This is a genomic window from Desulfitobacterium sp. PCE1 (assembly GCF_000384015.1).
In the GTDB taxonomy this organism is placed as follows: domain Bacteria; phylum Bacillota; class Desulfitobacteriia; order Desulfitobacteriales; family Desulfitobacteriaceae; genus Desulfitobacterium; species Desulfitobacterium dehalogenans.
This window is the reverse complement of the sequence record NZ_KB913023.1, coordinates 843,689-901,359: the sequence shown is the minus strand read 5'-3', so window position 1 is coordinate 901,359 and position 57,671 is coordinate 843,689. Positions and strand designations below refer to the sequence as shown.

General features: G+C 42.8%; 59 protein-coding genes, 1 pseudogene and 1 other annotated feature (1 of these 61 cut by a window edge). Of the genes and pseudogenes, 8 read left to right on the top strand and 52 right to left on the bottom strand.

Translation table 11 applies throughout. The annotated features are described in order from the left end of the window. Window positions 1-184 carry the start of an enoyl-CoA hydratase/isomerase family protein gene (locus tag DESPCE1_RS0104490; protein WP_014792862.1) on the bottom strand. It extends 584 nt beyond the left edge of the window, so the window shows 184 of its 768 coding nt (coding positions 1-184); the start codon lies at window positions 182-184; the stop codon falls past the left edge of the window. Between the two features lie 450 nt (window positions 185-634). Between DESPCE1_RS0104490 and DESPCE1_RS0104485 the strand changes: the two genes are divergently transcribed. After that, window positions 635-2,614 (top strand): sigma 54-interacting transcriptional regulator, encoded by a 1,980-nt coding sequence (locus tag DESPCE1_RS0104485; RefSeq protein WP_019849633.1) that lies wholly within the window; start codon window positions 635-637, stop codon window positions 2,612-2,614. 111 nt (window positions 2,615-2,725) lie between these two features. Here the strand turns inward: DESPCE1_RS0104485 and DESPCE1_RS0104480 are convergent, their stop codons facing one another. Together DESPCE1_RS0104480 and DESPCE1_RS0104475 are read right to left on the bottom strand one after the other, a co-directional pair. Continuing rightward, window positions 2,726-3,694, bottom strand: a complete 969-nt coding sequence (locus DESPCE1_RS0104480) for an MBL fold metallo-hydrolase (protein WP_019849632.1) — start codon at window positions 3,692-3,694, stop codon at window positions 2,726-2,728. Window positions 3,695-3,824: 130 nt separating this feature from the next. Beyond that, window positions 3,825-5,486 (bottom strand): 2-isopropylmalate synthase, encoded by a 1,662-nt coding sequence (locus DESPCE1_RS0104475; protein WP_019849631.1) that lies wholly within the window; start codon window positions 5,484-5,486, stop codon window positions 3,825-3,827. Between the two features lie 49 nt (window positions 5,487-5,535). Beyond that, window positions 5,536-5,806: a binding site (T-box leader), on the bottom strand. Window positions 5,807-6,018: 212 nt separating this feature from the next. Between DESPCE1_RS0104475 and polC the strand changes: the two genes are divergently transcribed. Next, complete coding sequence (gene polC, locus DESPCE1_RS0104470; protein WP_019849630.1) at window positions 6,019-10,359, top strand: DNA polymerase III subunit alpha; 4,341 nt, start codon at window positions 6,019-6,021, stop codon at window positions 10,357-10,359. Between the two features lie 62 nt (window positions 10,360-10,421). Here polC and DESPCE1_RS0104465 read toward each other — a convergent pair whose 3' ends face one another. The 7 genes from DESPCE1_RS0104465 to DESPCE1_RS24150 form a co-directional block, all read right to left on the bottom strand. Continuing rightward, window positions 10,422-10,670: a hypothetical protein gene (locus DESPCE1_RS0104465; RefSeq protein ID WP_019849629.1), complete on the bottom strand. Its 249-nt coding sequence runs from the start codon at window positions 10,668-10,670 to the stop codon at window positions 10,422-10,424. An 84-nt stretch (window positions 10,671-10,754) separates the two neighbouring features. Next, a complete protein-coding gene (locus tag DESPCE1_RS0104460; RefSeq protein ID WP_019849628.1) occupies window positions 10,755-12,971 on the bottom strand; it encodes a molybdopterin oxidoreductase family protein in 2,217 nt (738 codons plus the stop codon). 48 nt (window positions 12,972-13,019) lie between these two features. Next, window positions 13,020-14,777: a sigma 54-interacting transcriptional regulator gene (locus tag DESPCE1_RS0104455; RefSeq protein WP_028305458.1), complete on the bottom strand. Its 1,758-nt coding sequence runs from the start codon at window positions 14,775-14,777 to the stop codon at window positions 13,020-13,022. 42 nt (window positions 14,778-14,819) lie between these two features. Next, window positions 14,820-15,224: a hemerythrin domain-containing protein gene (locus tag DESPCE1_RS0104450; protein WP_019849626.1), complete on the bottom strand. Its 405-nt coding sequence runs from the start codon at window positions 15,222-15,224 to the stop codon at window positions 14,820-14,822. Window positions 15,225-15,333: 109 nt separating this feature from the next. After that, window positions 15,334-16,845, bottom strand: a complete 1,512-nt coding sequence (locus DESPCE1_RS0104445; RefSeq protein WP_019849625.1) for a cell wall metabolism sensor histidine kinase WalK — start codon at window positions 16,843-16,845, stop codon at window positions 15,334-15,336. After that, complete coding sequence (locus DESPCE1_RS0104440; RefSeq protein WP_028305457.1) at window positions 16,842-17,525, bottom strand: response regulator transcription factor; 684 nt, start codon at window positions 17,523-17,525, stop codon at window positions 16,842-16,844. Before DESPCE1_RS0104440 ends, DESPCE1_RS0104445 begins: the two co-directional genes overlap by 4 nt. Window positions 17,526-17,820: 295 nt before the next feature. Further along, complete coding sequence (locus tag DESPCE1_RS24150) at window positions 17,821-17,880, bottom strand: sortase B protein-sorting domain-containing protein (protein ID WP_371200620.1); 60 nt, start codon at window positions 17,878-17,880, stop codon at window positions 17,821-17,823. Window positions 17,881-18,220: 340 nt separating this feature from the next. On the opposite strand from DESPCE1_RS24150, the gene ilvA reads away from it, so the two are divergent. Next, window positions 18,221-19,468, top strand: a complete 1,248-nt coding sequence (gene ilvA, locus DESPCE1_RS0104430) for a threonine ammonia-lyase IlvA (protein ID WP_019849624.1) — start codon at window positions 18,221-18,223, stop codon at window positions 19,466-19,468. 84 nt (window positions 19,469-19,552) lie between these two features. On the opposite strand, the gene DESPCE1_RS0104425 is transcribed toward ilvA, so the two are convergent. The 4 genes from DESPCE1_RS0104425 to DESPCE1_RS0104410 form a co-directional block, all read right to left on the bottom strand. Next, complete coding sequence (locus tag DESPCE1_RS0104425; protein ID WP_019849623.1) at window positions 19,553-20,146, bottom strand: Uma2 family endonuclease; 594 nt, start codon at window positions 20,144-20,146, stop codon at window positions 19,553-19,555. A gap of 116 nt (window positions 20,147-20,262) precedes the next feature. After that, window positions 20,263-21,066: a hypothetical protein gene (locus tag DESPCE1_RS0104420; protein ID WP_014792848.1), complete on the bottom strand. Its 804-nt coding sequence runs from the start codon at window positions 21,064-21,066 to the stop codon at window positions 20,263-20,265. A 231-nt stretch (window positions 21,067-21,297) separates the two neighbouring features. Continuing rightward, window positions 21,298-22,077, bottom strand: coding sequence for an energy-coupling factor transporter transmembrane protein EcfT (locus DESPCE1_RS0104415; protein ID WP_019849622.1), 780 nt, complete (start codon window positions 22,075-22,077; stop codon window positions 21,298-21,300). Further along, window positions 22,071-23,582: an ABC transporter ATP-binding protein gene (locus tag DESPCE1_RS0104410; RefSeq protein WP_019849621.1), complete on the bottom strand. Its 1,512-nt coding sequence runs from the start codon at window positions 23,580-23,582 to the stop codon at window positions 22,071-22,073. The genes DESPCE1_RS0104415 and DESPCE1_RS0104410 overlap by 7 nt, the downstream gene beginning before the upstream one ends. Before the next feature lie 179 nt (window positions 23,583-23,761). Here DESPCE1_RS0104410 and DESPCE1_RS0104405 point away from each other — a divergent pair, with 179 nt between their 5' ends. The 3 genes from DESPCE1_RS0104405 to DESPCE1_RS0104395 all read left to right on the top strand — a co-directional run bounded on the left by DESPCE1_RS0104405 (window position 23,762) and on the right by DESPCE1_RS0104395 (window position 26,525). Continuing rightward, window positions 23,762-24,337, top strand: coding sequence for a biotin transporter BioY (locus DESPCE1_RS0104405; RefSeq protein WP_014792845.1), 576 nt, complete (start codon window positions 23,762-23,764; stop codon window positions 24,335-24,337). A 186-nt stretch (window positions 24,338-24,523) separates the two neighbouring features. Then, on the top strand, window positions 24,524-24,859 hold the full coding sequence (locus tag DESPCE1_RS0104400) for a hypothetical protein (RefSeq protein ID WP_014792844.1): 336 nt from the start codon (window positions 24,524-24,526) through the stop codon (window positions 24,857-24,859). A gap of 301 nt (window positions 24,860-25,160) precedes the next feature. Further along, window positions 25,161-26,525 (top strand): monomeric [FeFe] hydrogenase, encoded by a 1,365-nt coding sequence (locus tag DESPCE1_RS0104395; protein WP_019849620.1) that lies wholly within the window; start codon window positions 25,161-25,163, stop codon window positions 26,523-26,525. Window positions 26,526-26,558: 33 nt separating this feature from the next. Here the strand turns inward: DESPCE1_RS0104395 and DESPCE1_RS0104390 are convergent, their stop codons facing one another. Beyond that, the gene (locus DESPCE1_RS0104390; protein WP_014792842.1) at window positions 26,559-27,131 is read right to left on the bottom strand and encodes an ANTAR domain-containing response regulator; all 573 of its coding nucleotides are present in this window, start codon (window positions 27,129-27,131) and stop codon (window positions 26,559-26,561) included. A gap of 31 nt (window positions 27,132-27,162) precedes the next feature. Beyond that, window positions 27,163-28,491 carry a type I glutamate--ammonia ligase gene (gene glnA, locus DESPCE1_RS0104385; RefSeq protein WP_019849619.1) on the bottom strand — a complete coding sequence of 443 codons (1,329 nt, stop codon included), beginning with the start codon at window positions 28,489-28,491 and terminating at the stop codon, window positions 27,163-27,165. 326 nt (window positions 28,492-28,817) lie between these two features. Between glnA and asnB the strand changes: the two genes are divergently transcribed. Beyond that, entirely contained in the window at window positions 28,818-30,671 is a 1,854-nt protein-coding gene (gene asnB, locus DESPCE1_RS0104380; protein ID WP_019849618.1) for an asparagine synthase (glutamine-hydrolyzing), read from the top strand. Between the two features lie 107 nt (window positions 30,672-30,778). Here the strand turns inward: asnB and DESPCE1_RS0104375 are convergent, their stop codons facing one another. From DESPCE1_RS0104375 to DESPCE1_RS0104225, 29 genes and pseudogenes are all read right to left on the bottom strand, one after another. After that, window positions 30,779-32,380, bottom strand: coding sequence for a hypothetical protein (locus DESPCE1_RS0104375; RefSeq protein ID WP_019849617.1), 1,602 nt, complete (start codon window positions 32,378-32,380; stop codon window positions 30,779-30,781). A gap of 126 nt (window positions 32,381-32,506) precedes the next feature. Continuing rightward, entirely contained in the window at window positions 32,507-33,076 is a 570-nt protein-coding gene (locus DESPCE1_RS0104370; RefSeq protein WP_028305456.1) for a hypothetical protein, read from the bottom strand. A gap of 259 nt (window positions 33,077-33,335) precedes the next feature. Further along, window positions 33,336-33,845 (bottom strand): hypothetical protein, encoded by a 510-nt coding sequence (locus DESPCE1_RS0104365; RefSeq protein WP_019849615.1) that lies wholly within the window; start codon window positions 33,843-33,845, stop codon window positions 33,336-33,338. Between the two features lie 90 nt (window positions 33,846-33,935). Continuing rightward, on the bottom strand, window positions 33,936-34,367 hold the full coding sequence (locus DESPCE1_RS0104360; RefSeq protein WP_242835362.1) for a hypothetical protein: 432 nt from the start codon (window positions 34,365-34,367) through the stop codon (window positions 33,936-33,938). A 12-nt stretch (window positions 34,368-34,379) separates the two neighbouring features. Next, window positions 34,380-34,841: a 4Fe-4S binding protein gene (locus tag DESPCE1_RS23605; protein WP_242835420.1), complete on the bottom strand. Its 462-nt coding sequence runs from the start codon at window positions 34,839-34,841 to the stop codon at window positions 34,380-34,382. Window positions 34,842-35,266: 425 nt separating this feature from the next. Further along, complete coding sequence (locus tag DESPCE1_RS0104340; protein WP_019849613.1) at window positions 35,267-35,674, bottom strand: molybdenum cofactor biosynthesis protein MoaE; 408 nt, start codon at window positions 35,672-35,674, stop codon at window positions 35,267-35,269. A gap of 69 nt (window positions 35,675-35,743) precedes the next feature. Continuing rightward, a complete protein-coding gene (locus DESPCE1_RS0104335) occupies window positions 35,744-36,646 on the bottom strand; it encodes a hypothetical protein (RefSeq protein WP_242835361.1) in 903 nt (300 codons plus the stop codon). A gap of 89 nt (window positions 36,647-36,735) precedes the next feature. Beyond that, entirely contained in the window at window positions 36,736-37,254 is a 519-nt protein-coding gene (locus DESPCE1_RS0104330; protein ID WP_019849611.1) for a hypothetical protein, read from the bottom strand. Window positions 37,255-37,409: 155 nt separating this feature from the next. Further along, window positions 37,410-37,688 carry a GNAT family N-acetyltransferase gene (locus DESPCE1_RS21745; RefSeq protein ID WP_242835360.1) on the bottom strand — a complete coding sequence of 93 codons (279 nt, stop codon included), beginning with the start codon at window positions 37,686-37,688 and terminating at the stop codon, window positions 37,410-37,412. A gap of 22 nt (window positions 37,689-37,710) precedes the next feature. Continuing rightward, window positions 37,711-38,079, bottom strand: a pseudogene (locus DESPCE1_RS21030) (flavodoxin family protein); the annotation flags it as partial. 120 nt (window positions 38,080-38,199) lie between these two features. Continuing rightward, window positions 38,200-38,892 (bottom strand): hypothetical protein, encoded by a 693-nt coding sequence (locus DESPCE1_RS0104315; protein WP_019849608.1) that lies wholly within the window; start codon window positions 38,890-38,892, stop codon window positions 38,200-38,202. A 414-nt stretch (window positions 38,893-39,306) separates the two neighbouring features. Further along, complete coding sequence (locus DESPCE1_RS0104305) at window positions 39,307-39,759, bottom strand: GNAT family N-acetyltransferase (protein ID WP_019849606.1); 453 nt, start codon at window positions 39,757-39,759, stop codon at window positions 39,307-39,309. Continuing rightward, window positions 39,731-39,991: a GNAT family N-acetyltransferase gene (locus tag DESPCE1_RS23600; protein ID WP_256379823.1), complete on the bottom strand. Its 261-nt coding sequence runs from the start codon at window positions 39,989-39,991 to the stop codon at window positions 39,731-39,733. Before DESPCE1_RS23600 ends, DESPCE1_RS0104305 begins: the two co-directional genes overlap by 29 nt. Next, the gene (locus DESPCE1_RS0104300; RefSeq protein ID WP_019849605.1) at window positions 39,954-40,421 is read right to left on the bottom strand and encodes a hypothetical protein; all 468 of its coding nucleotides are present in this window, start codon (window positions 40,419-40,421) and stop codon (window positions 39,954-39,956) included. The genes DESPCE1_RS23600 and DESPCE1_RS0104300 overlap by 38 nt, the downstream gene beginning before the upstream one ends. Window positions 40,422-40,559: 138 nt before the next feature. Next, window positions 40,560-41,393 carry a methyltransferase domain-containing protein gene (locus DESPCE1_RS0104295; RefSeq protein ID WP_019849604.1) on the bottom strand — a complete coding sequence of 278 codons (834 nt, stop codon included), beginning with the start codon at window positions 41,391-41,393 and terminating at the stop codon, window positions 40,560-40,562. 140 nt (window positions 41,394-41,533) lie between these two features. Continuing rightward, window positions 41,534-41,965 carry a GNAT family N-acetyltransferase gene (locus DESPCE1_RS0104290; protein WP_019849603.1) on the bottom strand — a complete coding sequence of 144 codons (432 nt, stop codon included), beginning with the start codon at window positions 41,963-41,965 and terminating at the stop codon, window positions 41,534-41,536. Between the two features lie 97 nt (window positions 41,966-42,062). Then, a complete protein-coding gene (locus tag DESPCE1_RS21740; RefSeq protein ID WP_242835358.1) occupies window positions 42,063-42,428 on the bottom strand; it encodes a GNAT family N-acetyltransferase in 366 nt (121 codons plus the stop codon). Window positions 42,429-42,610: 182 nt separating this feature from the next. Further along, the gene (locus tag DESPCE1_RS0104280) at window positions 42,611-43,060 is read right to left on the bottom strand and encodes a GNAT family N-acetyltransferase (protein WP_019849601.1); all 450 of its coding nucleotides are present in this window, start codon (window positions 43,058-43,060) and stop codon (window positions 42,611-42,613) included. 275 nt (window positions 43,061-43,335) lie between these two features. Further along, a complete protein-coding gene (locus DESPCE1_RS0104275) occupies window positions 43,336-44,721 on the bottom strand; it encodes an FtsW/RodA/SpoVE family cell cycle protein (RefSeq protein WP_019849600.1) in 1,386 nt (461 codons plus the stop codon). Further along, entirely contained in the window at window positions 44,705-45,052 is a 348-nt protein-coding gene (locus DESPCE1_RS0104270; protein ID WP_014792818.1) for a PadR family transcriptional regulator, read from the bottom strand. The genes DESPCE1_RS0104275 and DESPCE1_RS0104270 overlap by 17 nt, the downstream gene beginning before the upstream one ends. Window positions 45,053-45,226: 174 nt before the next feature. Next, a complete protein-coding gene (locus DESPCE1_RS0104265) occupies window positions 45,227-46,093 on the bottom strand; it encodes a metallophosphoesterase (protein ID WP_019849599.1) in 867 nt (288 codons plus the stop codon). 144 nt (window positions 46,094-46,237) lie between these two features. Then, window positions 46,238-46,678: a DUF4275 family protein gene (locus tag DESPCE1_RS0104260; protein WP_019849598.1), complete on the bottom strand. Its 441-nt coding sequence runs from the start codon at window positions 46,676-46,678 to the stop codon at window positions 46,238-46,240. A gap of 102 nt (window positions 46,679-46,780) precedes the next feature. Beyond that, a complete protein-coding gene (locus DESPCE1_RS0104255; RefSeq protein WP_014792815.1) occupies window positions 46,781-47,167 on the bottom strand; it encodes a nucleoside 2-deoxyribosyltransferase in 387 nt (128 codons plus the stop codon). Between the two features lie 112 nt (window positions 47,168-47,279). Further along, window positions 47,280-47,807 (bottom strand): GNAT family N-acetyltransferase, encoded by a 528-nt coding sequence (locus DESPCE1_RS0104250; protein WP_019849597.1) that lies wholly within the window; start codon window positions 47,805-47,807, stop codon window positions 47,280-47,282. 30 nt (window positions 47,808-47,837) lie between these two features. Next, the gene (locus DESPCE1_RS0104245; protein WP_019849596.1) at window positions 47,838-48,290 is read right to left on the bottom strand and encodes a hypothetical protein; all 453 of its coding nucleotides are present in this window, start codon (window positions 48,288-48,290) and stop codon (window positions 47,838-47,840) included. 631 nt (window positions 48,291-48,921) lie between these two features. Then, complete coding sequence (locus DESPCE1_RS24145) at window positions 48,922-49,458, bottom strand: aminoglycoside 6-adenylyltransferase (protein WP_019849595.1); 537 nt, start codon at window positions 49,456-49,458, stop codon at window positions 48,922-48,924. A gap of 30 nt (window positions 49,459-49,488) precedes the next feature. Next, window positions 49,489-49,842, bottom strand: a complete 354-nt coding sequence (locus DESPCE1_RS0104235) for a nuclear transport factor 2 family protein (protein WP_019849594.1) — start codon at window positions 49,840-49,842, stop codon at window positions 49,489-49,491. A 181-nt stretch (window positions 49,843-50,023) separates the two neighbouring features. Beyond that, on the bottom strand, window positions 50,024-50,233 hold the full coding sequence (locus DESPCE1_RS0104230; protein ID WP_019849593.1) for a DUF6366 family protein: 210 nt from the start codon (window positions 50,231-50,233) through the stop codon (window positions 50,024-50,026). 312 nt (window positions 50,234-50,545) lie between these two features. Next, window positions 50,546-51,004 (bottom strand): hypothetical protein, encoded by a 459-nt coding sequence (locus DESPCE1_RS0104225; RefSeq protein ID WP_019849592.1) that lies wholly within the window; start codon window positions 51,002-51,004, stop codon window positions 50,546-50,548. 16 nt (window positions 51,005-51,020) lie between these two features. Between DESPCE1_RS0104225 and DESPCE1_RS24140 the strand changes: the two genes are divergently transcribed. Beyond that, window positions 51,021-51,071, top strand: a complete 51-nt coding sequence (locus DESPCE1_RS24140) for a CRISPR-associated DxTHG motif protein (protein WP_083838579.1) — start codon at window positions 51,021-51,023, stop codon at window positions 51,069-51,071. A gap of 167 nt (window positions 51,072-51,238) precedes the next feature. Here the strand turns inward: DESPCE1_RS24140 and DESPCE1_RS0104220 are convergent, their stop codons facing one another. The 7 genes from DESPCE1_RS0104220 to DESPCE1_RS0104190 all read right to left on the bottom strand — a co-directional run bounded on the left by DESPCE1_RS0104220 (window position 51,239) and on the right by DESPCE1_RS0104190 (window position 57,391). Continuing rightward, complete coding sequence (locus DESPCE1_RS0104220; protein ID WP_019849591.1) at window positions 51,239-51,718, bottom strand: GNAT family N-acetyltransferase; 480 nt, start codon at window positions 51,716-51,718, stop codon at window positions 51,239-51,241. Between the two features lie 264 nt (window positions 51,719-51,982). Beyond that, entirely contained in the window at window positions 51,983-52,384 is a 402-nt protein-coding gene (locus DESPCE1_RS0104215; protein ID WP_019849590.1) for a hypothetical protein, read from the bottom strand. A gap of 285 nt (window positions 52,385-52,669) precedes the next feature. Next, window positions 52,670-53,047, bottom strand: coding sequence for a hypothetical protein (locus DESPCE1_RS21735; protein WP_019849589.1), 378 nt, complete (start codon window positions 53,045-53,047; stop codon window positions 52,670-52,672). Between the two features lie 226 nt (window positions 53,048-53,273). Next, entirely contained in the window at window positions 53,274-53,708 is a 435-nt protein-coding gene (locus DESPCE1_RS21010; RefSeq protein WP_019849588.1) for a DUF4362 domain-containing protein, read from the bottom strand. Between the two features lie 156 nt (window positions 53,709-53,864). Further along, window positions 53,865-54,230 (bottom strand): toxin-antitoxin system HicB family antitoxin, encoded by a 366-nt coding sequence (locus DESPCE1_RS0104200; protein ID WP_019849587.1) that lies wholly within the window; start codon window positions 54,228-54,230, stop codon window positions 53,865-53,867. Between the two features lie 534 nt (window positions 54,231-54,764). After that, entirely contained in the window at window positions 54,765-55,592 is an 828-nt protein-coding gene (locus DESPCE1_RS0104195; RefSeq protein ID WP_019849586.1) for an RNA methyltransferase, read from the bottom strand. Window positions 55,593-55,921: 329 nt separating this feature from the next. After that, the gene (locus DESPCE1_RS0104190) at window positions 55,922-57,391 is read right to left on the bottom strand and encodes a serine hydrolase (RefSeq protein ID WP_019849585.1); all 1,470 of its coding nucleotides are present in this window, start codon (window positions 57,389-57,391) and stop codon (window positions 55,922-55,924) included. Between the last annotated feature and the right edge of the window lie 280 nt (window positions 57,392-57,671).

The window sequence follows — 57,671 nt, the reverse complement described above, 5'->3', positions numbered from 1 at the left end:
TGAAATGATCCCCTTGTCCTTTGAGAATGATGACCCTGACATCCTTATCCTGATCCAGCTGATCCAAAACCTGAACCATCTTTACCATCAGATCAGCATCCATAGCATTTCTGCGTTCTGGTTTATTAATAATTACGTAAGCTATACCGTCATTTTGTTTTTCCCATAATAAAGTCTCGGACATTTAGTTACCTCCTGTTGAGCCGTGTGCTTTTATTTTGGCAAAGCTGTGAAATGATGTACTAGAAATTGCTCGCGTTTTTATCCCTCCTTTTTACTGTTCATAAACTTATCTTTTGGCAATTTATAATCAATGCAAAAATCATGCCAATTCATTGCTAAATCATTTACCTTTGGAGCCGTAGTGGGATCACTCCAAAACCAAATGTCCCATTGCTCACAAGGCGGAACACTTTGTTTGAACAAACTGTTCCACGTTTTTACGAAAAGGTTCGGAGTTGAAAATATTATTAATGTGGTGTAAGATGGCTATAAGATTGGGAAAGTTATTACTAACACCTCAAGTCACTACTGCTCAACCCTTTTGTTCATGATTCGTTTCTCGAAGTGAAAGAAAGGACATAAAGGTTTAAAAAATACTTTCACCATGATTTCTTCTGAGGAGGTTGTAACTATGCATTATACCCAGGAAGGAATTCTTGAGGCTTGGAAGAACTTTGTGATCCGCGGAGTGATCCAGGAAGACAACGTTCATCCTTCTGTGGCCCGATCATGGGAACGGTGCCGGAATCTTGGCCTTGATCCATGGTCCACGGAATTTCCTAAATGCAATACCTCCTTGTTGCAGAAAAAAAGAATTCAATATGCAGAATTGCTGTCTTTAGCGGCTCCGGTCATGAACTATCTTTATGCCTTGCTGGATTGCAACATAAGCATCTGTGATTCTGACGGTTTTGTTTTTGAGTTAATTACCCCGATCAAAAACTACCCCCGAACTTTAGGAGCCTATACTGATGAAGCGACTTGTGGAAACGGCGCTGTTACCATCGCTTTAAAAGAAAAAATCCCTATGAGAACCGATGGATATGAGCATTACCGTATTATCAGCCAGAACCATTCCGGCGTGAGTTCTCCTATCATGATCAACAACACCTTGGTTGCAGTTCTCAACGGAGTCAATCCCTTTGGCAGCCTTCACGATAATGCCCTTTCCATGACTATCACTGCAGCTAAAATTATAGAGTATTATCTGACGGCAGGACCCAAATCAACTAAGCCCCTTGAACTCAAACCTCTGATCAAAGAAATGATCGATGATTGCTCCTGCTTGGTTGTTGTTCTGGAGCATGATGGGACAATCCATACAGCAAACCAAATCTTCGCCAGCTCTTTTACCGGCTCCGACACGACCGGCAAATCCTTAGGGAGCTATCTTCCTAACAAAAATGATTTGGCTCGTCTCATGGCCAACAATTACGAGCAACCCAGTGAAGAAATTGAGTTTAAAGCGGATTTCGCAACCCATAAAAGAGAAACCCTCCGCTGCCGGCTGCTCAGAAAACAGCATATCCGGCTTCTTAACGGTGAAGTCCATACCCTGCTTATTTTCAAAAAGCAAGGCTCAGCCGAGCAAAAAGTTAACCATTCCAGTCCCTCCTGCTCTCCCGTTTCTATTTCCCATAAGCTCTCCAAGCCTCATGAGATTGACTATATTGGTGAAAGCACCACTTGGTCCAAAGTGGACAGCATTGTTCAAAAAACCGCCAAATTCCCTTCGAATGTGCTGCTGCTTGGGGAAACCGGGACGGGCAAAGAAGTGGTGGCTAAGGCCATTCATCAGCGCAGCGGCCGGAAAGGCAATTTTGTAGCTATCAATTGCGGGGCACTGCCGAAGGATTTACTCCATAGTGAACTCTTCGGCTATGAAGAAGGCGCTTTTACCGGTGCCCGTGCCCATGGTTCCATCGGAAAATTCGAACATGCTCACGAAGGAACCTTGCTTCTGGATGAAATAGGTGAAATGCCTCTGGACATGCAGGTAACTCTTCTGAGATTTCTCCAGGAGCGAACCATTACGCGGATTAGCTCCAATAAACCTAAAAAAGTGGATGTGCGCATTATCGCCGCAACCAATACAGATATGGCTGAACTCGTCAGACTGGGCCAATTTCGTCAGGATCTCTATTATCGGCTCAATGTCATTGAGATCAACCTTCCGCCGCTCCGTGAACGAAAATGCGATATTCCTTTATTGGCAGAACATTTTATATCCGAATTGTCCAGACAATACAACGTCCAATCCAAGCAAATCCATCCGGCAGCTCTCCAAATCCTTTGCAGCTATGATTGGCCGGGAAATGTCAGGGAATTAAAAAACGTTATCGAAAAAGCAATGATTTTGTCCGAAGGCCTGGAAATCACTCCCGTATTCTTACCCGAATATATTTTGCATTCTCAAAATACGACCTCTCAAGCCAAACTATTTACTCCGCAGAATGGGGAATCTGAACGCGAACGCATCATTAACTTATTAGAAAGTTATAACGGTAATATCTTCCAAGCGGCAAAAGCTTTAAAAATGTCCCGCAATACCTTATACCGCAAGATGGAAAAATATAATATTCAATTAAAAACTTCAGCAGTTAAAAAATAAAAAGAAGCCAAGGTACATTTCTCCGCTTAAAATGTTGGAGGGCGAAATGTTACCTTGGCTCTTTTTCTGTTTAACCATCTGCGTAATACCTTGATTTGTCTTATGGAGCTTTTAATTTACCAATTCGTAATAATTTCCCCCGTCGTGCCTCACCCGCCGAACTTCTCCTTTATGCACTAAATGCTCTAAATGAGCCATAGCTTCCCCGGAAGCAAACCATTTTTGAGCTGGGGGGAACTCATTCCAGCTGTTATATTTCAGCTCCCAGCGCATTCTTGCCGCAGTCTGACCCACTGTCTTTTTTCCATCACCCAGGATCTCTGCAATTTCAACAAGGCGCTCTTGATGGTGGGCAATCAGCTCATCGATCCGCTGTTGGTGATTTGCGATAAGGCTGCGATGGGCAGGAAATACCTGATCAATATCATACTGGCGTATCTTTTCAAGGCTCTTGATAAAGTTCCCGAGACTATCAATGTTGTAGTGGAAAAAGGTAATATTGGGGGTAATCTCATTGAGTATGTGATCACCGCCGAAAAACAGTTTATGAGTTCTTTCATAGAGACCGATGTGTCCCGGACTATGTCCGGGAATATTGATAATCTCCAATTTATAGGATCCGGCTTTTAAGCAGTCTCCCTCGTTCAGGGGTGTATATGCCAAAGGCTTTTTAGGAGTAATATCAAAGACCGCTTTCTCCGTTGAATTCATTTCCTGGCTTAAATTCAACACCTTATTCAATTCGCTCATAATGAGATCCGGAGAAGTTCTGTAGTTATTGAGCAGGATACCATCCTTTTTCCCAATATAAACTTTGCATCCCTTCTCGGCCAAAAAGTCAGCCAGTCCGGTGTGGTCCACATGCATATGGCTTAGTATCAAATCCGTCTTTTTCAGATCGATTTGGAGCTCCTCAACGCCTTCCATGAAAGCAGTCTTACAAGCTTCCAGGTCAAATCCCGTATCCAAAATAAGGGGACGGTCCCCGGACAGAACGATATAGCTGTTCAATGTCTTTAATGGGTTATGGGGCAAAGGTATCTCGTTTAGATAGATACGAGGGTAGATTTCACGAATCATCATGTCACCTCAGCATAACATCATTCTGTTCATTCTAGCACAAAAAAACTGTGATTCCTAGGAAATGCAACGCCCCACAACGCCACCTTTGAGAAACTCAACCTTTACTGAGTATGCGTTGTGCATAAAGCTACTCCCTTATCATGGTGTTGATAGCGCTTATTAATGCTTTAACCGAGGAAGTAAAGATATCGGTGTGAATTCCGCACCCCCAGTGAATCACTCCGTCCGGATCGGTTACTCCCACATAGGAAACGGCTTGGGATTTGGAGCCTAACTCAAGGGCATGCTCTTTATAAATTAGATTGGAGTAGGATAGCCCCAAGCGAGCCTGAAGGGCATTACTGATAGCGTCCAGGCGGCCGTTGCCTTCCCCGGATAGTTCTTGAATCTCGCCCTTGAACTCAATGGTGACCGTAGTATGAAAATCATCATCGCTAAGGAAGCGGAAGTTGACGAATTTAATGGGGCTCTCAATATTGACATATTCCTTGAAGAAAATATCCTTAATTTCTTCAGGCATGAGTTCTTTGTGCAGGTTATCGGAGACGTTTTTCACCTTATAACCGAAGTCTTCCCGCATCTTAGCCGGTAAATCAAGAGCATAATGCTGTTCCAGCATATAGGCGATGCCCCCTTTACCCGACTGACTATTAATGCGGATGACATCCCCTTCATACTCTCGGCCAATGTCCTGGGGATCAATGAGCAGATAAGGAACCGTCCAGCATTGACAGTCATGCTCTTCACGCCACTTCATGCCCTTCGTGATGGCATCCTGATGGGAGCCGGAGAAGGCCGCAAAGACCAGCTTGCCGCCATAAGGCTGACGGTCGTGGACTTTCATCCGGGTCAGTTTTTCATACCCGGCCGTAATTTCCAACATATTTTCAAAGTTCAGACCAGGGTCCACCCCATGGGAAAACAGATTGAGTGCTAAGGTGACGATATCCACATTGCCGGTGCGTTCCCCATTGCCAAACAATGTCCCCTCGATGCGTTGACCACCGGCCAGCAAGCCCAGCTCCGCATCAGCTACCGCAGTCCCACGGTCATTATGTGGATGGAGTGATAAAATCACATTGTCCCGATACTTGAGATGCTCGCTCATATATTCAATCTGACTGGCGTAAACATGGGGCATGGACATGGAAACAGTGACCGGCAGGTTGATAATCGCTTTATTTTCGGTCGTGGGTTCAAAAACATCGAGGACTTGATTGCAGATCTCCAGGGCGAACTCCATCTCCGTACCGGTAAAGCTTTCCGGGGAATATTCGAATTGGAAATTACCCTCCGTCTCCGCAGCATATTTTTTCAGCAATTGAGCGCCGCTTACGGCGATCTCTATAATCTCTTCCTGGCTCATTTTAAAGACCTGCTCCCGTTGGGCCACAGAAGTGGAATTATAGAGATGGACTACTGCCCTTTTTGCTCCTGCCAAGGCCTTAAAGGTCTTTTCGATAATATGGTCACGGGATTGGGTTAAGACCTGAATGGTCACATCCTCAGGAATCAGATCCTGTTCAATGAGGGTGCGCAGGAAAGCGTACTCTGTTTCCGACGCTGCCGGGAAGCCCACCTCAATCTCCTTAAAGCCAATCTTTAAGAGCATTTGAAAATACTCCAGCTTTTCTTCCAGGCTCATCGGTACCACCAGGGCCTGGTTGCCGTCCCGAAGATCAACACTACACCATGTGGGTGGCGCATTAATATACTCCTTTTCTGCCCACTTTAAGCTTTTTACAGGGGGCATGAAATACCCTCGGCGATAATTTTCTACATTTTTCATTGTTCATCATCCTCCCTCACAATTAAAAAAATCTTTCATCTCTATAACCTATAGAGACGAAAGATTTTAACATCTTACGCGGTACCACTCTCATTCATGCCCAAAGCATGCTCTCACAGATACGGGTCCACTATCTTCAAAGAGATTTCCGACCTTATATCCCCCTACTATAACGGTTAGGATCCGGCTCCACCTACTCTTTACCATTTCAGCGAGCTACTCCGAGGTGAGTTCAGCTCCATCTTTGCCGCTGTTTTACACCAACCAACAGCTCTCTAGGCGCTTAGATAAAACTTACTATTCCTCTTCGGCGTATTTATAAACTATTTAATGTATTCTATAACAGACTTTCAACTCTTGTCAAGAAAAAAAGCTTCTTCTTTCCGATTCACTCTCATGGTAAAATAGAAATAATGTGAGTCAAGCCTATTTGTAGTTAAACATCCGCAACAGATAGGCTTCCTGGTTTATTTTGAAGAAAACCCCAAAAACAAATAATTCAGAACAAGTATATGGAGAGTTTAGAGATAGTATGAAAAGAGTTCAGGAGATTTTTAGGGATTTTGAGGCTGGGGTCAGCTTAAACACAGCCATAGTCAAAGCAGTGGTGTTGAAGGAAAAGAGCAAAACCCTGGAAATGAAGATCAGCTCGGATAACTATATAGAGGTCAGCGACCTTGAATCTCTGAATCAATTTATAAGAGAACACCTGACCTTAGAGGATTCCGAGATTATCGTCGAGTACTCCGAGGGGACTCCCAAAAAACCCATCGAAGAGGAGCTCAAGAAAATCATCAGTTTGCTGGCCCGCAAACATCCCCTCTTGAAATCAGCCCTCAATAATTGTGACTACGACATCACGGATCAATCCATACAGCTTACCTTTAAGATTGCCGTTTCTTACTTACTCAAAGGCAAGGGCTATGACAAGATCATTCAGGAGGCGATTAAAAACCTCTACGGTGCCCATTATTCCATTCATTTTGCCGATAAAGTCAACCCTGAAGATTTGGTCCGGCTTCAAGAGGCTACCCAGGAAAAAGAACTTCAGCTGATTCAAAAAGAAAGGATGACGGCTCCCCCCAGCCTTGCCCCTGCTGAACATAAGGAAGCCGCGCCCGTGCCGGTGGAGAGTAAAGCAGATGACGGTAAAAAAAGCGACCCCAATCTCATTTTGGGCCGTAATGCCGCCATTAAAGACAAGGTCATCAAAATTACCGACATCACCCCGGATGAAGGTAGGATTGCTATACAGGGGGAACTATCCAATATCGAAGCCAAAGAATTGAAAAGCGGAAAAACTTTAGTTTCCTTTGATCTTTATGACGGCTCAAGCTCCATGACCTGTAAGGCCTTCCTCAAGCCCGGTGAAGAGGGAGAGGTCGTGTCCAGGCTGCAAAAGGCTAAAGGGGTTAAGCTTTCGGGAAATGCCGGCTTCAGCAAGTTTTCCGGGGAAATTGAGCTTATCGCCAACACCATCGTGGAAACTGAAGGCATGAAAAAATATGTACGGCAGGATCTGGCCAAGGCGAAACGGGTAGAGCTGCACCTACACACCCAAATGAGTCAGATGGATGCCATGAACGGGGCCACGGATCTCATCAAACGGGCCATGAGCTGGGGAATGAAATCCATTGCCATTACCGATCATGGTGTGGTTCAATCCTTTCCCGAAGCCCATAAGCTCCTGGGCAGAGATAATCCCAATATGAAGGTGATTTATGGTGTTGAGGCTTATTTGGCACCGGATAAGAAGCCTTCCGTGACCAACCTTAAAGGTCAGAGTATTGATACCACCTATTGTGTCCTGGACTTGGAAACTACCGGCTTCTCAGCCGTCACAGAAAAGATTACGGAAATCGGGATCATGAAGATCCAGGGGGGCAAGATCATCGATCAATTCGGCTGCTTCGTGAATCCCGAAAAGCCCATCCCCGCCAGAGTCGTGGAAGTGACCAACATCACCGATGATATGGTCAAGGATGCCGAGACCATCGACCAGGTCTTCCCTAAGCTTTTGCAGTTTATAGAAGGAAGCGTTTTGGTCGCTCATAATGCTGATTTTGATATGGGCTTCCTGAAGCACACCGCCAAAGTCTTAGGTTATAATTTTGACTATACTTATTTGGATACCTTGTCCTTAGCCAGAGAGCTTTTCCCGGATTACAAAACCTATAAATTAGGGAGAATCGCTAAGAATCTGGGCATTAAAGTGGAAGTCGCTCATAGGGCTCTCGACGACGTGGGTACCACCGTTAAAGTATTTAATATCATGGTAGACATGCTTAAGGAACGGGGAGTGGAGACCCTCGCGGACATCGACCTGAAGGCGTCGGACGAATCTGCCAAGAAGGACGAATATAAAAAACTTAAGACTTATCATGCTATCATCTTAGCCAAAGATTACACTGGACTGAAAAACTTATATAAGCTGGTCTCCTATTCTCACCTGGACTATTTCTATAAAAAGCCCCGCATTTTAAAGAGCCTCTATAAAAAGTATTCAGAAGGCTTAATTCTCGGCAGTGCCTGCAGTGAAGGGGAGCTTTTCCAAGCTATCCTGCTGGGAAGATCGGACGAGGAAATCGAGTCCATCGCCGAAGAGTACGATTATCTGGAAATCCAGCCTCTCGGCAACAATGATTACCTCATCAGAACCGAGCAGGTACCGAATAAAGACTACCTCATGGAGATTAATCGCAAAATTGTCGCCCTAGGTGAAAAGCTCAACAAACCGGTAGTGGCCACGGGGGATGTGCATTTTCTGGATCCCGAAGATGAAGTCTACCGGCGGATCCTGGAGGCAGGCCAGGGCTTTAAGGATGCGGACCAGCAGCCCCCCCTCTATCTGAAAACCACGGAAGAAATGCTGGAGGAATTCTCCTATTTGGGCGAAGAAAAGGCCTATGAAGTGGTGATCACCAACACCAATCTTATCGCCGATCTCTGTGAGCCTATCAATCCGATTTCATCGGAAAAAGCCACCCCTCATATTGAGGGCTGTGAGGAGACCATTAAGGAGATTGCCTTTAGCAAGGCTCACGAACTCTATGGAAATCCTTTACCGGATATCGTTCAGCAAAGGCTGGATAGGGAGCTGGATTCCATCATCAAAAACGGCTTCTCCGTGATGTATATCATCGCCCAAAAGTTGGTCTGGAAATCCAACGAAGACGGCTATCTGGTTGGATCACGGGGTTCCGTGGGTTCTTCAGTAGCCGCCTATATGACAGGGATCACCGAGGTCAATGCCCTGCCTCCTCACTACCGATGCCCTGGCTGCAAGTACTCGGATTTCTCCGATTATGGTCATAAGATCGGTTTTGACTTACCGGATAAAGAATGCCCTGTCTGTGGAGCAAAGCTGGATAAGGATGGCATCGATATTCCCTTTGAAACCTTCCTGGGCTTCAACGGGGACAAAGAGCCGGATATTGACTTAAACTTCTCAGGGGAATACCAGGCTAAAGCCCATAAATACACAGAGGTTATCTTTGGTAAAGGCACCACCTTCAAGGCGGGAACCATCGGCACCATCGCCGATAAGACAGCCTTTGGCTATGTGCGGAAGTATTTTGAGGAGAAGAACCGGACCGCCAATAAAGCGGAAATCATCCGCATCGCCAAAGGCTGCACAGGGATCAAGCGAACCTCGGGACAGCATCCGGGGGGCATCATCGTGGTGCCCAAAGGCCGGGAGATCTTTGAGTTCTGCCCTGTGCAGCACCCTGCCGATGACCCCAATTCAGATATCATCACCACCCATTTTGACTACCACTCCATTGACCAGAACCTTTTGAAGCTGGATATTCTGGGCCACGATGATCCCACAGTGATCCGCATGCTTCAGGATATTACCGGTGTGGATCCGAAAACCATTCCTATGGATGATAAAAAAACCATGTCTCTCTTCTCCTCCACAGAAGCCTTAGGGGTAACCCCTGAACAGATCAACTCCAAGGTGGGAACCTTCGGCATTCCCGAATTCGGCACCCGGTTCGTCCGGGGAATGCTCCTGGATACCCTGCCTAAAGCCTTCGAAGACTTAATCTGTATCTCAGGTCTTTCCCATGGCACCGATGTGTGGCTGGGGAATGCCAAGGACTTAATCGATGCGGGTACAGTAACCTTAAGTGAAGCGGTCTGTACTCGCGACGAGATTATGACCTATCTCATCCGCAAGGGTCTCCCCCCCAACACGTCCTTTAAGATTATGGAAACGGTGCGTAAAGGTAAAGCTCTGAAGGATTCCAAATGGCCGGAGTACGAAACCTTAATGAGGGAGCACAATGTTCCGGAATGGTACATTGATTCCTGCCGTAAAATTAAATACATGTTCCCTAAAGCCCATGCTGCAGCCTATGTGATGATGGCCTTCCGTATCGCTTGGTTTAAAGTGCATATTCCATTGGCCTATTACGCAGCCTATTTCACCATTCGTGCCAAGGCCTTTGACGCCGAATTTATGACCTTTGGCAAAGAAAAAGTCAAGGCGAAAATGAAAGAGATCGAGGCTCTGGGTAATCAGGCGGCACCTAAGGATAAGGATATGTACGATGACTTGGAGATCGTCTTGGAGATGTATGAGAGGGGCTTCTCCTTCCTGCCCATTGATATCTACAATTCCCATGCTACAAAATTTCAGGTAGAGGGCAATGCCTTAAGACCCCCTTTGAACAGCATCTCCGGCATGGGAACCGTCGCTGCTGAAGGATTGTACAGCGCCGCCCAGGAAAAACCCTTCAAATCCCTGGAGGATGTCAAGAAACGGGGCAAAATCGGGAATTCCACTCTGGAATTGCTGAGTAAATTTGATTGTTTAAAAGGGATACCGGAAAGTGATCAGATAAGTTTCTTTGATTTAATCAGTTAAAAATTGCCTGGATCTTTGCTAAGCGAAGATTCCAGGCAATTTTAGATTAATAGTCAGACTTCTTATTCTTTCAGAAAATCCAGTAGTTTTGCTTGAAGAATTGCCGTGCAAGGAATAACAATAATCAGAACACCAAATAGGGCAAGTACATCCATAATCGTGTCTTGCGGGGAAATCAAATTAAACGCCGACCAATACACTTTCCAAACAAAAAAGAAGCTAATGATCACCGTAAAGAGTTTCATTTTTTGTTGGCTTACCCTTATAAATATTTTTTCATCTTTTTCTTTTTTGATTCCACTATTATTCATAATATTACCATCGATATCTTTATTTTGGCTAGGACTTAATCCGAGCCAATAAATACATTTATTAACCTGATTATACCACATAGCTTATTGAGCGAGGCCAACTTTTTCAATACGGCAGGCTGAGGTCTTATACATCGGCTGTTTTGAAAAGGGGTCCTTCCAATTTAAGGTCAAATGGTTAGCCGCTTGCTTAAGATGAGCTTCTGAAGGATCAAGATCTCCGAAATGATAGGGTACAAAAACTTGCCCCGGACTCAAGGTGGTGCTTATATGGGCGGGAACTTGAATCCATCCCCGGCGGGAAACTACCCGAATACGTTCACCCTCTCGAATATCCAGTCTTTCCGCATCAAGAGGATGAAGCTCTACAAAACCTTCCGGTGCAGTAATCACCAGCTCAGGGATGCGCTTGGTCTTGGTGCGGGTATGGTAATGCTCAAGGATGGAACCGGTATTCAACCAAAGAGGAAAGTCTTCATCAGGGCTTTCCGGCGGAGGAGTATAGGGAATGGCCCAAAGTCTTGCCCGTCCTTCTTCATGATTAAAATCACCGTATTCCTGAGCTATCCCTTTGGACGTATTAAAGACCCTGGCCGTATACAAGCGTTTGGTGCCGGGATGATGGATATCAGGACAGGGCCAACAAATTCCCTGTTCTTTTTCCAACCGCTCATAGGTCATCCCGGACATGTCGTTCGGTCTGCCTTTGGAGAGCACTTTCCATTCATTAAAGACTTCTTCAGGATTCAGCCAGGAAAAGCCTTCTTCGGCCCCGAGACCCTTGGCGATTTCCTGAAAAATCTTCAGATCCCCTTTCGCTTTTCCCGGAGGTTCCACCGCCTGATTAGCCAGATTGACCCGTCTCTCGATGTTGGTGTAGGTCCCGGTTTTCTCTCCCCATTGTGCCCCAGGGAGAAAGAGATCCGCATAGGCCGCTGTTTCCACAGGGTAATACACATCCTGCACCACGAGAAAGACATTCTCGAGGGACTTACGAACGCTCTTTTGATCCGGGAGGGATACGGCCGGATTGGTGCCGATCACCCAGAGCAAATCCAACTTACCCGTATCAATGAGCCCCATCATCTTCATAATATCATGAGTATAGGCAGGGATCTTCTCCACATCCAGCTTCCAAGCTTCGGCCACTTCCAAACGGTGCTGAGGATTGGCAGGATTCCGAAAACCCGGCAAGGAAAAGCTGCCTCCTACATCCCGGTTGCTCATGGCAGAAGCCTGCCCGGTTAAAGAAATAGGAGCACATCCTGGTTTACCAAGCTTACCCGTTATCAGATGCAGGGTATTGATCAAGGCTGCTGTATCCGTAGCGGACATACTCTGATTAACCCCTTGTCCATAAAGAGTTGTCCCTCGTGCCGCCTTGCCAAAAAGCAAAGCCGCCTCCACAATGGTTTCAGCCGGAATTCCCGTTAACTCTTCTCCCCGCCCAGGGGGATAATCTTCCACCAGAGCTTTTACAGCAGAAAAGCCCACGGTATGCTCATCGATCATTTCTTCATCCAGGAGATTTTCCCTGATGAGAACATGGATCATGGCATTAAGCAAAGCAATATTGGTCCCCGGGCGCAAGGGCAGGTGAATATCGGCTATTTGTGCCGGTAAGGTAGTGCGAGGGTCTGCCACAATGATCTTGGTCCCTTTAACTTCGCGGTTATGCAAAATCCGCTGCCACAGCTGGGGATGCATCTCCGCCGGATTGGCTCCGAAGATTAAGAGCACCTCCCCTTCATCCACATCCTCATAACAACCGGGGGACCCATCCGTACCAAAGGAGCGAATTGTGCCCTTCACTGCGGAGGCCATACAAAGACGGGTATTGGAATCCACATTCGGTGTTCCAATTACCCCTTTGGCCAGTTTCCCTAAAGCGTAATACTCTTCCAACAGCAACTGCCCCGTGTGGTATACCCCTATAGCCTCAGGTCCTTTTTCATTACGGATTTCTTCCATTTTATTGATCATAAAGGTCAAAGCTTCCTCCCAAGACACAGGCTCCAGCTTATCCTTTTTACGAATCATAGGGGATGTAGCTCGCTCCGGGTGCTGGAGAAACTTCCATTCATAAAGCCCTTTGACACAGAGCCTTCCCCTATTGACAGGAGAATCCTGATTCCCCTCTACCGTTACAGCCTGGCCGTCTTTGACTCCGATATAGAGACCGCAACCTACTGAACAATACCCGCAAGTAGAATAAACCCATTCATCCACCTCAATCATGGGATTGGAATCCAAGGGGGATTTATCCATCAAATGTTTAATAACCTCTCTGAGTTTGGTCATAGGCCCTTTGGCTCTCCTTATCAAAATAGTAAGGGTAACATACTTTAGCTAGGATTCGATAGAGTCCGCATATTTTTTTAGCTTTTGATAAAGCCCAGAGACATGGATTCCGAGAACTCGAGCTGCGGCCTGCTTATTGCCCTGGGTTAGCTCCAATGCCCGAAGAATAGCTTCAATTTCCGCTTTGGCTACGGCATCCTCCAAAGAAATATTGACCGGCTGCGTATCTGAAAAAGGATTAGCATCTCTGCTTAATGGTTTTCGCACCTCTTTAGAAGAGGAGGTAAGCTGGATAATATGGGATGGCAGGTGGGATTCAGCAATGACTCTTTCTCCCGGCTCTAAAAAATTGAAGGCATACTCAAGGACATTCTCCAATTCCCGTACATTACCAGGCCAGGAATAGTTAAGAAGTATTTTTTCCGCTTTTGTTGTCAGTCCGTGAATAGGTCTTCCATACTTGACCTGAAGTTTTTGGATGATTTCTGCAGCCAAAGGCTGAATATCTAGGGGACGCTTCCGTAAAGGGGGTAAATCCATGCTGATCACCGCGATTCGATAATACAGATCTAAACGGAATTGGCCTTCATCGATTAATTTCACTAAATTCCGGTGGGTTGCGGCAATAATGCGGACATTTACAGTCAGGGTCTTACTCCCCCCAATCCTCTCAAAGGATTTTTCCTGAAGAACCCTCAAAATTTTGGCCTGCATGGTTAGGGGCATATCTCCAATCTCATCCAGGAAAATTGTCCCCCCTTGGGCCAACTCAAATTTACCGGGCTTTCCGCCCTTGAGCGCTCCTGTAAACGCGCCTTCCTCATAACCGAACAACTCCGACTCCAAGAGGTTCTCCGGAATGGCAGCACAGTTGATTTTAATAAAAGGCTCCTCCTTGCGTGGGCTGAGCTGATGAATTGTCTGGGCCACCAACCCCTTCCCCGTACCGCTCTCCCCTGTAATCAGGACATTAGCATCATGCTGGGCTACCCTCTCCACCACCTGCTTTAACTTGAGTATTTCCGAGCTTTTCCCTTGAATTTCATCTAAAGGAGATCTCTGACTGCGCAGCTCCAAAAGCTCTTCTTTATAGAAGAGGAGCTTGTTCTCCAACACCTGAACCCGCTGAGTCAAGGAACGGAAATCCTGCCCCTCAATCTCTTCACGGGACAGTACTTTACTAATCCCCCCAATAGTTTGGCCTCGGGATACAATAGGCGATTCGGATAATAGGAAAACCTTACCCCGATATTCTATATCGATCTGCAGTCGGGGTTTTCCTATACGTAAAATCTCGGCGATTTTGGAAAAGGGAACATGTTTTTGTAGAGGCAAACCCATTAAGACTTCTGAAGAACATTCCATTGATTGACTGTAATAATCGTTCATAAACACCACTCGGCCCTGCCGATTAACAACGGCAAGGCCCAAGGGCAATTCAGAGAGAATCCCTTCATAAAGGTCAATTAACGCTTGATGCTCCTGATTTTCGGGAGGCACCGGCGATAAAGGCTCAACAACCATGACTACCCCGGAAAAATCCTGAACCGTGGTTACCGGATAATAGCCCACCCGCACCTTCCTTTTATTAATAACCTGCTCTGTAAGTAATTGCTGTTGCGTGACAAGAACCTCGAGGAGGCGAGTTTCCGGAAAAATCTCCGTCAAGCGGCGCCCTAAAGCCTCTGAAGGTTCAACATGGAGAAGTTGCGCAACCTTCCAATCAATGGAGCAAACCACACCCCAGCCATCAATAAGTACACATCCTGTGTTCAGTATTCGTGCAACCACTGTCTCGACTCTCACCTCTTTTCCTCGGGTTTGAATCTCTTTACTCGAATCCAGGTATTAGATGAGTTGGTAGAGCTTTTTATCCTCAGTATTCAGCCTATTCTTTAATGCTGAAAAGATTTCCTTAGATCCCTCTATGAATTGAGGGATATCAGCTTTAATTTTTGTCGCTGACATATAGATACTCTTATACTGCAAAAATTCTGCGGATAAGGTGCCCATTTCCTGATAGAGCTGCTCTGCCGTTTTGCTCAGTGTTTCATCCTTTGAGCTTTTCAAAGCAGGATAAAGGTATTCATCTTCGGATTTTAAATGCAAAACAAGAATACCGGACAGCTTGCTGATTTTCAGAGAAAGGTCGAAAGCCTTATGGTCAAGATTCCCTAAACGAATCTCTTCCTCGATCTCCTGAATAAGCTGACGAATAATACTATGCTGGTTCTTTAGTAAATCATGATTCATTGTTATCCCCCCTTAGCTCGTAAGATTATGGTACCTCATAAATAAAAAAAGTGCCGTGACATGGGTCACGACACTCAGTGAGCATTCTCACCGGGCTGGCCTATCCCCTTCATACTTTGGGCAGGCGGACAATAAATCGGCTTCCTTCACCTAGTTTACTTTCTACACGAAGAATTCCTCCGTGAAGCTCCACTAAAGAGTGGGTAATGGCTAAACCCAGTCCGGCTCCCCCATATTTCCGGGTTCGGGAGGAATCACTGCGGTAGAACCTCTCAAAGAGATGGGGAATATGCTCCTCGGGAATTCCCGGTCCGTTATCCTGGACTGACAATTCAACTCCGGAAGCCTCAGACTTCAGACTGATTTGAATTAAACCCTTGTCCGGATCCGTATGCTGGACCGCATTATGGAAAAGGTTAAGAATGACTTGCTTCATTTTATCCACATCAACGAGGACCAATCCCTCCGAGGACAGATCCAATTGAACTTCCCGCTCCTCAGCCAGCATACGCAGCTGGGGCTCCATTTCCAGAATCAGTACCTCAAGATCCTTTTCCACCTTTTCCAGATGGGGAGAACGGTCTAATTTAGCCAGGAGCAACAGATCCTGAATAAGCTTTTTCATTCGCTCCGATTCCGCATACATACTGGTTAAGGACTTCTGCAGCTTTTCCGGTTGGTTCATGGCCCCCCGCAGCAGGACCTCCAAAAAACCATGAATAGAAGTAAGAGGGGTTCGCAGTTCATGAGAAGCATCGGCTACAAAACGCCGCATCTGTTCTTTGGCTTCCTTTTCTGCCGTAAAAGAGGACTCCAGCCGCTCCAGCATCCCATTGAGGGATACGGCCAGAGTATCGATTTCTTTCTGACCTTGTTCCACAGGGAGGCGTTCGTTAAGGTTCCCCGCATCAATACTCTCCATAGTATGAACAATATTGGATAAAGGAACCAAAGTCTTTTTAATGACTGCCTGATAAGCCACCAATCCCCCCACAAGGGCAAGCACGGAAAGCATCATAAATATAAACAACTGCCGGAACAAGAGATCTTGAACAAATTGGGTACTTAGGCTAACTTGAATAAAGCCAATGAGATAGCCCCGAAGCTCCAGGGGATGAAGAACCACCAGCAATTCCTTTCCATCCGATGCGTCCACTACCCAAAATTGCGGTGATTCAGACGGATTCAAGGCTTGTTGATACTGGTCGGAACTAAGGGCCGGTGGGGCCCCTGACCGATTCAGGGAATTGGATAGGTTGGTCATGTTCCCGCTTAAATCCACGAAAGCAATGGTAGCGTCCATCAGGGAGAAGGGAATACGGTTGGAGAGATTATCCTGAATCTTACCAGGTTCCACTTCCACCAACCCTTTATCCAAATTGAATTTCGCATTAATCTCCGCATAGAGCAGCATTTGCGTCCAAGTGTCCCGGGGAACTGAAGCAATTTGGGAACGAATGCTTGCAGCAGTGCTGCCCAGAATGAAATCCTTTAAAAAAGCATATTGAAATATCCCGATCAACACTAAGATGATGGCCAAAAAAAACAAGGAACGGGAGAGCAACTGAAATCTCAAGGAGTTGGGGGTTACGATCTTGTGGATGGAAAATCGCTTCTTCATAGTAGGTCCATCCGATAGCCGGAGCCCCGCAAGGTGCGAATCAGGCGATGTTCCTTATCCCCCAGCTTTTCTCTCAGGGAGCGAATATAGACCTCCACAATATTATCATCCCCGACAAAATCATATCCCCACACTTTATCCAGAATCATCGCCTTGCTCAAGACCAGCCCCTGGTTAAGAATTAAAAACTTGAGCAGTTCATACTCTGTCGGGGAAAGTTCCAGGACTTTATCATGAAGCTGGATTTCCTTGCGGCGATCATCCAAACGAAATGGCCCCATCACCACTTCCCCTAAAAGGGTAGGGAACTGATTGCGGATACGGGCGTGGATACGAGCGAGGAGTTCTTCAAAACTAAAGGGCTTGGCCATATAATCGTCGGCGCCGATGGTTAAGCCCTTGACCCGGTCCTCCACTTCATCCTTAGCAGTCAACATAATGATGGACACATTCTCACTCTTCTTCAGCATACGACACACTTCAAAACCATCCATCCCCGGCATCATGATATCCAGAATCACGAGGTGGGGATGGAATTGTTTGGCTAGAGTAACTCCTGTCATCCCATCAGCCGCTGTCTGCACCTCGAAGCCCTCGTTCAGCAATCCCATTTCCAGGAACTCCAGAATATTCGGTTCGTCATCAATAATAAGGATTTTGATTCCTTTCAACTTCTGCATAGAGTATATCCCCTTTAAAGGCGAAATCGTTTTCTTCTCATTATCTGCTGCCCAGTTGAAATGGGTCTGAGGGCTGACTGAAAATTGGCTGAAAACCTTGGGATAACCTCCCATTTAAACAGCTACTCTTTCGGGAAAGCACTCCGCGAATCCGTAACTTCCTCAACCGGCATATCGATAACCTCTCCGTCAGCGAAGCCCCGTGGGGGATGCTGACCGGCGGATTGGCCGGGTCCTTGATGATTGGTATAAACCTTATAATAAACACGCCGGCTCTGTCCGGCTCTGCCATGACCTATCCCTTTCTTCTGAGCAAAATAAAGATAGACACGGTAAAGAGCGTAGAGTACAGCACCAATAATCACGGCCCAGATAGAAAAAACGACAACGGCCAAAATGAAAAAAATGATCGCCAGGGACCATACAATTCGATATAACCAAGGCATACCAAACCCTCCTTCGTCCTTTCATATTAAAACGCCATAGTCCGGCCTTATCCAATGACAAATCCACACTATCCTGAGTAAATTGTAGCATAATTCCTCTTTGCTTTGTAGTTTGGACCTTATTTTTAGATCAGGTTAAGGTTGACTAAGGGCAAAAGCAAGAGTAATATTAATAAAATAATCTGTTATATAACTCATCGATGGTGATGAAGGATACTGTAGGAATGTGGAAAGGGGTAAATCTTTTATATGGAAAAAGTCGTCCTAGAGGATATTCTCAGAGCCGGTCAAACCTTAAAAGGGGTTATCAATAAAACACCTTTGCATCGTCATGACCTTCTTTCAGAGAAATACCAATGCAATGTTTTCTTAAAACGGGAAGATCTTCAAGTGGTCCGTTCCTTCAAGCTCCGGGGAGCTTATAATATGATCCATAGTATTCCCCAAGAACGGCTTAACAGCGGTGTCGTTTGTGCCAGTGCGGGGAACCATGCCCAGGGAGTCGCTCATTCCTGCAAAATCCTGGGTATTAAAGGAAGTATCTATGTGCCCTCCACTACACCAAAGCAAAAAATCTCTTCCATCAAACGCTTTGGAGGAGATTTTGTGGAAGTGATTCAGATCGGTGATACCTTCGATGACGCTTTCAATAAAGCGAAGGCTCATTGTGAAGAAGCTAATAAGACCTTTGTTCATCCTTTTGATGATCCTTTAGTCATCGCAGGTCAAGGAACCATTGCCATGGAGATTCTTAATGATATGGAAGCGCCCGTTGACTATATTGTGGGCGGTGTCGGCGGCGGCGGCCTTATGTCCGGCGTGGGAATTGCCATGAAAAGCTTAAGTCCCAAAACCCAGGTCATTGGCGTGGAAGCTGTCGGTGCAGCTTCCATGAAGCAAGCCTTAGCCCAAAGTGAAGTAATCACCTTACCCCACATCGATGGATTTGTGGATGGTACCGCTGTAAAACGAGTAGGAGATCTTACTTTTGAAATCTGCCGCGAGGTTCTCGCAGATGTCATCGTGGTCACAGAAGGAAAAGTATGCACCACCATCCTGGAAATGTATAACGATAGTGCCATTGTGGTTGAACCGGCGGGTGCTCTTTCCATCGCAGCTCTGGAGACCTATAAGGATAAGATCAAAGGCAAAAATGTCGTCTGCATCATCAGCGGGGGCAATAATGATATTGAAAGAACTCCTGAAATTAAGGAGCGTTCCTTACTGGATCAGGGACTCAAACATTATTTCATTGTCAACTTCCCTCAGCGCCCCGGTGCCCTAAAAGAATTTGTCGGGGAAGTCCTAGGTCCTAATGATGATATTGCCCGCTTTGAGTACACCAAATCCAATAATAAGGAAAAAGGCCCAACACTCATTGGTATTGAGCTCTCCCGTAAGGAAGATTACCAACCCTTGATTGAAAGAATGGATAAAAAGGGCTTCCAGTATACACGCATCAACGATAATCCCGAACTGTTCGGGTTGCTCATCTAACAAAGCATAAAAAGAGGACTGTCAGAGAGACAGTCCTTTTTTTATGCTTTTCTTGGTATCACCGAGACCACGCCAAGCCTTCCATCAGCGGAAAATCTCAGCAAGGGGAATGATAAGATCCGGGAATAACCCTACAGGAACTTCATCAGAAGCTTTATAAAATTTGGGGGTATCATAAGCCCCCTCCTTTAATTTAAATGTGAGAACTGTCCGATCCCTAGGATGAACTACCCAATATTCAGGGACTCCCGCCTTTTCGTAGATGCGCAGCTTTAAATACAAATCTCTATGCATAGTGTCCTCTGCTAATATCTCGATGATGAGATCAGGCGCTCCTTTACACCCTCCCTCATCCACTTTCGACAGTTCACAGATCACAGTAAGATCCGGCTGCACAACAGTGGGGATATCCTCATCTTTTTGATCAGCATCACCAGGCAGCCGCACATCAAATGGAAAAAGAAACACTTTCCCCGGTTTTTCCCTCAGATAAAGAGCAAAGGCCATGTACAGCTCACCCAATACCTCCAGATAGTGTATGGAGGGAGCCGGACTTCTGCCATAGGGTACTCCGTTGAGGATCTCACCAGGTTGGGTCTTGGCCCAGGTTAGATAGTCTTTATAGGTATAGCGTACGTCATTTACGCCATTTTCATCAGGTTGTTGATCTCTGGACATGGTGCACTCTCCCTATGTTTGCAAATATCATAATGATATTCTGACCCTTTATACTTTTTGTTTCACCATAGTATACCATGCGGTTTCCACATGACAAAATTTTACAATGTCCTTTCTTACTTAGAAGCTGCTTTTAGATTAAGCTTGCCATGACTCCACGATTCTCCGTAATGTTCGATTTGGTATTCCGGTTTAAGGATTTTAACTTTGGCTTTGCTCAAGAGATATTCCCCATAATCCTCCCAGGCATTTCCCCGTTCCATCTGGGGAAGGTCAATATTGGGAAGCTTATCTGTCATAACTTTGTCGAACTCATAGTTCATGGTATTGATGGCCATGGCTCGAGCCGTTCTATCAATGCGTTTGTTTAAATAGTCATCCTCGGATGCAAACCCATACTGATGATAAATTGACGCAGTTTTTTCCACATATTCATTGTATTCTTTTAGTGCTTCCTCGTTTTGAGACATAGCCTCCATGTTTATCCTTTTGCTTTCTTCCATGATCTCTCTGACTTTATCGATAGACGCATCATGACCTTCCTTGACTGCCTCCTGATGAAGGACTTCCTCCACAAGCAGAATATTCAGAGCTTCATTCTCGGTCGGTATCTTAGCAGAGGATCGTTCAATACCCTCAAAGAATCTTTTCTGACCCGGCGTCATATCCCCTTCATTAATTCCGAAGGCTTGGATCATGGCCTCTCTTTGCGGCATACTGCTTTCTCCATTAACTAACCGCAAGGCTTCAGTTAAATCAATAAGTAGTTTCCTCTCCTTAATTACTTCAGCGATCTCTTCTTTGGTAATCGTTTCTCCATTGACAACAGCGACCACATTCTCGGAATAGCTTTGACTAGCACAACCGCCTAAAACCAAGGCAGCCATTAGAAAAAAGACCCCTGCTCGAATTAATTTCATTTTTTCTGCTCCTCACTGCTCAATTTGGCTAATCAGAAGTTTCACATACTCATTCGCTCTCCCTTTTCCTAACCCCTGAGTTAACCCGCTTCTTCGTTTCTAAAAAATCCACATAATACCTATGCACTATAATAACGGAAAATAGTGGAGGTTACTAGTGGGTAGGCGGCATATTATCTGACAACTTTTATTCTTCATAGGCACCCGAACCCCTTATCGTGCGCACGATCACTACGACCTCCAGAATTGCTCAATAAGCAAAGTCCCCATGCACCATAGTATTAGAACCACAGCTCCCCAACTATCCCTTTCCTCCCACTCCTTTGTTCCCAAGGCACGGTAACCGCCGGAAACATAACCCCGTGCCACGAGATTTTCTGCCACCTCTTCAGCCCGTCGCAATGTAATTCGAAGCAGGGGGAGCAAAAGAGCCGCTAGCTCCTTTATCCTCCCTGTCCATTTTACGGATAAATTCCCCTTAGCCAGGCGGGCTTTATAAAGCAAAGCAGCCTCCTCCAGCAGCAAAGGGATAAAGCGCAGGGTCAAAGTAATTAAGAGGGCAAAATCTGCTGCCTTAGGGGTAAGGCGATAAAAGGGTGTGAAAAAGAAAGCGATTCCTATTCCTTGTTCTGAGGGTAAGGTAAAGGCCGCAAAAATTCTCGTTAAAAGGAAAACGAGAAGAATCCGCCAGCTCATAATCAGCCCCTGAAGTATTCCTTCTCTGGACCAGTATCCTTCCCAGAAGATCCAGCCATCTTCCCAATGCCAACCCATGATTAAGGTATAGAAAAATCCTAACACGATCCCTGCCTTAATGACGGATTGAAAGGCTTTAAGAGGGAGAGGACAGAGACAAAGAATGACGAAGAGTCCCCCCGTGAGACAGAGCAATCCTCTCCAATCCACGATGGTCATTAATAACCCCAGGGTAACGAGACCCCCGATTTTTAACCGGGGGTCTATTTTATGCCATGTACTTTCACCGGGGTGATAAAGTCCTCTTTCTAACAACGGACCCCTGCCTCCTTAAGCCTCTCATCATCGATTTCCATAATTCCATCTTTTTTTCTCTTGCACTTGTAGGTCATTCGTCCCTCTTCCACCAGCCATACTTCATCCGCCAGTTCTCGAACCTCCGGCCAATCGTGGGTGATGTATAAGATGGTCATGCTGCCTTTTAGGTCCTGTAAAAGATCCAGAACCATACTCCGTCCAACATAATCCAAGCCCAGCAAGGGTTCATCCAGCAAGAGGATTTCTGGTAAAGATTCCAATGCCGCGGCTAGAGCCACCCGTTGCCGTTCCCCTCCGCTTAAAAGCTCCGGATAGGCCAGGGCCTTTTCCAGGGGTATCCCAAATACTTGGAGATACTCTTCGTTGCGCTGAGCCTTGGCTTTCCTCTCCTTTTTATTCTGAAGGTAAAACACTTCATCATAAACCGTACTGCCGATGATGTATTCTCCAGGTTCTTGAAGAAGGAGGCGGGCTTTCTGCCTCAAATGTCCACTTTTACGGGTCGCTTCCTGACCAAAGGCCAGAAATTTCCCTTGGGAAGGATGAATGAGTCCTATGGCACTTTCGAGAAGAGTGGACTTTCCCGCTCCTGAGGGACCTAGTACTGCGAGAAAGCTCTTCTCTTTTATTTTTTCTGTAAGTTGCAGCCGCAAGCCATACTCCGCTTCCTGCCACTCCAGAACAGAGTTCCCTGATGCAGTGCCTTCGGAGAGTCCCTCTGCACACCTTAATTTCTGCACTCTTTGATACTTCTCCCCGATCTTCTCACCAATTGAAGGGCAGGCCGGAAAATCACCTGGATATAAAACACGAATCCCGTACTCTTTACAAAGGGTTTCATCCTTGAGTGCCTTTTGAGGCTTCCCCATATCCCATAGTTTCCCTTCCTTCATAACCCAGAGACGATCTGCTTTTGCCGCTAACTGCGGATCATGAGTAATCCAAAGCTGCCCCATGGATTTCCCTTTTTCCTCCAACAGTTTCAGACAAGCGTCCTGAGCCAGTCTATCCAACATGCTTAAGGCCTCATCCAGCAATAGAAACGCCGGATTGAGAGCAAGGACAGCCCCCAGCACCAAGCGTTGCCGCTCTCCTCCGGAAAGGGTGGCGGGGGATTGATTGAGTTTACCTTCAAGACCCATCCGGAAAGCCAATTCCTTGACCATCTCCTGAACCTTCTTCACTTCATAACCCAAGTTCAAAAGTCCAAAGCCCAGCTCTTCTCCAACCGTCGCTCCGATGGTCTGTCTTCTGGGATGCTGACCAATGATCCCAATCTCCTGCCAGCGCCGAACCTCCGTCCAGGGAATTTCCCGGCCATCCTTGAACAAATTAAGCTCCCCCGAAGCGGGTTCCTGGAAACCGGCAAGGAGCCGGGCCAAGGTGGATTTACCTGCTCCATTAGGCCCCATTAAGGCAATAGCTTCCCCTTGGTGGAGGGTAAAATTAATTTCCTGAATTATGCCAAAGCTGAGGGTTCTTCCTTCCAGTGATTTCGTCATAGTTTTACACTCCATATACTACTACCTAAATCCAACCAATATTCCCGGCCATCAGCGATTCTGCCATGAGATATGGGAATCTGATATGTAAAAAAATCTCTTGTCAGTTATAATAACATATTGTAAACTTAAATTCACCAGTTAAGTTTACAATATGTTATTAGAAAGGATGTTCCTCAATGAACGCCCAACATTTAGCCAAGACTGCGGCTATGGCTGCTCTTTTATGTTTAGCAGGTATGATCATGCGCTGGGCTTCCCCAGCCTTAGTTCCTTTCAGTATTCTCCCTGTCTTTGTCTTCTTAGCCGGCCTGATCTTAGGACCCAAATACGGAAGCTTAGCTGTCATAGTCTATGTATTTCTCGGTTTATTGGGCTTGCCGGTCTTTGCCAGCCCACCTTTTGGCGGCATAGGCTATGTATTAAAGCCTTCCTTTGGCTACCTCCCGGGGGATATTGCCGCCGCTTATGTGGTGGGTAAACTCTACAACCGGCAAAATCTCTTATCCGCCCTACTGGCCGTTCTAGGCGGTATTATTGCTTTATATATCATTGGCTTAACCTATTTTTATCTGGTCATGCATTTTGTTCTCCATAAACCCACCACCATGGCTCTCGTCATCACCACAGGCTTTCTCCCCTTCATTGCCGGCGATCTGATTAAAGGTGGAATAGCCGCCTGGGTGGGAAATCAGCTCATTAAGCGTCACGCTCAAGCAGCCGATAGAAACATACAGTCTGAACAAAGTCGATAAAGCTGTCTGCTTGGTCCCCGTCACCGTAGGACTATCTTACAATAGAAAAAACTTATACTTATGCGAATTATATTTTATAGATCCAACACCTGCTTTGAAGGGGATTTGAAGCAGGTGACGGATGAATCTTCAGCACAAATACTGTATAATGGATGATGTCGACCATTATCAGAGGAGGAGTACCTAATGGCAAAAAGTCTTTCTGATCTTAAAAGTAACTTTGTGGTAAAATACACTATCGGTCTCATGATGAAAGGCGAAGGAACCAGCATGCTGCGCACCGAATTATCCTGTGATGTATGCGGAGAAACCTGTCTCGCCTGGGAAGTTCACCAAATCCCTTATTATCCGGAGGGTAAACTCTCGGAAAATTACGAAGCAGGATATACAATGATGGCCTGTGACAAATGCATCGAAGAAAAACATATTATTCCTTTGGATACGGATGCTTCGGTTCGTTTTGACGCTTCCAATCTGGCCATTAAGGAAATCCTCGAAACCAGAAAGGACCAACAACAATAATCAATAAAGGTATTGGATAGCCGCAGAGTGTAAAGAGTTTTGTGCAAAGGATCATATCTTCCATAAAGGAAGGAATGGTCATCGAGGCAAAACTCTTTTTCTGTAGGGAAACAGGGCCAATCCCCTGTCATTTTTTGAAAATATTCTATTGAGGAAATAAACTTCCAAGTTAAACATTTCACATCTTCATTGAATTCTTATCCCTCAATTGCTACACTTCTTTTAGAAGGAATTATACTAAATAAGTAGTTTCTTAATTTTAAAGATTAAATAAATTAATCTATTAAGGGGGAAGCCGGCTATGGCCCGATCAGAAATTTTAAATATCCGCCGCCAAGTCTTAAAATCTGCCTTGGACTGGGTCAGTCGTGACCAGGACCGCAATGACCGCGCGACCTTGGCTCGTCTGATTATTCCCGATGGAACGCCCCGTTACCGTTGCTGTATCCATAAAGAGCGGGCTGTTATTGAAGAACGTTTAAAAGCTGTACTTGAACCGGATGAAGGTCCGGTGGTACGTGTTCTCAAGGAAGGGTGCAACGGATGTGAAATGCACCGCTATAGTGTAACCGACCATTGCCAAAATTGCGTTGGCCATTTCTGTTTCTCCAACTGCCCTAAAAAAGCGATTCTCTTTATTAACAATAAAGCTTTTATTGACCAGACCCGCTGTGTAGAGTGCGGTCTTTGCGCCCGGAACTGTCCATATCATGCCATCATCGAACATCGGCGGCCCTGTGAAGACAGTTGCCCCACCAAAGCGATCTCAGTCCGGGAGGATCGTATTGCCAGTATTGCGGAAGCCCATTGTACAAGCTGCGGAAAGTGCATTGTCAGCTGCCCTTTCGGAGCCGTAGCTGAATCCTCTCAGCTTGTCAACCTTTTTGAGGAACTGCGCAAACGGTCGAACACGGTCTATGCTGTCATCGCACCGGCCTTTGTAGGGCAATTCGGAAGAAAAGTTTCACCAGGACAGGTGAAGTCAGCCCTTTTAAAGCTGGGTTTCAAAGATGTTCTGGAAGCTGCCCTGGGAGCCGATCGCACCATTGAATTGGAAGCCCGGGAATATGATGAACGCCTGGCCCACGGAAAAGAATTCATGACCAGTTCCTGCTGCCCGGCTTATGTTAGTGCCGTTATAAAAGAAAAGCCTGATTTATTCCACCATATTTCTACCACCCTCTCCCCTATGGCCCAGGTTGCCCATATCCTTAAGGAAGAGAATCCTGAAGCAAAGGTCGCCTTTATCGGCCCCTGTATTGCCAAAAAAGAAGAAGGAAAGCGGCCTGAGACTAAAGTGGATTTTGTGCTTACCTTTGAAGAGTTGCTGGTCTGGTTCGACTATGAAGGTATCGATCCTGCCGAAGAGCCCACTCAAGTTTTAACCGGACCCAGCTCCTTTGCCCGGGAGTTCTCCAAAGCGGGAGGGGTGGCTGCGGCACTCAGCGCTTATCTGGGCAAGGATGCTCCCCCTACCTATCAGACCGAGGGGATTCAAAACAGTCTGAAAGCCCTGGAAACCCATGTCAAGAACGAGGACAAAGGTTTTCTGGAATGCATGGCTTGTGAGGGCGGCTGCATTAACGGGCCCCGGACAATGATTGCCCGTCCCCTGGCAGAACGGGCTCTTAAAGATTTTGTACAATCAGCCAATACGGCGCAGTAGCCAAAGGAGAAACCCTCTCGAGGGTTTCTCCTTTTAAGTATAGTCCTTGATGATCTCTTCAGCCACCTGGAGTTGGGGAAGGCGCAAATCCATCGCTTTTTTCTGGATATGACGGAAGGCCTCCGGTTCACTCATGTTTACCTTTTCCACCAGCAGCCATTTGGCTTGTTCGATAATCTTACGCTCATCCATGCGCTTTTTGAGCTGATCCCGCTCACTTCTTAACTGATACATGGAGTTCCTTACAGATAATGCAAAGCGGGCGCTTTGAATCAAAGTAAGGCGGTTGATGGGTTTAGGCAGAATCATCGCCCCTGTGGATTCCAGGGCATCCTGCATATGGGACACCTGCTCCGGCCGCGCTATAACAATAATTCCAGCCGAAGTTTTCTCATGGGCATCAAAGACTAAATCAATCCCTTGCTCATCAGGAAGGGGCGTACTCACGATGATCAAATCCGGCTGTGCGAAAAAAAACTGCCGTCGTGCCTCATTGGCTGAATGAGCGCAGTTGACCGGATGGTACCCCTCTTTGATAAGTGTGTTTTCTATGCTGCCGGCCACTTCAGATTTTCCACAGACGATGAGGACATTCCCTGCGCTCATAACTCATCCCCCCTTATGCAGGGTTCCCTATCTAATAAGCTTTGAGATAACTGTCAATCTCCCATTGATGGACCATATCATCATAAGCTTTCCATTCTCTAGCCTTGGCCGCAGTGTACTTGGTAAAAATATGCCCGCCTAAGGTGGATTGAATCAAGGGATCTTTTTGCATCTCTTCAAGAGCCATGAGCAGATTGGAGGGTAAGCGCTCCAGATTCAGAGACTTTTCCTGCTCCGGGGTAAGGTGATAGATATTCACATTAACAGGCTCAGGCACCTTCATTTCCCGTTGGAGTCCGTCCAGACCGGCTTCCAGGAGTAATGCCAAGGTCAGATAGGGATTGCAGCTGGGATCAGGGCTGCGCAGTTCAAGACGGGTTCCCGCTCCTCGTGGGGACGGCACCCGCAGCAGCGGACTGCGGTTCATCGGGGACCAGGCAATATGGACAGGTGCTTCATAGCCGGGGGTTAAGCGTTTATAGGAGTTGACCAAAGGATTGGCAATGGCTGTAATCCCCTTGATATGCTCCAATAATCCGGCAATGAATTGCTTCGCTGTTTCGGAGAGCTCACCAGGTTTTTCAGGGTGATTAAATACATTGTTTCCCTCTTTGGCTAAGGACATATTGATGTGCATCCCCGAACCATTGACTCCGGGAAGAGGTTTGGGCATAAAGGTGGCATGAAGGCCGTTCCTTTGCGCCACAATTTTCACTACATATTTGAAGGTCATAATATGATCCGCCGCCATCAAGGCATCAGAATATTTGAAATCAATTTCATGTTGCCCTGCAGCAGATTCATGATGAGAGGTCTCTATTTCGAACCCCATCTCTTCCAGAACTAAACAAATTTCCCGACGGGTATTTTCTCCCTGATCGATAGGGGCTAAATCACAATACCCGGCAGTGTCGTGGGTCGTTGTGGTGGGCTGCCCTTCACTGTCCGTATGGAATAAAAAGAATTCACATTCCGGGCCCACCTGGAATACATAACCTAAGTCCTGAGCTTTTTTCAAGGTTCGCTTAAGAATATAGCGGGGATCCCCCTCAAATTGAGAGCCATCGTGATTCTTCACATCGCAAATGATTCTTGCTACCTTCCCCTGCTGAGGACGCCAGGGAATAATGGTGAATGTACCAGGGTCGGGAAGAAGAAGCATATCCGAAGCCTCAACCCCTGCAAACCCTTTAACCGCCGAGCCGTCAAACAGCACACCCTCATCCAAGGCCTGAGCAAGCTGGTTATGGGTTATGGCGATATTTTTCATCTGGCCAAAAATATCTGTGAATTGCATACGGATAAAGCGGACATCATTTTCTCCTACATACTTAAGACACTCTTCTTTAGTAAACCCCATGATTAAGCTCTCCTTTCCAAATGGGTGAAATAACCGGTTTTATCCCTCTGCGCTGCCGCTAAAAGGCATGGAAACCTGATACCTATAAAAAAGGGCGCACTAAGCTCCCTATTAGGGTCCTTAGAACGCCTTTGTTCTATACCTAATATATACTTTGTGAAAGTCCGCTGTCAATACAAGGACTTCATGCATGCTGTATTCATAGCAAAACCAAAATTTGTTTTCATAGAGGCACGGTTCTTCCTCTCTCACATATATTGATTCTGAGACAAAGGAGTACTCTGACGGGTACTTCTTTGTTATTTTTGCTTGTGAGGTGCTGGTTCATGTGTTCCATTCTTGGTTTATTGAATTTTACCCGAAAAATTTCTCCCCAGGAGATACAAACTCTTAACACTATGGGAAAAACTTTAATTCATCGAGGGCCGGACCAAAACGGCCTTTATTATGGAGATCATTTTGCTTTTCAACATAACCGTTTAGCCATTATCGACATCGAAAAGGGCAGGCAGCCCATGACCGCCAGCCACGAGGGCTACGAATATACCATCGTCTACAATGGAGAGCTTTACAACACCGGGGATTTACGCCAAGAACTCCTTAAGCTTGGAGTTAAGTTCAGAACCTATTGTGATACGGAAGTGGTGCTGTACTCCTATATCCTCTGGGGAGAACAATGCTCCAGCAAGCTTAACGGTATCTATTCCTTTGTGATCTACGACTCTAAAGAAAAAAGGGCCTATCTTTCCCGCGACCGCTTCGGCGTCAAGCCTTTTTTCTACACCTTTGTGGAGGATGCCCTGCTCTTCGCTTCGGAAATCAAAGCCCTCCTTAAGCATCCCCAAGTGCAGCCCCAACTGGATCACCAAGGCTTGTGGCAGCTTCTCTATATGATGCCTGTCAAGGAAGAGGGCACCGCTATCTTTAAGGGTATCTCCGAGCTGCCCACTGCCTCCCATGCTTTTTATACTCCTACTCCGGGATCTCCTGAAGAAGGGCTGAAGATCTCCAACTATTGGACCCTGGAAGCTTATGAGAATAGGGACAGTGAAGATACTATCGTGGAAACCACCCGGGGTCTTTTGGTGGATGCCATTGAACGTCAGTTGGTTTCCGACGTCCCCCTTTGCACTTTCCTTTCCGGAGGGCTGGATTCTTCAGTCATCACCGCAGTGGCGGCCCAAAAATACAAAGCCGAGGGACGGCGGCTTGCCACCTATTCCTTCGAGCATGAAGGAAATAAGGATCATTTTCAGCAGACTCTCTTCCAGCCTCAAAGGGATGAGGAGTTTGCACTTTATCTGGCCCAGCATTTGCATACTCATCATCGGACTCTGACCGCTACAAAGGAGGATTTGGTAGGCTACCTGAATGATGCGGTAAATTATCGGGACTATCCCGGGATGGCAGACATCGACTCCTCCCTGCTCTTTTACTGCCGCCAAGTAAAAAACCACCATACGGTGGCTTTATCCGGAGAATGCTCAGATGAAGTTTTCGGAGGCTACCCCTGGTTCTATCGCCCGGAAATGCTCACACGCAGTTTTTTTCCCTGGATCCACGACCCCCATGCCCGTATCGGCTTGTTCAAGCCCGAACTGGTTCGTCCCCAAGAGGGCTTTGACTATACTTCGGGAATTTTCCGTCGGAGCGTGGAAGCTTGCCCTACGCTCCCCGGCGAATCGGAAACTATGAGAAATTCCCGCATCGCCAGCTGGCTTTCCATTCATTACTTTATGACCTCCTTGCTGGAACGCAAAGACCGGATGAGTATGGCCTCGGGCTTGGAAGTCCGGGTTCCTTTTTCAGATCACCGATTGGTCCAGTATGTCTATAATGTCCCTTGGGAGATAAAATTCAAAGGCGGTGTGGAAAAATCACTGCTCCGGGCCGCTATGCAAGACTATCTCCCCGATAAAATCCTCTATCGTAAAAAAAGCCCCTTCCCCAAAACCCATGACCCTCATTATGAACAGCTGGTATTCCATCTTTTCCGCAAGCGTCTGGGCTCCGGCAGCGGAGTACTGGCGGAACTATTGCAAAAGGATGTGCTCAATCGCCTTATAAATCCTGAAAACAAGACCTGGTTTGGCCAGCTTATGGGGGTTCCTCAATTGATGGCTTGGCTGGTGCAACTGGATTATTGGTTTGAGACCTACCAGGTTCAATTGGAACTATAAGCCGATCCCCACATGGGCTTGTCAATAGAAGGCGGGTAAAAAAAGAGTATCGCTCTGTTCCTGATCGAACAGTCAGCGATACTCTATAAAATGTCATATCCTAACCTCTACTGCAACCTAACTATCTCATGAACTCCCTTATATCTCTCCACATATTGACCTTGGATTTCATCACCAATTTTTAAGAAGGGTAATTTTTCTGAGACTTTGACATTGGCTATGAAGACATCGCTCCGGCCATCGAGAAGGATGTAGAAATAGGTGTTGCCATCCATAACCACGCTCTTAATATCTGTGATTTTCCCTTGGATGCCGAACTCTTCTTTCGGTTCCTCAGGCGTAGGCTCTGTCACCGTTCCAGTTCTGCCGGTAAATGATTTTACAACCTCTTCAACCGAGTTCCCCACAATAACCTTTTGGTAATTCTGAGCATCCACCAGTGCATACATCTTGATTAACCCTGCCGCATCCTTTAAAGACATAAAATAGACCGGCTCACCTTCAATATTAAGGAGAAGAGGGAAAGTGGATAAATAGCGTTTCTCCTGAACTGCCCCTTGAGCGCTGTCCATAGCCGAGTATTCTTCGGCAGAGGGAATGCTGTAGAACGTGGTTTCTTTCGTCCGCATATTGATCAGGATAAATCCGATGTTGGATTCATCCCGCACCACGGAAGTGATCCCTGTATACAGATATACATCGTCGTTGAGAGCCAGGTAATTATACCCTTCGGTGGTGGCAAGAACACCCTTCTGACCAAAAATCGAGTTGATAAAGCCGTTTTGATAGCGACCGTTATAATTAACCTGACCAATGACAAGATCGGCATCATAGACCCGGTCCACCCATTCCGGAACCTCTTCTAATTTAAGCTTCTGATGGTCACCGGTGGTCGCATTAAGCATGATAACTTCCTTAATATCCGTTCCCCCAAAGAGTCCAATGGTATTATACCGCACAGAAACAATCCAATAAGGTACTCCTTGTTCATCGATTTCGAAGCTGAAATCGCCAAAGATATCCATAGGATAGTTCATCCGCAGATAACGCCGCACATTTTTAAAGAAGAGCTCACTCTCAGAGTATTTGATGCTTTGTTCCGGGGTAACGAGATCCACGACTCCAGTGACCATATCCACCCTGATATAGCTGGGAAGTCCCTCTTTGGTGTTATTCAGCCATTTAAAGAAGTCTGCATACTGCAAAGGAGATACCCGGACCGGTTTTCCTTGATAATTGATTTGCGTGTAATCGGGAGCTACATTGAATTGGGAAACCAACTCGACGATCTCACCCATCTTCCGGTCGCCAAGCCTCAAGGCAGTATCCCGGTCTACTGTGGGAATTTGATTAATGGGAAGTTCCGCTACATCCTTGGCAAAATCTCCTTCTTGCTTGTTAATAAGATTGGCGTAAGTTTTGGCATGGAAGATGGGCATGGAGTAAAGGAACATAATCCCGCCAACAATGGTCACAAGCAGGGTAGCCATAACGAGATAGGAGCCAATATGCTTTGTGAGGGTGAGTCTTTTTTCCACAAATATTTGATGAAGCAAGAACAGCCCGGCACCTATCCCCAAAACATAAATCAAAAACACCCAAAAACCGGGAGATTGCAGGTTGATGGGAACGAGCGCAAAATAATAGGAGATTAAAATGAACGCTATCCAAATTGCAGCGAGGATAAACTTACTGTTGGATTTTTTCATAGCCTTTTCCTTTCTGTTTAAAAACTCATAAGGTCTTGATAAAATAATTACTATTTTTATAGTTTACCACGCTTTATATGAAAACTCCAATTCTCGTTCCTTAATTGCCGGTCTTACTACTTCAATTTATCGAAACATAATAAGCTTGTATTCCGGTATGCTTTTGATATATTCATAGTTACTTGACACCATGCTGGAGATTATCATATCAAAGGTAAGAGAGCTATCGTTAGCCAATACGATTACCCCACTATCTTTTGACGGATTACCGAACCGCCCTTCCAGGATCAAAAGATGCTTAAAGGGCTTTTTACTCAATTCATCCGCACTGGAATCAAACAAATAGTAGTAATCATCCTTGTAGAATAAGTCGGCAAAGAAGGGGCTATTTCCATTCTCTGAATAGAATGCTACCACGCGGAGAGATGAATTTTTCCCTTGGGAAGAAGCCGCAATAAAATCATCCCACAAACCGCCATTGGCAACAACCTTCGAATCACTTATGACGTAATATCCGGCATGTTGGGCCATTTCCAGTGTGTATCTGGATGGTAAGCTATTGAATCCGGTGTACTGCCCCTTATTATCGAAGGAAAAATCGAGGTTAGATCCCTGCTTTTCTACAATAACACTGCCTGTAAGTAACACTAAGAAACAAATGAGACAAACAATCATAGAAGCCGCTTTTCTCATCATTGATCCCCTTTCAACCAGGTAAAGATGCCCGGCTTTTCACTACACTATATTTTGATTTTATATTAATCCGCGATTTCATAGCTCTTGAATGTCCCTAGTTTCCAGGTCAATAACATATTGTTTCATAGTAGTACCCAGAATGCCAAAGTACACCTTTCCATCCATAATGCGATTGACCCGAATATAATCATACGAGTAGCTTGGATAACTGTTTTAATTTAGGTGAGATCAATTAGTTTAAAGTAGAATACAAAAAGATTTAGTTATAAACAACAAAATAGAATATAAATAAGAAGGCAATGAATGAAATTCCCATGACCATATTCCATAATAAATTTTCATCTGAACTCTTGAACAATAAAATCGAAAAATAAGTGATTATTAAAAGCAAAATCAAAGCAATAATTGCAAAGGACATGGATTGATTTAAGCCCAATGATAATTTAGGCTCTATGTCCAACATCAATATCCTATATCCATTGATGGCGCCAACAGCCGCCAGCATATAGAAATTCATGATATAAGCTTTTCTTCCCTTTCTATAATGGACACTATTTTTTTCACTATATTTTCGATAAAGTCCAGGATTCAGAAAAGAAAAAAATCTATCATAAAAATTTTCATTAATACTCAGCAATACAGCCAGTATCAAAAAGCTAAATCCCAAGGCTAGAGAAGCTGCACCCGTTTTAATGATTAGCATTACAATAATAATTTGCAGCAACAATGCCAAAATACCAAATGATTTTAGATTTGACTTTAGATCCATTCCATCTCTCCCTGACCCTTAAAGCTGCCCTCTACGTATTCGGTTCATATAATTCATTATACTATTTTTACCCAGGAGCATCTTTTTGCTTTAATTCAATTTATCTTTATCCCGGGCTCTTCTATCTAATGTCAATAAAATCGCAGAAGCTAAATAACCAAGTAAAACCAACAAGAAAAATCTAAAGGCGCTAGGGGTCATTGCTAAGTAAAGACTTAGTGGCAAGGAGTAAATAAAAACAACATACATTAACCAAATTACTCCATAAATCGAAGCAATTAATCCGAGAATCGCCGGGAGTCCAAGTCCTACAAAAGTTATTGGCAGCACTTCTTTAAATATATTTAAAATTGCCCATAATATAATTCCGCTCACCGAAGCTGCTAAACCAATAAATGCTCCAACTCTGCCTATCCTATTCATCTTTTGAAATGAATTTATAAGGCTTATCACTTGAACTCCTCCCCTCTTAGTTACATTTTCTATTCCAAAACCCAGATGCCATCCCCAAATCAAGTTCACTTAAGCTCGGCCCTAGCCTTGGTTTTTGAGCATATCCCCTAATTTTGTATCAGGCTCGTGATAACGGCGGTAAATATGGGTCAATGTCGTGTAGGTGCAAAGCTTGTTAAGCAGTGAAATTTGAATAAGCCAAAAAAGAACAAGATAGGCTATAAAAAGTGCAAACAAGATGTAACTATAATTAAGCAGAGCATTAACAACGAAAAAATAGGGTCCTGTGGGCATGAGCTCACTAAGTCCATTTAATATATAAACGGATACCGGCAGTGTCGTCAAAAAATACAAGATAATGGCAAAGGAGTGACTCACTTCAACGGCTTTGTTAGGGCAATAACCCATGCATCTCATGCAGCTTTCACAAGTAAATGTCCAATAAGGCCGAGGTTTGTTATTTCCCACCATTTTTATAGTCTTAACCGGGCAGCTTTCAGCACATAAACCACAACCTGTGCAATCCTCGGAAGCAAAAAACAGTTTCGACAGAAAAAAACGCCCCTAAACTCTTTTTTCCCTTCTAAAACGCTGTTCATAAAAACATCAGCCTTAACCTTTGCCATGTCAATGATGAATCTGGAATTTACAGAATTCAGCCCCCAGTGCAATGACATCCAGTTGGATGGCATATCAAGTCCCATAACTCCCCGAACACTGTACCCCTTTAATTACATGCCAAGGTGCTGTAAACCCATGGGTCGGAAACACCACTCCCAACAGATCACCAGAGCCTTTATCCAAAGCAGACTCATTCCGGCATCTGGTGATCGGATATAGTTCCGACCTTATCCCTCTTTGGCTACCCACTTTCGTCATCGATGCGGCGGCTCTGAAGGAATTTCCTGTTCTACTCATAAAGTTTATTATCAGGGATTTATAGTCCATACCTGTCTCCCATTGCCTGACTATTTTTGCTCAATTTCGGTAACACATTCGTTTTTAATCTTCCCTACCAGATATTGGAGAGCATCCACCACATGAGGCCTGATGTCGCCCCCTATCAGTACAACCATGATGTCATCTCCTAATTCAAGCTGGCCTTCATTAAGCCAAACCCTAACATAAAAAATCCCCTTCATCTTATAGGTTTCGGCAATCACCTCATCAACCTTTGCTGCATCGTAAGCGAATTCCATTCCCTTAACCATGGACCCGTCATCAATTCCTTGGCGGACCTTTGCTTTAGGCGTTTGGCGCACAACGCCATTATGAACTAAGAACATCCCTTCCTGTATAGCCGCCGGATCAGCTTTTGCCTCTTTGAGCCATTCATCAATTGATGGCGATACTTTTTTCGTTTTTCCATTAGTCATAACCTAGAACACTCCTTTATTTAGTGCTTTTAAAGCACTCTCTTTCCCGCAATACCACTCCCTGGGCAACTAAAAAATCCCAGGTATTAAGTAGGCAATATAAAGCCCAAGACCAAAGGATACTATATTTGCAGTCAGGGCATATAGAATAACAAGTCTTTTTTTCGTCACTACCATACTACTATACTTGGGGAGAAGACTAGAATATATTCCTGCTTCAATGATAAACACGAATGCTTCCATCCAAATATAGTCAAAAACAAACATCATACTGCCTTGACTATAATTGATGACATTAAGCAAAATGTTAAGTATGGATTGAGTAACAATATTTACAGCCCCTATAATCAACAGTTGCTTTTTGGCTCTGAATCCAAACAGTAACGCAACCAAAATTTCAATTGCTATGGTTGCAATAATTCTGGCAAAAAGAGAAATTAGTTCCCAGGTATAATCATAGTTCCTCACGGCTTTTATATTCTCAGTGAGTGTAGTTGACCCTAACTCCAAACCTTTCGCATCTACACTATAATAACTGTGAAAAGCATAACGATCATAGACATCTTCACTAACAGCAAATTGGTCGTATTCAGGGAAGTAAATTAAGATTTTAAACTCAGGTGGAGGATAATACCCCCAGGTGAACTGGGAGGTTTCACTGCATTCTCTGAAGTACTGCAGAAAATAATACCCATCTTTATCCTGATAGGAAATGAACTTTTCCCAAATCTCATAGTCTTCATCATCTTCATGATATCTCTGGTTATTAGGATGTTCACCTAAGGCACTATGAGGCCCTGTGGAAGCTATTTCAGATAGTAATGTTACATAATATTTATCATTTCCAAGGCCTTTGAAGTCAATCACCACTGAAGGTTTGGGCCCCATATCTGCATAGGCCGGTGCGGGCATGATAAGTATGCTTATTAAGCACAACATTATGAAAAATACTCTCTTTTGCAAAAGCTTCACCCACTTCCACTAAACCTACCCTATGGAACATCGTTAGAACGACTCATAGGCCGCAAAATTCTTGAGCCGCCCTATTCTAAATCTCCGCTTCAATTGCTGATTCTTTCTTTTTTTATTATACGAAGACAGCAATCTGTATCCTCAAGTAGTTCAAAACGAAGATTATTGGTTTGGGACAAACTCCACTTATGATGCACAATATTATCCATTTCATCTCCAAACCATAATGACCAAAGCTCTATACCACCTCCTTCATTAATATTCGAATGGAGATATTCCAAAAGTTGATTGATACATTTGTTCATACGAAATTTTCCATTAAGCCAATAGATATACTCCTTTTTAACATAGTTCTCCAATCCGTCAGGAGGGTTGGTACATAGTGAAACGGAGAGTCCACCTGTATCATTTTCATCTGGAATATACAGTGCTTTACAATCATCAGGAAGTTCATCAAGGTTCCAAAACGATTGAGGCCGGGGATTCATCTCTTTCAGATCCTTTACAGTCAACTCTATTACACCCGAATAATTAACCTCAGGCAGCTGATAGTCAGATGCCATAAAAGTAAATCTACTCAAATAAATCGCCCCATTCCATCCCGCCATGAATGGCGGGTCTTCACATTATTCTGTGGGTTTTCGCACCATGAATATTGACTCAACACTTTCAAAACCAAATTGTTCATACAACCCATGAGCATCTCTAGTTACTAAAGCGCTCCTGACATTTTTGAACTCCGGCGTTTCCAGAATACATGCTATTATTTTTTTGCCAAGACCTTTTCCCTATGAATTCTATCTATATAAACATCGGATATCCATACTATCGTTGAATAGTCGGTCACAACACGAGCAAAACCAATTAACTCTTCTTCATGATATACTCCGTAACAAAAAGAATTCTCTATAGTTTTTTCAATAAGCTCTTTTGATCTATCCCTAGCCCAGTAACTATCGGACAAAAACTCCTTCACCCGATCCGCAGATATCAGAGATTTATCAGTATTTATTGTGTATCTCCCAAATTCCCATCTCATCATAAATCCCCCAAAACAATTTCTGTTATACGAAGCTTATTATTTGATGCGCAAATGTCTGGGAAAGTTTATCATCTGGGACAAATATAGATCTATATCCTAAATCACTTTGTGCAGCCATTCCCACATAGTTTAATTGAGAATGTTTGCAATACCTTTTGATAGCCTCCTCAAACAAGTCAACTCCTCTTTCTGGTCTGTAACCACATGTAGTTATGATAGCTAACATTTTACCAGCCCAAAGGGAAGGTCCCTTTTCATCACCGTAATATTTATTCATTCCATATACTAAGCGGTCCAGCAATGACTTCATTGGTGGCGTACAAAACCAGGAATAAATAGGTGTAGCTAATACAATTACATCACAGTCACATAGCTTATCAAATATTTCCTGCCCAGCCCTTATCGTAGTAATAATCTTGCAATCATGAAAATTCATTTTTCAACGATCTCCCTGGCCAAAGATTCTGACGTCTCTTAGTAGTATCCTTGATATTCCTTCAGCGACTAATCTTTAGAGCCTAAATCTAAAAGTTTTAACTATATCGTCAAACAACCTTTCTTCGACTTCATCTCTGATTTGGTTACGCGAGTATATGGTAACCGTGAATCCGTATGTACCATCACTGATCATATACATATGAGGATACCACTTTCCAACCTCTGTGCCCATTAATAAAATGATTTTTGTTCCTTTATACTTATAAAAAGATATAGGTTCTTTCGTAAGAATTTGTCCCTCAATGGTTTCATAATCCAGAAACTGTATTTCTTCACCCTGTTTGAGCAAGATGACCGGAGCTATTTCAGCCACCTTCTTTTTATTGCTGTCTTCAAATACCGTGCCCTGCAATGTCCAATCCGCCGGAATATTCATGGAATATTCGACTCTTTCATCTCCTGCTAAGTTTGTAGATCCCCTGCTCTCCCCATAAAAGATCATTTCGCTTAGCGAAACCTTAGCCGAAAGCTCTTTCCACTCATGATTCAATGTTGTAATCGTGAACTGATCTTCATGTGTTGATGGTGCTCTTGCCGATTCTTCCTCCGTCTCATATAAAGAGGGGTCAGATTGACTTGAGGATTGTTGTTGTACTTCACTATTTTCTTCACTTCCACTGGATGACATTTTAGTACGATCTAAATCACATCCATTGACTAAAAGTAACAAGGTCAGAAGCACTACGGCCCAGATTCCCTTCTTCATCCTACGCTCTCCTTTTCAAACTAGGCGAATCACTATACCACCTTTTTTCATTTCTTGTACGATTCTTACTATATGATTGGTGCCATAAATCGTTTCCCCAGCCAGATAAATTATTTTCTTTGACGCTTTTTATAAGTAAGGTATAAAGATATGACTGCAACAACAAAAACTTGCGGAATTAAAAACAACAATGCAAGACTCCGCGTTTCGTAATAGGTTAACACATCCCGAAATACAATGACATCAACTATTACCGTAATCAGTATCGACAACCAGATTAACTCTCTTTTTAAAATGTAGAACATAGCCAGGGAAACTATTGGTGGTATAAAGAACATCCCCACCGAAAAAACCCCTAAATACTCAAATGGTATAATTTTGATCCACATAGCTTACCCTTCTTACTCGAAAGCTTCATTCAAACTCCATTCCCAATAACACATATTCCTCATTGAAACCACATCTTCGATAGAATCCTTGCGCCACCACATTTGTTTTCTCAGTTCCTACTTCAATTTCATCAAAACCTCTTTTCAAAGCTTCTTCTTGAGCCATCAGAACCAACTTTTTTCCAATTCCTTTTCCGCGCTCTGCCTGCGTAATAATTAACTCATTGATGAGTGCTGTGCCACCCTTATGGAAAACCGTTCTATAAAAAATTACCGAGATGAATCCAACTACTTTTCCAGAAATCTCTGCAACCACATTCAAATATACTTCCGGCAGTTGCTCCATTTCTGAAAAAACTTTGCTTATACTTTGAAAGGTGACTTCATCACCCTGAGCTACTTCCCTAAGCTCATTCATCAAAGTAACTACGCCAGTCAGATCATCCGTTTCACACAGCCTCACAATTACTTCCGACATAAAGAGTACCTCTTTTCGTTTTGTTCCAACAATCATCACCTATAGCTGCGCGCTTTACTAATTCACTTTCTAAGCCTTGATTCCGGTATTCCTCATCTACAACTATCTGTGATAATATTGCTTCCTTGCCTTCATAATTCAACCTGGCATATCCATTAACCTTTTCTTTAGTACAGCCCCCTCCCGAAGTCTGGTTAATAGATTTCCTTGCGATGCTGTAGATGAATGCCAATATGTCCGATCCCTAAAATCACTACAGAAATTAAAAGCCAGACTACTTTTCCATATATACCAAGCAACAAAAACGCAATAACAGGCAGTGTCGCACCAGCTATAGGTACACCGCAAAAGCTGCTATAAAAATCCCTCAATGTCTTTTGGCTTCTGAAATATCTAACCCACCAGCCTTCATACATGAGCATTAATATCACTGCGGCAATAAGCCACAATGTCCATGCCGACCACGAACGAAGATTAAAGTCTGAGAAAATGAGTGCTGTACAGGTAACAAGAACCTGACCGACACGTTCAAAGATCAGCAAGATCTTGTTTTCACTTTGAGAATCATATCCCTTTGGCTGATGTCTTATCCATATGAGATTAGGAATTGTCAACATCAGCAAGAAAATCAGTCCTACGTATGAAAAACCTAAATGCCCCATTGCTTTATCCTCACTCAATTCATGTTTATCTGGATGTTATATGAATATATGCGATCACAATATCCTCCAAAAATAATATCTACAAAGGAATCTCCATAACCCACACATGGACATGCAGCGTTTAGACCCGAAGGACTTCTACTTTTTCTTACACTGGTATTTCTGAGCAATAATCTTATTCATCGCATGTTGGTGCGGTAAACCAGAGGAATCACAGTCAACAATCACTTCTGAGCATTCTTGAATCAGCCAATCATGATAATATGTGAACAGTTCTCCTGAAACCCATTTACATGCAGTCGGCTCCTTTTCAGGGGGTGGATCTATAAATGGTTTGTTTACGAATACATTAAAAACGTGCAAACCACTGGGATTGGTAAATTGTTTATAGTTGCTAAACATTTCTTCCCGCAATTGAGGTTTCACATAATGAAAAACACCACTGGAAAATAGAATATCAAAATTAGTATCCAAGCGGAAATCTAAAATATCTGCCTTAAAAACTTTAACTTGGACACCGGCATTGTCAGCGAGACGTTTGGTCTTCTCAATACCAGCATCAGAAATATCAAATGCAGTTACGTCATAACCATTCCTAGCAAAGAATACAGCGTCCTTCCCTTCACCGCATCCGATATCTAATAGTTTTAAATGAGTAGATGGCGGCATTAATTCAAGTACACGTAAACACGTTTTTGAAGGCACCATACCCCAATAATATTCCTGAGTTTTATATTCTTCTTCGTAGATGGTTATTTGCTTATCATAAGAGATGTAACCCAGTAATTTATCAATACTTATGTCCAATACTTGTGACAACCTTGGCAACAGAGTTATATCAGGTAAAGTCTGAGCCGTTTCCCACTTTGAAACGGCTTGAAATGTCACTCCCAGCTTTCTAGAAAGCTCCTCTTGTGTAAACCCTTTTTCCTTACGATATCTGCAGATATTTTTAGCCAATTCCTCTTTCATATTTTCACGCTCCTCTCTATATGACTTATTTTATTGTTCGGAAAGGTTCGTTTCAATAACTCAATAGTTGAAAATCCAGTATATTCAACCTATGGTTGAAAAACCTTAAGGATTAAACGCTCGTTTCTGGCTCACCAAAATTATTTTAACTTCTTCTTAAATCCCTTATATACTTCCGGTCTATATCCTACAGATTCATAAAAATTACATGCATCAATTCTATTCGCTTCAGTAACAAGAATTATTTGGCTACATTTTTCTACTGCTCTTCTTTCAATCTCTGATATCAAAGCCCTGCCAATTCCACGATTTCTATGGTCTTTATCGACTATCATATTTTCAAGAACCAAAAACGATTTACAATCCCCATACAATTCTTGACAAATCACCCCCATAACAGAACCAATAAGCTGGTTATCCTCAACTGCACTAAGTAATATATGAGAACCATTTTCTTGAAACTTCTTAAACTGCATGTACATCGTATCAATTGAGGATTCCTCACCCCAAAATTGTTTATATAATTGAGCCAGTTGAGGAATATCCTCTATAATCATGGTACGCACTATCATTGAAATCTTCAACCTTTCTTAAAATGCTAGACCTCCCCAGGATTCCTGAGCATCATTACGTTCATATGTTCTAACTTTCTCATCGGCGCACCCCAAATTACTTATGTACCTTATACAATAATTGAGGTATCATACGTCCCCTTTTAAGTAATGATTCAACTTCGCCAAGAAAAATGGCACCTAGCTTTATATAAAAATCTTTTGCTTGTGGGCTTGTTACTATCACGAACTCACGAATTCTTAAGTTTTCACAAGTAATATCCACCATATGGTTCCATAATAATTTTCCATACCCCTTACCTATGCATCGGGGTTCGATAAAGAAGTATTCTAAAGAACTCACTTTATCGTTTACTAACAGACCATAGAACCCAAACACACCACAATGATCCTCAATCACATAAGTCTCATTATTCTTTATAAAATATTCAGTTACCTGATACATTGATTTGAACTTTTCCATATAATCGGAGTCATATCCCCAATAGGCCTCGGAATGATAAGCTATGTCCGAGTAATAATTGCCAATCATAAGCCTTGGCTCGACGAATATTTAACATTGCCTTCTTTCCTTGCTTAAATTAAATTCCTATTCAATGCAACCAATGACCATGCTCATAATCTACCGACAAATCGGAATTTTTCCTACAAGCTTAGCTCCATACCTTCCGCTGTCTTTGAAAATCCCAGCTTATAATATAATTGTTTGCCATCTTCAGTTGCATCTAGACTTAAATGGGTAACACCTTTCTCTTTCGCTTCCAATATCAGGAGTTCCATCATCTTTTTCGCAATCCCTTGTCTGCGATATGCATCCCGCGTATAAACATTCATAAAATGTGCACGCTTGCCCGTAGGATGACTGAATGTTGGCATTACATGGATATAACATATCGTCGCGCAACCAATAGGCACCATCCCATCCATTGCTACTATCGTAGTCTGATTTCCGTTAACAAAATAATCTTTTGTAATATGTCTGAAACCCTCATCAAATTCAGTAATATCCAAATTATTGACTTTCATGAGCATTTCATACCGCAAGGCTAATACTACGTCCAAATCAGCCGGAACTGCCCTTTTTATGCTTATCATTGATCAAGATCACCCCCTTAAGATGGATGATGGTCCACACCTCATGTGCTCCCGGGCCCCAAATTCAGCCGAAAATCAATTTTACTTTGCTAACCTTCCAAAACCTTCTAAAGGCCAATATCGAATGAAACCTTCCCTACGATCTTCGTCTTAGGCAGTACACCCCAGTATCACATAACGTTTGAGGGTTTGCGATGTCGGTTATTACATTCATAGTACTCCCCGATGTCGCAAACCCTCTGCTAAATGACGCTCCCGTCCTTATTCCAGCCAATTTATTGAGCTGCTTTAAGATTGATTATAATCTTTCCATCCTCATATTGAATTAAGGGACTAGACTTTATTCCAGCTACGCCAATGTTATCCCTTACCAAACCACCGGTACGGAATATTGAAAGCAAAAATCCTATCAGACACATATTTATTAACAAGGCTCGCCCGCCATAAGAGATTAAAGGTAATGACACAGGACCAAACAGTAAAAACCCTAAATTAGAAGCAACAAATGTCAAAAATTGTATAGCAAATGTTAAAATAATCGCTAATGAAACTAACTGACTAAGGACACTTTTTTGTCTTTTACTGATGATGACAGATCGAACAATAAAGGCTACAAAAACAAGTAGAATACCGATCAATAAAATCCAGCCAAATTCATAAGTCAAGTAAGTTAACAGGAAGTCAGTATTTATTCCAGGTAAAATCTTTGCTATCGGATATTGTCCATAATCAGTTACGGGTAACCCCTCACCAAATAGTTGTGAATGAAGCAGTAACCTTCGGATAAGAGTTGGCATATATCCGACTCCCATGGGGTCTGACGACGGATTCAATGCAAGTTGCAGTCTAATTCTAACATAATCTTGATTTATCATCATAAAAAACATAGTTAAAAAAATAACCGCGGAGGAAAGATATAACATAAGCAAAGCGTATAATTTTCTTACGTTAAACCATCCTTTGGCAATGGCAACTGTCAAAATAATAAGACAGGAAGTACCAATCAGAAAAAGAACCGTTGAGTTATGGATAAGTAATATTAAAAATACCGGGACAATTACTGACGCCCCACAAAAAGCAAGACCCCAATACCCCTCATTCCGCATCCTGTAAACAAGCCCAGCAAATATGGTGGGAAATAACAGCAACGGATAAATTACGGTATTATACCCGGCAGCTCTGACACCGAAAAACCAATAATCACCTAAGGTTATGGCAATGAGCAGCAAATAAATAATCAATGAGTATTTCCCTACGATCGTAAAATCCAAAAAATAAGCGACCAGAAAAACTATAACGGCCAGTCCAACCCAAGTAGCCTGTCTGTAGAACATTTCCATTCCATTGTTGATATCCGTTCCCACAATGAATTGAAGAGAGAGACCCAAAATAATCAGCATTGCTGTCATGGCCAGCAGCGGCCAATCCGGCTTGGGCCTATGAGTACGGTCAAGCTGCTCACCGACCACCACAGGATCACCCATTTCTGCTATAGCCTTAATCGTAGCCGTTTCCTCGTCAAATCCGTCTCTTTGAAACGCATCCTTTTGATCAGCCAGGTGGTTTTCGATTTCTTCTAAAACATAGGTTTGAGCCCTTTTCCATCGTATCTGCTGGCGGACAGTTTCCAAATAATCGGCAAACTTATTTGACTGTAGCAAAGTCTACACCTCCCAGGACATTATTTACGGCAGAGGTATAAACTTTCCATTCTTTTGTTTTCTCGCTCAAATACTTGCGGCCTGTTTTTGTAATACTGTAGTACTTACGCACCCTCAGATTGCCCGAGTTTTTTTCGTAAGAAGTGAGCATATTTTTTTGTTCCAAGCTGTGGAGTAGCGGATATAATGTTCCCGCTTTTAATTCAAATATGTTCTGCGATTTCTTGCTTAGTTCTTCAATCATTTCATACCCATACCTATCCGTTTCTTCCAGTAGTTTTAGGATAAGCATGGTGGTGCTACCGGTTAATAGACTTTTATCAATTGACATAAGAACAGCCTCCTTATATAGATGATCTATATAAGGGTATGATATATCGACAATCTATATATGTCAATAAATTCGACTCTTTGAGTTCCCAAATGTCACCCCCGGATTCGCTGTATCCGATGCCGTACGCCCTCGTTCTAGAGGCCGCCATGGATGGCGGTCCCTTATATACATCTACTTATTAGATAAAGTAATTACTGATATTTCAGGTTTATTAAAAACTCGAATGCCAAAGTTGCCGTTTCCTAATCCTCTATTGACTATCATATTTCGATCCTCAATAGAATAAATACCTCCATAATATTCAGGAAAAAAATCTCTCTCCGGTGAAAGCAGCCCTCCTTTGAATGGTATCATTACTATTCCTCCGTGAACATGACCTGATAAGGTTAAATCTGCTCCCCACTTAGCATAAGTAGTAAAATACAAAGGATTATGAGTTAAGAGGATATTATACTCATTGGAATTGGAGCTACCCAGCGTCTCCTGCATTGTGTCAAGATCATAATAAAGATCTTTTGTATAAGGATCATTCCTATCTTTATAATACTTGAGATTGAACCATAATCCGTACAAATTAATATGATCGTTTCCTCTCTCTATTTTAACCCCTTCATTATCTAAGACTGTAATTCCGTTATTATTAAGAAATTGAACAATTCTATAATCCATTAGAATTTGTTCATGATTACCAACTATATAATATATTTTGTATCGTTTAGCTAAATCAGCTGATAATTGATAGAAGACATCATAATTTTCATCAGAGGTATTGACCATATCACCCGTCATTACAATGATGTCAGGTTCTTCTTTATCTATTATTCGAATCAGTCTCCAGCTCTCCCTGCCAAATTGTTTGCTATGCAAATCAGATAACTGCAGAATTTTGAAATTATTAAATTCAGCCGGCAACCGTGTCGTGCTAATTTGATACCTGGATACTCCCACCGTGTTATTACCGAAATATAAAGCCCCAATAATCATTATCAAAACAACAATTAGAAAATGTTTTATCTTCTTTTTTCTATTAAACTTCATTTAGATAGCCTCCGTCGGAGATTAAGAAACTCCTCTGTTATTCGATGCTGTATACCCCCAGACCCAGAGGCCGCCAATGACAGGGGCCCCTTGAACTTCCGCATATTTTGGTACGCTTTAATAAGAAATGCGTGCCAAGTAATTTTATATTTTGGTATCTTTCCGACCAAAGTATGGTCCACATAGCAAAGTTTCATGTGTCTTCACATAAGTCCAGTTAAACTCTTTATCTACGACATAGATATCATATTCGTCCTCTAAATCTTCTGAGTCCAATATATATGCATTCTCAAGAATCAAAGCATGATCTGTGCGTTCCCAAAAAATATAGCAGGAGCCTTTATTCTCATTATTAAAGGCTTTTTCAGCTTCTTCGCCCTTTAGACAATCTCTTTTCTTATAACTAAACAAATGCCATAAGTATCCGCAAAATTCACTATTGTCCCAGAGACAGATATTCTTTTTCTCTTCGTTACTTAAATGATTAGCAAAATTATTTTCCCACTGCTTTCGTAGGAAAGCTCCCCTCTTCGGCATTTCAGTTACCTTAACCTTCTTATTTTTAAGCATATTTACTATCTCCATTATCTACCCTTCCTTATAGCTTTGTCACACAATTCCTTACAAGTATACACCAGCAAAACACTCCGCAATCCGTGCATGGATGCGCGGCTCTGGAACAATGTGTTATCCATTAAACATTGTTTCTATATCCTCAAGTTGTTCATAAATAAGCACTTTTTTTGAAATCCCGAGCATTGTATTTGAGATTTCAGAACCCTTCTTTGCAATTATGTAAACTGGTATTCCTTTTGCATATGCATACCCTGACTCTATTCCTAAACCAACACCTTTTTCGGTTACATCGATTACAACAACGTTGCTCGAATCGATTTCTTTGAAAGTTATTTCCATTAGTTCGTTTGGAGTAACCGTCACTGATCCCCATTTTTCTATGTCTCGGATAATGCAACTGGTCTCGTACCCTGCACCTTCGAGAATCGAAGATATTTTTTCGATTATAACCCTATTTCTGCAGTCATGATGATACTTAATTCCAATATATGCTTTCATAAGTCAACTCCAAATAATAAGTATGTTTGTTAGAAGCTGGGCGGTACGCGCCCCCGGAGCCAAGCATGTACAGCTGCCACACATCCAGTGCTATGCGAATGATCTCATTATGTTAGAGTAATTTTTCATATAATTTAAACCAATTTAATCCGTAGTTTCCTAATCCTAAGTCAACCGTATCAATATATTTAAAACCACATTTTTCATACAACCTTATGGCAGGTATATTTCCTTCGTATACATCCAAACGAATTGATTTGACTTGTGATTCAATACCATGTTCCATTGAAAAGCCAATCAATGCATTACCTACACCACATTTCCAAAATTTGGGTGTACAACAAATGTAATGTATAACAAAAACGTCTGAATAGTCAGACTCATATTCCCATTTAGCTTTATAGTATGCAACTTCAGGTACATGATTTAAAATAACCGAACCAACTATTTTACCATTATATTTTGCCACATAGAGATTACTCCGCTCTATTCCATCAATTGCATCTTGTCTTATAGGATAAACCCCCTTTTTCCATCCAGGAAAGTTTATTCCTTTTGCCAAGTGGTCATTCAAATCATTATAAAGCTGTTCTAATTCATCAATATCATTTGCTTGTCCCAATTCAATAGTAATATCCATAATGTAACCTTCCTAAATTTACCTTAGATTTTATGAGTAACATTTTTCGAAATTACTTTTATCTTCTATATCTCCATTAGATCCAACGATTGATACAAAGCCTTTGTTCTTCTTGAAATAAATCTTTCTCCCATATACTCCAAAAGAATCAATATCAACCCATTTTAACAAACTCGGAAACGGATTTAAAATTATAATTCCTTCTTCTCTTATAATTTTTTTACTTATTAAACTATGACTAATCATATATACACCTATCAGAAAAGTGGATATAGCATAGTATCCGTATCCTTCACCTCTTATAAAAAATAAATATATACATCCTACAAAACAAATTAGGCTTAATGCAGCATAGGGAATTGTCTCAAAACTTTTTATCCTAAATAAAATTCTCCCGGACTTTTTTATTAAAACCAATAAAACAATAAGCATTACTAAAGGTAAGAGTCCAATTAAAGTGCTTAATATAATTTGTGAGTTCATACCTTTTAACCATCCTAACTAAATATTTTCAATAGAATTATCTCAAATAGAATATGTAGCTTTTAACACTTCACAAAGACAACACATTTGCTTATAGGGGTGTCGTTTAACGTTCTAGGTATTCCCGACATCCCCCCGCCTTAGATAGCTCTTGCCTTAGGTGGGGAAATGTGGTGCCTGAACCTTCCTCAAACTTTCGCATCTGACCTGCGAAGTCATCTTTGCCGATAGTTTTTCTGTTTTAAATAGGTCCTACCAGATCACCTCCTTAGACGACAGCTCAAAATCGTACCAGTGACGATTTTAAGATTTATCAAGGCGTGGTAGCTATAGACAGCTTGTCCTCCCCTCAAATTCCCAAGCGCTTGGGAATTTGGTCCATTAATGGGAAACTGAGAAATACTTAAAAATACACTATCTATTTCTCGTATATTCCGCACATGGATGAGCGGCTCTTTGCGTACAGTTTCGGATAATGTCCTGGGGAGCCCCTCAGCGTCCCAACCACATTCATCATCCTCTAGTTGAGGAACCCTCAGTTATCAGATGCCATACGCCCCTGGATCCTGAGGCCGCTATGGGCGACGGCCCCTTGAACCTCCGTGTCTTTTTGTACGCATATTTAATTGCCTCAGGAATACATTTCTGTTGCCGTTTTTGGTAACTCTCTTACATGGTTTAAATGTGCGGTCACACGTCTATCGTCACTATATGGATATATAAAGCCAAGTTGGTCTGCAACCTTTTCTGCCATAATCCTAAATAAATTGCCTGACGTAAATAAAGCTTCCCATAGGTTTTCATAGTTACTATCACAGTAGGTTTTGAGGTACATATCCCAAACTTCTGCTTCAATATACTTCTTAAAATGTTTCCCGCATTTCCCTACGCTAATAGTAAAATCCGTCTTTATGCCTATATACCACGATATCATTTTAAAAAGCATATCCCTAAGAAGCCTATCATACATGCACATGGCGTATGGTAGTTCATCACGCCATATTCCTTTGGCTACATAAGTACATATCCACCAAAACTCATTACAACAGTCATTGTAAATTTTCTCGGTCGGCTGCTTAACAATAAAATCGGAATCACTCGCAGGGGGAAACGGTTCTATAATTGCGTCTTTATCTAGAAGAAGTAGACTTTGGCTCTCTCGTTTCATAAAGCTGATTTTGTCAACTTGATACTCGTATTATTCAATTGGTAAATTGTGCTGTTTTAAGAAAGATAGTTTATCCCAGTAACCTCTCTGAAATAATATCTTATTATTCACTATCTGAAAAAAGCCACAACCTCTCAAACCTAATGGGTCACGCCACTCCAGAATTGCCCATTGTCCATCTTCAAAAATATTTTCAACAATACAAACCATTTTTGCTTGAGAAAACTCTTTTTCAAACATTTTCTTTATAGCCTCTTTACCGATAACTGGCTCATTAGCAACCTGGTGGTTTATTGCATTATCTTCATATAGATTTGCAATAGTTTCTGTATCTGCATTGTTAAATGCATCAACCCATTGACAAAGTATTTCTTTTGGTTTCATATAAGTTACCCCCTGTTATGTAATAATCTTTACTTCACCTTGCTCTACAAGTACGAAATAAGCTCTTGTCTAAATCCCGCCATGGACGGCGGACCCTTGAGCCCTTCGTCTATTTGTTTCACATTCTATGAATACCTCGAAATAAACATATACGGGTAACTCAATTTTACTCAAAATATTTTTACTTGTTTATGAGTTTAAAAAGAAAAAATAAAACCACAATGATTATAACTGTAGTAATAATCTGATTAAGGCAACCACCTTGTGTTAGTCCCCTTAAGTCACCAAACTGTGCACGGTTTACTGAGTCTGCAAAATTTATCATTGGATTTTTTCTATATTCTTCTCTTTTGCGTTTCTCATGTTTATCCTGTTCATCTTTTATATCCAAAATTTCACCTTCCTGTTATTTTAGTCAGCGGTGAGTTAGCTACAAAATCCTACAAGTGTGTAAAAATCGCACCGATTCCTAATCCGCGCATGGACACGCGGCCTTTGTGAACGGTTTCGGATAACGCTTCATGAATTCCCAAAGTCTGGTTATTACACTAATAATATCTCAGATTTTGGGAATTCGCTGTCAGGCGACGGACCATGCCCCAAACTCAGCGACTACCATGAATGGAAATCCTAAAACAAATTCAAATTTTACTATGTTTATCTTCAAGATTTCGTATATGCTTGTTTCATATACTTCTGTTAATCAGAATCCAGTTTCATAATAATACCAATTATCTATAATCTTCTCGGTATACATCCAATTATCACTATTTGGATTTTCCCACTTTTCCTCCCATCTCCAACCATCCCCATCTGGTTTAAACTCCACAGGTTGAGCTTGAAATCCCAAAGGCTTATCATTACTGATGTAATAGAAACCATAATAGACAGAATTCGGAACTAATCCACTTCCAGAACAATAGAAATCAACAAATTTCTCTTTGTTACGCAGTGGATATGGGGTGATCTTATTTATTCCTATTATTTTGCTTGCTTTCTCATATGTCTGGTTCTTGATGCATTCGTTTAAAAAACCTTTATGGGTATATACAATGAAGAAAATTTTCTCTTTCTTAAAACCAAAAAACGACATTATAATAATTAAAATAGAGATAAAAATGATTATATTCTTATATCTTTTGATATTTACATGCTTCAACATCTGAAACACTTCCTTCATTACACACGGATTGAATTATCTCGGTACCCTTGCATGGTCTGTCGCCTAACGTTCAGGAGTTCCCGACGCGCCCTAACCACATTCATCATCCTCTAGTTGCGGGAATTCTGTGTTATCCGATGTCGTACGTCCCCAGATTAAGGGCCACCATGGACGGTGGACCCTTGAGCCTCCGCATTTTTTAGTACGCTATGTAAGAATATCGCGTAATAAACTTCAACAGTTTGTTTCTAAGCCGTTTGAATTTGTACTCAAAGAATTTATAAAATCATCTTTTTTAAGTACTATAGGAGTAACGGAATCCTTATAAAAATTTATTGGCTCTCCTACTACTTTACCTCCAAACTTTTCCAATATGCCTACAGTAACATCTCTTGCTTCAATAAAAATTTTCTCAGCACCAAGATTGAAAACTTCATTCAGTGAAAATATGGCTAATTTTTTACCTATGCCTAGGCCTCGCATTCTTTTATTAACTGCAAATCTCCCCCAATGCCATTCTTCTTTTTCAATCCAACTAGCTACTATACCAACAATCTCCGAATCAATTTTTGCGTACCACCAAATTGGTTTTAAGTCTTCATTTATATAATGTAACTCTACCGGAATATTCTGCTCATCAGTAAAAACTTCTCCCAATAGAATAAGAGCTTTTTCCTTATAATTTCGTGGTAATCTCTCTATTATGAACCCCATGTTATTATTACTTCCCTTCTTACTGCATTACTAAAGAGAGTCCTTACTTCGTAATATCCTACAAATGTGCTATAACCAGCAATTTCTCAGGCTAATCCGCGCATGGACGCGCGGCCCTGCATACGGTTTCGGATAACGTTCCGAGGAGTCCCGCAGCATCCCAATCACATGCATCATCCTCTAGTTGTGGGACTCCTCTGTTATATGACGGTTCCTGCCCCGCGAAGCCGGACTACATACCGATATATCAATCATATTCATCGTTCAGTTTGCTTTATATTCAATTTGCTTCATATGAAGAATCATTAAAAAGTTCTCCTCTATATCTCCCTTTTCCACTTCAGTACTTTCGATTTCTGATAATGTTGTTTCGTTAGTATCCAGATTTGTCGTCCTGATAGAAGAACCATCGAGTTTTATCTCAAAAGAACCTTCTTCACTTGTTGCTAGATACATATATAAACCGTCATCATCTAAAATAGATTCAAGATACTCAACTTTTCCTGTTTCAAGATTGGTTATTTTTACTTTTTCATAACCCTCTCTTTGTTCCATAATTTCTGTCTTATAGATTTGATGTGCTGATATCTTTATATTAGCAAAGTAAGATGTCGTACAAGCTAATAATAATGAGACCACTAAAACAAAAAATATAGTCCTTTTCATTAAAAACTCCCCCAATACAATAAAGAACAGTTTTTGTGTTCCCGCAGCATCCTAACCACATGCATCATCCTCTAGTTGCGGGACTTCTCTGTTATATGACGTTTCCTGCCCCACGAAGCCAGAGCGCCATGGACGGCGCGCCCCTAGTGTTCAAGCTGTCGCACATTATAAGAAGAAGTCATGACTAAAATGCAAATTATGTTCGTAATCCCACTTCAAATCTGATTTTATTTCTTTTACTTTAGTCAACTAATAAATCAGAGAAAAACATACCTTCAATTATATTTACAAAAATAGTTCCGTTATCGTCTTTAATGGTATAGGCTTTGCCTCCCAATATACAGTATCTTTATTCGCAGAAATATCCACCTTTTCACCGTTTTTTAAGTGATATGTAATAGTTATAAACGGAGCTTCTTGTTCAAGTATCCCTAATTGGTTATTCAAAAAACTCAGCATATTTACAGCCTTTTCAATATCTTCGTATTCAGTAAATGTTCGTATATCATCAGTTAAATTAGTGTCAGCTATCTCAATGTAAGAAACATCTTCCTTTTCGGGTTGCCCAATTAATGGAATACCATACAACCAAAAGAAACCAATAGAAACGAATACCATGCTTAAAACCACTGGAAGAATATACTGTTTAATTATTTTCTTCATCTTTTCGCAACCTTAAAAAACAAAACTATTCTACTGCACATTTTCTACAAGTACGAAATTAAGTTCTCATCTAAATCCCGCTATGGACGGCGGGGGTCTTGCAGGAAATGGCATATAACGTTTTGGGATTCCCGACACGCCCCAACTGCTTGCATCATCCTCTAAGTGTCAGGAATCCGGTGTTATACGATGCCACGGCAAAGAATAACCCTAACATTAGTTTAAATCACTTTGGCATAGTAAAAATACAAGTTTTAAAACCTCCATTGTCTATAAGATAATAGTTAATGCCATCTTCATTTTCTTCTCTACTTGCCTTTATAATCTCGGCGTTAACTCCAGCAAGTATATCTTTAGAGTCATCATTTGAAGGTCTTGCAAATGAATAACTTAATAGCTTTCCATCAAATTCAATAATATACATTGCCGGATTATTCTTGGTATTATACTTATCAATTTGAACTTTTGTCTTTTCTCCTCTATTAATACTATCAATAAACTTATCAAGTCTATCGATATTATAAATCTCACCTTCTGATACAACTACATCGCCATTCTCTATCGCTTTCTTAGAACTATAATATGGAGAAAGAGCAGAGCAAGCTGTTAAAAATATAATCAAACACACAAAGAATAATGAGAAAATCGTAAATCTCTTCACGTTCCTTACCACCTTGTAACTAATTATAAAATACTTTCTCAAAAACCATTAGAACCCAGTGGTGTCGTATAACGTTTTGAGGGTTTGCGACGTCGGATTAATACCCAAGATGTATTCCCCGATGTCGCAAACCCTCTGTTATATGAGTCGGCTATCTTATAATCGATACCCAATTCCTTTAGATAATTGATGAATTATCAACTGATTCAAACTTACATTTTCATCCTTAGCCATTTGTGAAAGAGTACGATGTAATGATTTAGGCATCCTAACTCTCAATTGCCCCGAAAATTCATCAGTTGTGGGTTCAGGAATTTCTCTGCCTAATTCCAAGCTCGCCTCAATCCATTCCCTTTTCGCACCGCCTAGATTCTCAACTGCTTCTTCTAAAGATTCACCGTCTGACATGCAACCAGGAAGTAAAGGTATTTCTGCAAACCACCCGTCACCTTCTTCTTGAGAGAGCTTCTTAAGTTTAATTTCATATTCTAGGTTGAGGTAATACTCTAAATCTTTGCCCATCATTCTTCGCCCCTATCTAATCGTTGGATCGCACTAATCGCTTTCTTTACATAAACTGCCTTAATGGGTCTGTTCTTCGGTATAGTCAAAATATCGGGTAGTGAGCTATGAAAATATGTGTAATGACTCGATCCACCCTTGGGATTTCTGCACTCAAAACCATAGTACTTCAAAACTTTATCTATATCTTCAAATTTAACACTTTTGGGCTATTGACTATCTCTGCAAATAGCTTGTCTAGTTTAGTCATTATATCTCCCCTCCATTATATGATACCACATATGGAACCATGAATACATACGATAATTTTTTCGACCCTTAAAATTATAAAGCAAACCGATTTCATATAACGTTTCAAGGAGTCCCGCAGCGCCCCAACCACATGCATCATCCTCTAGTTGCGGGACTCCTCTGTTATATGACGGTTCCTGCCCCACGAAGCCAGAGTGCCATGGAGGGCGCGCCCCCAGACAACTCCTAATCAACTAGTTCACAGTTTAGGAATTTTACGATGCACTATAAGAATATAAAAATTTACCGGGCTCTGAGTTGCCAGAAAGCCACTGCGCTTGCTGCAGCAACATTCAGCGAGTCCACGTTATGGGACATGGGGATACGAGCGGTGTAATCACAGTGGGCAACCGTGTTGGGTGCCAGTCCATTACCTTCTGTACCCAGTATGATAGCAAGCTTTTCCTGAGCGATGAGCTGCGGATCGTCTATGTTGACAGCGGTATCACTTAAAGCCATGGCAACGGTCTTAAAGCCCAGCTTGCGCAGACTCTCCATGCCAGGCTGCGGCCACTGTGAGGGCTCGCTGCCAATACGGGTCCATGGCACTTGGAAGATAGTTCCCATGCTCACTCTCACCGCACGCCGACACATTGGGTCACAGCATGAGGGGGTAAGCAGCACGGTATCGATGCTTAGTGCCGCAGCCGAGCGAAAAATGGCACCGACGTTGGTAGAGTCCGCAATACCTTCAAGCACAGCCACTCGACTTGCACCAGCACACGCCTCCTCAACGCTGAGTAGATGAGGACGCCGCATGGCACACAGCACACCGCGGGTCAGCTGAAAGCCAGTCAGCCCTGCTAGCAGGTTGCTATCGGCAGTATAGACGGGGATATCTCCGCAGCGGGTGATTATATCGTGTGCCTGCCCTTTAATGTATTTGCGCTCCATCAAAAGTGAAATAGGCTCGCATCCAGCGTCGAGGGCAAGTCCAATTACCTTGGTACTCTCAGCAATAAAGATGCCCATCTCCGGCTCCAACCGGTTGCGCAGCTGCGTTTCCGTCAGGCGAGCAAAGACATCCAAATTGGGCGATGAAAAATCGCTTATCTCAATGATATTTGACATTTTATCTCCTTATGTTCGAGGTTAGTGGAAACATATCAAACCTTGATTTTTTATAACATAAAATCCTACAAGTATGAAATAACGCTCTTGTCTAAATCCCGCCATGGACGGCGGGCGTTCCTGCTGAAAATGTCATATAACGTCCTGAGAATTGCCGAAGCGTCCTAACAACATTCATCTTTGCGAAGTTTCGGCAATTCTCTGTTAAATGAAGTTGGTCGCCCCCATACTCGAAGTCGCCATGGAGGGCGACTCCTCAAATCCCAAATAATAATACAAAATGAACTTAAAACATCACATTATGCTCAAAAGGCGAACGAAGATTATGCTTATTTTCGGGATATAGCACTAGATCGACGAGCATATGCAAACCATGTGATAGATGCAGCCAATAGTGTCAACGAAATGAAGATTGTAAGAATACTATATGTTTGCCAAACGAGAATCGTTGGCCAATCGTGTCCGATGAACATTGGGAAAACCCAACATAATAAAGTACTCATGGCAATAGCAAGCGTCAGCCAAGCAACTGTTATTAATATTTTCTTTTTTGTTATTGGTTGCTGCTCATTCTTTCTCTTTCTGCGCAATCCCAAAATAAAGAATACCACCGCCAACAAGCTGGCAATCATTGTTGCGGAGGAAAGTGCTACATCCAAAAGCTGTGTACCGCTCATTGTATATGTTTGAGATAGGTTGCCGTCCAGAATCTCTTTGATATTCATCACCAAGCCAATATTCGTGCTTGCACCGTTGGATAAAAGACAGATGGCTATTTGCTCATTCGGAAATATTGCTACTTTGGTTGCGAAATTGGGATTGCCCCCCGAATGCTCGATTATTGTTTTATCGGCATTTACCATCCATCCAGCCGCATAATACATTCTATTGATATCTAAAACTGTCATATTTCCTTGATGTGAGTTCCTAATAATCGCTTTGAACACGTCGGGTATATCTTGTACAACGCCCATCTGTATGCCCATCCAACGCGCCATATCCGTCGTACTGGATATGATATATCCCGCTGGCTTGTTACCGCCAAAATCCGGCGCATCATATGGAGTTGTTGTGAAAAAAGAAGTACGATAGCCTTGCGCCAGTTGCCCTATTGCTTGCGCATCTTCTTTGTAAACGTAAGTATGAGATAACCCTAAGGGCTGGAACACCTGCTCCGTCATAAATCTTTCATAGCTTTGATCCGACACAACCTCAATAACCAAACCTAAAACGTCATAATTTACAGTCCCATAATTGTATTGCTCGCCGGGCGCAAATGCCAGTTCAGCATCCACCAACATTTCTACGGTTTTTCTCAGCATATCCGGCGTACTCCCTTGCGGAATGTTTTGAGCATGCTTGCCATTTGTCAAGCCGCTGGTATGATGCAAAAAGTGATTAAGCGTAAGGCTATGCATATCAACAGGTGTCCCTTGATACTTTAATGTAAACCAAGGTAAATATTTTTCAATAGGGTCGGTCATGGACAGTAGCCCCTGCTCCTCCAACAACAAAATACCCGCACCGGTAAACGCCTTACTAACCGAAGCCAGTTCATATAGAGTGTTCTCACTCGCGGGCAACCCTCTCTCTCGGTTTCCGTAACCGGAAGAAATGTAAAGCGTTTCATCTCCGTTGATGATTGAAGTTGATATGCCCGGTACCCCAGATATACGACAGGCATCATCCAACAATTTTTGTATTGCTGCAGACTGCGTGTCTGATAATGCATAAACCGGTACTGTGAATCCGGTGAATAGTATAAGCAGTGCTGCCATAGTAACGATAATATTCTTCATTCTAAATCCTCATTCTAAAACCGTCCACATTATATAAATAACTGGAACTTTAAATCGTAAATTCCTTCAAACCTACTTACACAACCCGCGCCATGACGGCACGGCTTTGCGACCAATTTCATTTAACGTTTCGAGGAGTTCCGCAGCGTCCTAGCCACATGCATCATCCTCTAGTTGCGGGGCTCCTCTGTTATATGACGTTTCCTGCCCCGCGAAGCCAGAGTGCCATGGAGGGCGCGCCCCCAGACAACTCCTAATCAACTAGTTCACAGTTTAGGAA

Coding starts and splice junctions, on each gene's coding strand:
- DESPCE1_RS0104395 (WP_019849620.1), top strand. CDS start 25,161: ATGGCCCGATCAGAAATTTTAAATATCCGCCGCCAAGTCTTAAAATCT.
- DESPCE1_RS0104245 (WP_019849596.1), bottom strand. CDS start 48,290: ATGAACTCACAAATTATATTAAGCACTTTAATTGGACTCTTACCTTTA.
- DESPCE1_RS0104330 (WP_019849611.1), bottom strand. CDS start 37,254: ATGGCGGGATGGAATGGGGCGATTTATTTGAGTAGATTTACTTTTATG.
- DESPCE1_RS0104250 (WP_019849597.1), bottom strand. CDS start 47,807: ATGGATATTACTATTGAATTGGGACAAGCAAATGATATTGATGAATTA.
- DESPCE1_RS0104465 (WP_019849629.1), bottom strand. CDS start 10,670: ATGAATAATAGTGGAATCAAAAAAGAAAAAGATGAAAAAATATTTATA.
- DESPCE1_RS24145 (WP_019849595.1), bottom strand. CDS start 49,458: ATGAAACGAGAGAGCCAAAGTCTACTTCTTCTAGATAAAGACGCAATT.
- DESPCE1_RS0104400 (WP_014792844.1), top strand. CDS start 24,524: ATGGCAAAAAGTCTTTCTGATCTTAAAAGTAACTTTGTGGTAAAATAC.
- DESPCE1_RS0104290 (WP_019849603.1), bottom strand. CDS start 41,965: ATGATAGTGCGTACCATGATTATAGAGGATATTCCTCAACTGGCTCAA.
- DESPCE1_RS0104425 (WP_019849623.1), bottom strand. CDS start 20,146: ATGTCCAGAGATCAACAACCTGATGAAAATGGCGTAAATGACGTACGC.
- DESPCE1_RS0104480 (WP_019849632.1), bottom strand. CDS start 3,694: ATGATTCGTGAAATCTACCCTCGTATCTATCTAAACGAGATACCTTTG.
- DESPCE1_RS0104195 (WP_019849586.1), bottom strand. CDS start 55,592: ATGTCAAATATCATTGAGATAAGCGATTTTTCATCGCCCAATTTGGAT.
- DESPCE1_RS21740 (WP_242835358.1), bottom strand. CDS start 42,428: ATGGAAAAGTTCAAATCAATGTATCAGGTAACTGAATATTTTATAAAG.
- DESPCE1_RS0104475 (WP_019849631.1), bottom strand. CDS start 5,486: ATGAAAAATGTAGAAAATTATCGCCGAGGGTATTTCATGCCCCCTGTA.
- DESPCE1_RS0104365 (WP_019849615.1), bottom strand. CDS start 33,845: ATGGATCTAAAGTCAAATCTAAAATCATTTGGTATTTTGGCATTGTTG.
- DESPCE1_RS0104270 (WP_014792818.1), bottom strand. CDS start 45,052: ATGTCAATTGATAAAAGTCTATTAACCGGTAGCACCACCATGCTTATC.
- DESPCE1_RS0104300 (WP_019849605.1), bottom strand. CDS start 40,421: ATGGGGCATTTAGGTTTTTCATACGTAGGACTGATTTTCTTGCTGATG.
- DESPCE1_RS0104450 (WP_019849626.1), bottom strand. CDS start 15,224: ATGAATCATGATTTACTAAAGAACCAGCATAGTATTATTCGTCAGCTT.
- DESPCE1_RS0104200 (WP_019849587.1), bottom strand. CDS start 54,230: ATGGGCAAAGATTTAGAGTATTACCTCAACCTAGAATATGAAATTAAA.
- DESPCE1_RS0104390 (WP_014792842.1), bottom strand. CDS start 27,131: ATGAGCGCAGGGAATGTCCTCATCGTCTGTGGAAAATCTGAAGTGGCC.
- DESPCE1_RS0104255 (WP_014792815.1), bottom strand. CDS start 47,167: ATGAAAGCATATATTGGAATTAAGTATCATCATGACTGCAGAAATAGG.
- DESPCE1_RS0104215 (WP_019849590.1), bottom strand. CDS start 52,384: ATGAAAAGGACTATATTTTTTGTTTTAGTGGTCTCATTATTATTAGCT.
- DESPCE1_RS0104295 (WP_019849604.1), bottom strand. CDS start 41,393: ATGAAAGAGGAATTGGCTAAAAATATCTGCAGATATCGTAAGGAAAAA.
- DESPCE1_RS0104460 (WP_019849628.1), bottom strand. CDS start 12,971: ATGACCAAACTCAGAGAGGTTATTAAACATTTGATGGATAAATCCCCC.
- DESPCE1_RS0104370 (WP_028305456.1), bottom strand. CDS start 33,076: ATGATGAGAAAAGCGGCTTCTATGATTGTTTGTCTCATTTGTTTCTTA.
- DESPCE1_RS21735 (WP_019849589.1), bottom strand. CDS start 53,047: ATGAAGAAAATAATTAAACAGTATATTCTTCCAGTGGTTTTAAGCATG.
- polC (WP_019849630.1), top strand. CDS start 6,019: ATGAAAAGAGTTCAGGAGATTTTTAGGGATTTTGAGGCTGGGGTCAGC.
- DESPCE1_RS21745 (WP_242835360.1), bottom strand. CDS start 37,688: ATGATGAGATGGGAATTTGGGAGATACACAATAAATACTGATAAATCT.
- DESPCE1_RS0104315 (WP_019849608.1), bottom strand. CDS start 38,892: ATGAAGAAGGGAATCTGGGCCGTAGTGCTTCTGACCTTGTTACTTTTA.
- DESPCE1_RS0104410 (WP_019849621.1), bottom strand. CDS start 23,582: ATGACGAAATCACTGGAAGGAAGAACCCTCAGCTTTGGCATAATTCAG.
- DESPCE1_RS0104190 (WP_019849585.1), bottom strand. CDS start 57,391: ATGAAGAATATTATCGTTACTATGGCAGCACTGCTTATACTATTCACC.
- DESPCE1_RS0104405 (WP_014792845.1), top strand. CDS start 23,762: ATGAACGCCCAACATTTAGCCAAGACTGCGGCTATGGCTGCTCTTTTA.
- DESPCE1_RS0104235 (WP_019849594.1), bottom strand. CDS start 49,842: ATGAAACCAAAAGAAATACTTTGTCAATGGGTTGATGCATTTAACAAT.
- DESPCE1_RS0104485 (WP_019849633.1), top strand. CDS start 635: ATGCATTATACCCAGGAAGGAATTCTTGAGGCTTGGAAGAACTTTGTG.
- DESPCE1_RS0104265 (WP_019849599.1), bottom strand. CDS start 46,093: ATGAAGTTTAATAGAAAAAAGAAGATAAAACATTTTCTAATTGTTGTT.
- asnB (WP_019849618.1), top strand. CDS start 28,818: ATGTGTTCCATTCTTGGTTTATTGAATTTTACCCGAAAAATTTCTCCC.
- DESPCE1_RS0104220 (WP_019849591.1), bottom strand. CDS start 51,718: ATGGGGTTCATAATAGAGAGATTACCACGAAATTATAAGGAAAAAGCT.
- DESPCE1_RS0104340 (WP_019849613.1), bottom strand. CDS start 35,674: ATGACTAATGGAAAAACGAAAAAAGTATCGCCATCAATTGATGAATGG.
- DESPCE1_RS0104225 (WP_019849592.1), bottom strand. CDS start 51,004: ATGTTGAAGCATGTAAATATCAAAAGATATAAGAATATAATCATTTTT.
- DESPCE1_RS0104305 (WP_019849606.1), bottom strand. CDS start 39,759: ATGTCGGAAGTAATTGTGAGGCTGTGTGAAACGGATGATCTGACTGGC.
- DESPCE1_RS0104445 (WP_019849625.1), bottom strand. CDS start 16,845: ATGAAGAAGCGATTTTCCATCCACAAGATCGTAACCCCCAACTCCTTG.
- ilvA (WP_019849624.1), top strand. CDS start 18,221: ATGGAAAAAGTCGTCCTAGAGGATATTCTCAGAGCCGGTCAAACCTTA.
- DESPCE1_RS0104280 (WP_019849601.1), bottom strand. CDS start 43,060: ATGATAAGCATAAAAAGGGCAGTTCCGGCTGATTTGGACGTAGTATTA.
- DESPCE1_RS0104440 (WP_028305457.1), bottom strand. CDS start 17,525: ATGCAGAAGTTGAAAGGAATCAAAATCCTTATTATTGATGACGAACCG.
- glnA (WP_019849619.1), bottom strand. CDS start 28,491: ATGGGGTTTACTAAAGAAGAGTGTCTTAAGTATGTAGGAGAAAATGAT.
- DESPCE1_RS0104420 (WP_014792848.1), bottom strand. CDS start 21,066: ATGAAATTAATTCGAGCAGGGGTCTTTTTTCTAATGGCTGCCTTGGTT.
- DESPCE1_RS0104375 (WP_019849617.1), bottom strand. CDS start 32,380: ATGAAAAAATCCAACAGTAAGTTTATCCTCGCTGCAATTTGGATAGCG.
- DESPCE1_RS0104260 (WP_019849598.1), bottom strand. CDS start 46,678: ATGGAGATAGTAAATATGCTTAAAAATAAGAAGGTTAAGGTAACTGAA.